At 62.8% G+C, this 57,671-nt stretch carries 48 protein-coding genes and 3 pseudogenes; 27 read left to right on the top strand and 24 right to left on the bottom strand.

Annotation, left to right across the window (positions count from 1 at the left end):
• Positions 1-32: 32 nt before the first annotated feature.
• On the bottom strand, positions 33-824 hold the full coding sequence (locus GJ630_RS06900; RefSeq protein WP_080510111.1) for an aldo/keto reductase: 792 nt from the start codon (positions 822-824) through the stop codon (positions 33-35).
• 156 nt (positions 825-980) lie between these two features.
• Entirely contained in the window at positions 981-1,601 is a 621-nt protein-coding gene (locus tag GJ630_RS06895) for a hypothetical protein (RefSeq protein ID WP_252718744.1), read from the bottom strand.
• 185 nt (positions 1,602-1,786) lie between these two features.
• On the opposite strand from GJ630_RS06895, the gene GJ630_RS19940 reads away from it, so the two are divergent.
• The 8 genes from GJ630_RS19940 to GJ630_RS06860 all read left to right on the top strand — a co-directional run bounded on the left by GJ630_RS19940 (position 1,787) and on the right by GJ630_RS06860 (position 8,969).
• A complete protein-coding gene (locus tag GJ630_RS19940) occupies positions 1,787-2,125 on the top strand; it encodes a hypothetical protein (RefSeq protein ID WP_252718743.1) in 339 nt (112 codons plus the stop codon).
• The gene (locus GJ630_RS19935; protein WP_014031250.1) at positions 2,115-2,369 is read left to right on the top strand and encodes a hypothetical protein; all 255 of its coding nucleotides are present in this window, start codon (positions 2,115-2,117) and stop codon (positions 2,367-2,369) included. Before GJ630_RS19940 ends, GJ630_RS19935 begins: the two co-directional genes overlap by 11 nt.
• A 130-nt stretch (positions 2,370-2,499) precedes the next feature.
• Positions 2,500-3,324 carry a M48 family metallopeptidase gene (locus tag GJ630_RS06885; protein WP_008312162.1) on the top strand — a complete coding sequence of 275 codons (825 nt, stop codon included), beginning with the start codon at positions 2,500-2,502 and terminating at the stop codon, positions 3,322-3,324.
• A 199-nt stretch (positions 3,325-3,523) separates the two neighbouring features.
• On the top strand, positions 3,524-4,528 hold the full coding sequence (locus tag GJ630_RS06880; protein ID WP_191907495.1) for an alcohol dehydrogenase: 1,005 nt from the start codon (positions 3,524-3,526) through the stop codon (positions 4,526-4,528).
• Between the two features lie 124 nt (positions 4,529-4,652).
• Positions 4,653-5,987 carry a metallophosphoesterase gene (locus tag GJ630_RS06875; protein WP_191449607.1) on the top strand — a complete coding sequence of 445 codons (1,335 nt, stop codon included), beginning with the start codon at positions 4,653-4,655 and terminating at the stop codon, positions 5,985-5,987.
• Positions 5,988-6,202: 215 nt separating this feature from the next.
• A complete protein-coding gene (locus GJ630_RS06870) occupies positions 6,203-6,772 on the top strand; it encodes a helix-turn-helix transcriptional regulator (protein ID WP_014031253.1) in 570 nt (189 codons plus the stop codon).
• A gap of 8 nt (positions 6,773-6,780) precedes the next feature.
• On the top strand, positions 6,781-8,535 hold the full coding sequence (locus GJ630_RS06865; RefSeq protein ID WP_050038426.1) for an Nramp family divalent metal transporter: 1,755 nt from the start codon (positions 6,781-6,783) through the stop codon (positions 8,533-8,535).
• Complete coding sequence (locus GJ630_RS06860; protein WP_023843013.1) at positions 8,523-8,969, top strand: hypothetical protein; 447 nt, start codon at positions 8,523-8,525, stop codon at positions 8,967-8,969. The genes GJ630_RS06865 and GJ630_RS06860 overlap by 13 nt, the downstream gene beginning before the upstream one ends.
• Positions 8,970-9,004: 35 nt before the next feature.
• Here the strand turns inward: GJ630_RS06860 and GJ630_RS06855 are convergent, their stop codons facing one another.
• Positions 9,005-12,049 carry an FAD-binding and (Fe-S)-binding domain-containing protein gene (locus GJ630_RS06855; protein ID WP_191449606.1) on the bottom strand — a complete coding sequence of 1,015 codons (3,045 nt, stop codon included), beginning with the start codon at positions 12,047-12,049 and terminating at the stop codon, positions 9,005-9,007.
• A 27-nt stretch (positions 12,050-12,076) separates the two neighbouring features.
• Positions 12,077-13,855, bottom strand: a complete 1,779-nt coding sequence (locus GJ630_RS06850; protein ID WP_191449605.1) for an L-lactate permease — start codon at positions 13,853-13,855, stop codon at positions 12,077-12,079.
• A gap of 677 nt (positions 13,856-14,532) precedes the next feature.
• Between GJ630_RS06850 and GJ630_RS06845 the strand changes: the two genes are divergently transcribed.
• A complete protein-coding gene (locus GJ630_RS06845; RefSeq protein WP_151104116.1) occupies positions 14,533-15,273 on the top strand; it encodes a ThuA domain-containing protein in 741 nt (246 codons plus the stop codon).
• Between the two features lie 90 nt (positions 15,274-15,363).
• On the opposite strand, the gene GJ630_RS06840 is transcribed toward GJ630_RS06845, so the two are convergent.
• Positions 15,364-15,933, bottom strand: coding sequence for a hypothetical protein (locus GJ630_RS06840; RefSeq protein WP_050006951.1), 570 nt, complete (start codon positions 15,931-15,933; stop codon positions 15,364-15,366).
• A 219-nt stretch (positions 15,934-16,152) separates the two neighbouring features.
• Positions 16,153-16,731 (bottom strand): FAD-dependent oxidoreductase, encoded by a 579-nt coding sequence (locus GJ630_RS06835; RefSeq protein ID WP_064289022.1) that lies wholly within the window; start codon positions 16,729-16,731, stop codon positions 16,153-16,155.
• 113 nt (positions 16,732-16,844) lie between these two features.
• On the opposite strand from GJ630_RS06835, the gene GJ630_RS06830 reads away from it, so the two are divergent.
• Positions 16,845-17,885: a zinc-dependent alcohol dehydrogenase family protein gene (locus GJ630_RS06830; RefSeq protein ID WP_151104117.1), complete on the top strand. Its 1,041-nt coding sequence runs from the start codon at positions 16,845-16,847 to the stop codon at positions 17,883-17,885.
• A 477-nt stretch (positions 17,886-18,362) separates the two neighbouring features.
• On the opposite strand, the gene GJ630_RS06825 is transcribed toward GJ630_RS06830, so the two are convergent.
• The 10 genes from GJ630_RS06825 to GJ630_RS06780 form a co-directional block, all read right to left on the bottom strand.
• Positions 18,363-19,574: an ABC transporter substrate-binding protein gene (locus GJ630_RS06825; RefSeq protein ID WP_014031262.1), complete on the bottom strand. Its 1,212-nt coding sequence runs from the start codon at positions 19,572-19,574 to the stop codon at positions 18,363-18,365.
• Positions 19,575-19,749: 175 nt separating this feature from the next.
• Complete coding sequence (locus GJ630_RS06820) at positions 19,750-20,682, bottom strand: ABC transporter ATP-binding protein (RefSeq protein ID WP_191449604.1); 933 nt, start codon at positions 20,680-20,682, stop codon at positions 19,750-19,752.
• Positions 20,682-21,797 carry an iron ABC transporter permease gene (locus GJ630_RS06815; RefSeq protein WP_191449603.1) on the bottom strand — a complete coding sequence of 372 codons (1,116 nt, stop codon included), beginning with the start codon at positions 21,795-21,797 and terminating at the stop codon, positions 20,682-20,684. The genes GJ630_RS06820 and GJ630_RS06815 overlap by 1 nt, the downstream gene beginning before the upstream one ends.
• A complete protein-coding gene (locus tag GJ630_RS06810; RefSeq protein WP_191449602.1) occupies positions 21,797-22,777 on the bottom strand; it encodes an NAD(P)/FAD-dependent oxidoreductase in 981 nt (326 codons plus the stop codon). The genes GJ630_RS06815 and GJ630_RS06810 overlap by 1 nt, the downstream gene beginning before the upstream one ends.
• Positions 22,778-23,044: 267 nt before the next feature.
• Complete coding sequence (locus GJ630_RS06805) at positions 23,045-24,505, bottom strand: carotenoid oxygenase family protein (protein ID WP_151147425.1); 1,461 nt, start codon at positions 24,503-24,505, stop codon at positions 23,045-23,047.
• 133 nt (positions 24,506-24,638) lie between these two features.
• Positions 24,639-25,628 (bottom strand): DMT family transporter, encoded by a 990-nt coding sequence (locus GJ630_RS06800; RefSeq protein ID WP_014031267.1) that lies wholly within the window; start codon positions 25,626-25,628, stop codon positions 24,639-24,641.
• A gap of 276 nt (positions 25,629-25,904) precedes the next feature.
• Positions 25,905-26,174 (bottom strand): hypothetical protein, encoded by a 270-nt coding sequence (locus GJ630_RS06795; RefSeq protein ID WP_005532887.1) that lies wholly within the window; start codon positions 26,172-26,174, stop codon positions 25,905-25,907.
• Positions 26,175-26,299: 125 nt separating this feature from the next.
• Positions 26,300-26,917, bottom strand: a complete 618-nt coding sequence (locus GJ630_RS06790) for a bifunctional 2-polyprenyl-6-hydroxyphenol methylase/3-demethylubiquinol 3-O-methyltransferase UbiG (protein WP_014031268.1) — start codon at positions 26,915-26,917, stop codon at positions 26,300-26,302.
• Positions 26,918-27,051: 134 nt separating this feature from the next.
• The gene (locus GJ630_RS06785; RefSeq protein ID WP_023843015.1) at positions 27,052-27,330 is read right to left on the bottom strand and encodes an SHOCT domain-containing protein; all 279 of its coding nucleotides are present in this window, start codon (positions 27,328-27,330) and stop codon (positions 27,052-27,054) included.
• Positions 27,331-27,484: 154 nt separating this feature from the next.
• The gene (locus GJ630_RS06780) at positions 27,485-27,919 is read right to left on the bottom strand and encodes a pyridoxamine 5'-phosphate oxidase family protein (RefSeq protein WP_050038415.1); all 435 of its coding nucleotides are present in this window, start codon (positions 27,917-27,919) and stop codon (positions 27,485-27,487) included.
• A 102-nt stretch (positions 27,920-28,021) separates the two neighbouring features.
• Here GJ630_RS06780 and GJ630_RS06775 point away from each other — a divergent pair, with 102 nt between their 5' ends.
• Together GJ630_RS06775 and GJ630_RS06770 are read left to right on the top strand one after the other, a co-directional pair.
• Positions 28,022-29,857, top strand: coding sequence for a bacteriohemerythrin (locus tag GJ630_RS06775; RefSeq protein ID WP_191449601.1), 1,836 nt, complete (start codon positions 28,022-28,024; stop codon positions 29,855-29,857).
• A 392-nt stretch (positions 29,858-30,249) separates the two neighbouring features.
• Positions 30,250-31,020, top strand: a complete 771-nt coding sequence (locus tag GJ630_RS06770) for a hypothetical protein (protein ID WP_050006954.1) — start codon at positions 30,250-30,252, stop codon at positions 31,018-31,020.
• A gap of 214 nt (positions 31,021-31,234) precedes the next feature.
• Here the strand turns inward: GJ630_RS06770 and GJ630_RS06765 are convergent, their stop codons facing one another.
• From GJ630_RS06765 to GJ630_RS06755, 3 genes are all read right to left on the bottom strand, one after another.
• A complete protein-coding gene (locus tag GJ630_RS06765) occupies positions 31,235-32,083 on the bottom strand; it encodes a hypothetical protein (RefSeq protein ID WP_014031274.1) in 849 nt (282 codons plus the stop codon).
• Between the two features lie 87 nt (positions 32,084-32,170).
• Positions 32,171-33,097 carry a hypothetical protein gene (locus GJ630_RS06760; protein WP_191449600.1) on the bottom strand — a complete coding sequence of 309 codons (927 nt, stop codon included), beginning with the start codon at positions 33,095-33,097 and terminating at the stop codon, positions 32,171-32,173.
• A gap of 294 nt (positions 33,098-33,391) precedes the next feature.
• The gene (locus tag GJ630_RS06755) at positions 33,392-34,690 is read right to left on the bottom strand and encodes an amidohydrolase family protein (RefSeq protein WP_371727122.1); all 1,299 of its coding nucleotides are present in this window, start codon (positions 34,688-34,690) and stop codon (positions 33,392-33,394) included.
• A 142-nt stretch (positions 34,691-34,832) separates the two neighbouring features.
• Between GJ630_RS06755 and GJ630_RS20495 the strand changes: the two are divergent.
• Positions 34,833-36,175: pseudogene (locus GJ630_RS20495) on the top strand (dihydroorotase family protein).
• Between the two features lie 160 nt (positions 36,176-36,335).
• Positions 36,336-37,595: a threonine synthase gene (thrC, locus tag GJ630_RS06745; protein WP_191449599.1), complete on the top strand. Its 1,260-nt coding sequence runs from the start codon at positions 36,336-36,338 to the stop codon at positions 37,593-37,595.
• A gap of 48 nt (positions 37,596-37,643) precedes the next feature.
• Here thrC and GJ630_RS06740 read toward each other — a convergent pair whose 3' ends face one another.
• From GJ630_RS06740 to GJ630_RS06725, 4 genes are all read right to left on the bottom strand, one after another.
• A complete protein-coding gene (locus GJ630_RS06740) occupies positions 37,644-38,678 on the bottom strand; it encodes an LLM class flavin-dependent oxidoreductase (protein ID WP_191449598.1) in 1,035 nt (344 codons plus the stop codon).
• Positions 38,679-38,778: 100 nt separating this feature from the next.
• Positions 38,779-39,771 carry an ABC transporter permease gene (locus tag GJ630_RS06735; RefSeq protein ID WP_008312092.1) on the bottom strand — a complete coding sequence of 331 codons (993 nt, stop codon included), beginning with the start codon at positions 39,769-39,771 and terminating at the stop codon, positions 38,779-38,781.
• Complete coding sequence (locus GJ630_RS06730; protein WP_191449597.1) at positions 39,771-40,871, bottom strand: ABC transporter permease; 1,101 nt, start codon at positions 40,869-40,871, stop codon at positions 39,771-39,773. Before GJ630_RS06730 ends, GJ630_RS06735 begins: the two co-directional genes overlap by 1 nt.
• Positions 40,871-42,535, bottom strand: coding sequence for an ABC transporter ATP-binding protein (locus tag GJ630_RS06725; protein ID WP_191449596.1), 1,665 nt, complete (start codon positions 42,533-42,535; stop codon positions 40,871-40,873). The genes GJ630_RS06730 and GJ630_RS06725 overlap by 1 nt, the downstream gene beginning before the upstream one ends.
• A 307-nt stretch (positions 42,536-42,842) precedes the next feature.
• On the opposite strand from GJ630_RS06725, the gene GJ630_RS06720 reads away from it, so the two are divergent.
• The gene (locus tag GJ630_RS06720; protein ID WP_191449595.1) at positions 42,843-43,994 is read left to right on the top strand and encodes a BMP family ABC transporter substrate-binding protein; all 1,152 of its coding nucleotides are present in this window, start codon (positions 42,843-42,845) and stop codon (positions 43,992-43,994) included.
• Between the two features lie 195 nt (positions 43,995-44,189).
• Complete coding sequence (locus GJ630_RS06715) at positions 44,190-45,317, top strand: BMP family ABC transporter substrate-binding protein (RefSeq protein ID WP_014031284.1); 1,128 nt, start codon at positions 44,190-44,192, stop codon at positions 45,315-45,317.
• A gap of 95 nt (positions 45,318-45,412) precedes the next feature.
• On the opposite strand, the gene GJ630_RS06710 is transcribed toward GJ630_RS06715, so the two are convergent.
• Positions 45,413-47,128 (bottom strand): amidohydrolase family protein, encoded by a 1,716-nt coding sequence (locus tag GJ630_RS06710; RefSeq protein WP_191449594.1) that lies wholly within the window; start codon positions 47,126-47,128, stop codon positions 45,413-45,415.
• Between the two features lie 149 nt (positions 47,129-47,277).
• Here GJ630_RS06710 and GJ630_RS20490 point away from each other — a divergent pair.
• The 11 genes and pseudogenes from GJ630_RS20490 to GJ630_RS06655 all read left to right on the top strand — a co-directional run.
• Positions 47,278-48,509, top strand: a pseudogene (locus GJ630_RS20490) (Zn-dependent hydrolase).
• A gap of 203 nt (positions 48,510-48,712) precedes the next feature.
• Positions 48,713-49,291 (top strand): (2Fe-2S)-binding protein, encoded by a 579-nt coding sequence (locus tag GJ630_RS06700; RefSeq protein WP_191449593.1) that lies wholly within the window; start codon positions 48,713-48,715, stop codon positions 49,289-49,291.
• Positions 49,284-51,734, top strand: coding sequence for a xanthine dehydrogenase family protein molybdopterin-binding subunit (locus GJ630_RS06695; RefSeq protein ID WP_191449592.1), 2,451 nt, complete (start codon positions 49,284-49,286; stop codon positions 51,732-51,734). Before GJ630_RS06700 ends, GJ630_RS06695 begins: the two co-directional genes overlap by 8 nt.
• Before the next feature lie 159 nt (positions 51,735-51,893).
• On the top strand, positions 51,894-52,262 hold the full coding sequence (locus GJ630_RS06690) for a hypothetical protein (protein ID WP_014031289.1): 369 nt from the start codon (positions 51,894-51,896) through the stop codon (positions 52,260-52,262).
• A complete protein-coding gene (locus tag GJ630_RS06685; RefSeq protein ID WP_064289041.1) occupies positions 52,255-52,614 on the top strand; it encodes a hypothetical protein in 360 nt (119 codons plus the stop codon). The genes GJ630_RS06690 and GJ630_RS06685 overlap by 8 nt, the downstream gene beginning before the upstream one ends.
• 134 nt (positions 52,615-52,748) lie before the next feature.
• Positions 52,749-53,318, top strand: a complete 570-nt coding sequence (locus GJ630_RS06680) for a (2Fe-2S)-binding protein (protein ID WP_151104079.1) — start codon at positions 52,749-52,751, stop codon at positions 53,316-53,318.
• Positions 53,315-55,794, top strand: a pseudogene (locus GJ630_RS06675) (xanthine dehydrogenase family protein molybdopterin-binding subunit). Before GJ630_RS06680 ends, GJ630_RS06675 begins: the two are co-directional and overlap by 4 nt.
• 100 nt (positions 55,795-55,894) lie before the next feature.
• The gene (locus GJ630_RS06670) at positions 55,895-56,266 is read left to right on the top strand and encodes a DsrE/DsrF/TusD sulfur relay family protein (protein ID WP_014031293.1); all 372 of its coding nucleotides are present in this window, start codon (positions 55,895-55,897) and stop codon (positions 56,264-56,266) included.
• The gene (locus tag GJ630_RS06665; RefSeq protein ID WP_014031294.1) at positions 56,263-56,616 is read left to right on the top strand and encodes a DsrE family protein; all 354 of its coding nucleotides are present in this window, start codon (positions 56,263-56,265) and stop codon (positions 56,614-56,616) included. Before GJ630_RS06670 ends, GJ630_RS06665 begins: the two co-directional genes overlap by 4 nt.
• 2 nt (positions 56,617-56,618) lie before the next feature.
• Positions 56,619-56,864, top strand: coding sequence for a hypothetical protein (locus GJ630_RS06660; RefSeq protein WP_191449591.1), 246 nt, complete (start codon positions 56,619-56,621; stop codon positions 56,862-56,864).
• Positions 56,861-57,671: XdhC family protein (locus GJ630_RS06655; protein ID WP_197427624.1), on the top strand; the 811-nt coding region annotated here is incomplete at its 3' end. The genes GJ630_RS06660 and GJ630_RS06655, both read left to right, overlap by 4 nt.

The following is a 57,671-nucleotide window of genomic DNA, read 5'->3' as shown; positions in this document are numbered from 1 at the left end:
GGCAACTCCCACCGGGAAAGCTCGAAATCGATTCAGTCCCAGGCGGCGGGCGACCAGTCCGGATCGACGCGTCGGTCGACCGTGTCAATGCTGTCGATACGGTCGATTTCGGCGTCCGTCAGGGACAGGTCGAGGCTCGCCAGGTTATCGGTGATGTGGGCTTCGCTCGTGGCTTTCGGGATCGCCGTCACGCCCTTCTCGCGGAGCCACGCGAGGCTGACCTGCGCTTCGCTCGCGTCGTGGTCGTCGGCGATGGCTTCGATGACGTCGTGACCGAACACTTCACCGCGTGCCAGCGGGGAGTACGCCACCAGTTCGTAGTCCTGTTCCGCCGCGTGCTCGCGGAGTTCCGACTGCTGGAGGAACGGGTGCGTCTCGACCTGGTTTGCAAACACCGGAGCATCGAGCACGTCCATCGCCGTCTCGACGTGGTGCGGTTCGAAGTTCGAGACGCCGACGTTGTCGATCAAGCCGCGGTCGACGAGTTCGTCGAACGCCGGAAGCGTCTCCTCGGGTTCGTACTCGCCCGCCGCCCAGTGGACGTACAGCAGATCCACCGAATCGACGCCGAGTTTGTCGAGGCTCTCCTCGGTCGTCTCGATCACGTCGTCGTGCGAGAGGTTCGAGATCCAGACCTTCGTCGCCAGGAAGATATCGTCGCGGTCCACGTCAGCCGCAGCGAGACCGTCGCCGACGGCGCTTTCGTTGTCGTAGGCCTGTGCGGTGTCGATATGGCGGTAGCCGGCCTCCAGCGCCGTCCGGACGCTTTCCGCACACTGTTCTGCGTCGTCGTTCTGCCACGTTCCGAGACCGAGCATCGGCATGCCGCTCGCTCGTGGACCGCCGTCTGTCGAGGACTGTTGCTGAGTCATTATCGGATACCGGAGCTTGCGACTTTAAGCCGTTTGGAAGCCGGCGGGTAGCGCCGATTATCGGACGGACAGCAGATTGACTGGCTACTACAGGTAGTGTACGGTCGTTCAGAAGCCATAGGACCCGAAAATCCAGAGCGCGACGACGGGCGATGCGGCGAGGAACGTGCCAAGAACGACCGTCCCGAGAACCGTCTCCCACCCCAGGCCCCGAACCGGTCGCTCGTACCGCCACAGCTGGACCGCAACGTAGACACCGGCGACGACTATGCCACCGAGCACCAAGAACGGCGGAAACCCGAGTGACGGAAACGGTGGGAAGCCCATCGCCGTAAACGGCTCCGAACCACTCGAAGCCGCGAAATCGAGGCCGATGCCGACAGCGCCGACGACGGTGGCCGCGACGACGTACGAGATGCCAGCGATGACGTGCCGGAGTGCTGCAGCCAGCCCGAACGGCTCTGCATCGGTCGGCAACACCTCTGGGGCCGCGTAACTACCGATTCCAGTGTAGAGGAACGGGACGGTCAGCACACCGACGGCGACGGCATACGGAAGGACCGACGAGATCGCGACGATGAGAACTGCCATGGTCAGGGCGTACGTGCGGCCGGTCGCGCCCCCGAGAACCAGAGGCGGGACGAACAGCACAGCGATCGCCACCAGGGCAAACAGACAGAGCGGGACGGAGTAAGGCCGGAACCGCCCGACAAAACGGGAGAGAGACATGCCAGGGTCGTTTCGAACCCAAGCGCATAGGTTTTCGGCTCTCCAGTGAGAGTCGGAGTCAGCATACTTTTACGCTCCGTTGCGGTATCGTGACAGCAGAACGTCACTATCGCGGGTGAACCACGCTATCACTGAGTCCTGTCCCGGCCTGACTCTACCCGGTGGTCGCCGGACTTTGCCAGACCGTGTTCCCACCCGAAACGTCCGAGGGAGTCGCAGCAGCGACCATCCTGAACCGAGAGGAAGCTGTCCCGGAGTCGCTCCCGGCGGCAGAGCTTGAAAACGTGCAACTCCTCCCCCACCGGACGGACCTCCTCGAATACATGCCGACCAGCGCGACCGCCGCCGAGTTCGGGACCGGAGACGGTTCGCCGAATCAATCGTCCGGGTCACGCGGCCGGAGACGCTCTCTCTGGTCGATGAGTGGGAAAGCGACGAGGAGCGCCAGGCTGTTGAGCGGCGCTGTAGCGAGCACGGGGTGCTGTCCGTCTGCGGGACGCTGGGCCCATCTCCGTGCTCCGTGATGCCGACACCGACTCGCTCGACTGGGTGTATATCAACAGCTCCCACGAGTATGAGGCGACGCTGGCCGAACTCAGAGAGCCAGCGGGCCGTCACAGCGGACGGCTAATCGCGGGCGACGACTACAAAATCGTGAACGGCGTCATCCCTGCCGTCCACCAGTTCTGTGCGGAGACCGACTGGCGGCTGGCGTCTCTCACGCTCGAAACGCACGGCCGTCGGAGTTACGCACTCCGCAAAGCATAATGACCGACCGCTGTGTGGACTGAATCGACGAATTTCCCCGGAATCGTCACCGTACCTGTGGCTAAAACCCAGTGACACGAGCGGCATCGTCGGCCAGACGGTTTATACGGCCGGACGGACTTGACCCTGTATGGCAGACTTCGGATTACAGGTGCGGATGCTCGTCGTCGGTGCGATTCTGTTCGCGTTCTACGTTTTCGCCGGCACGGCACTGTCGGTGCTGTTGGGCCTGCCGCTCGTCCCGGTGCTCCTCGTCGGAATCCTCGTGGTGCCGGCGATCCAGTACAAACTCGGGAAGTGGCTGGCACTCCGTGGCGCGGAGGATATGCCGGACGACCAGCGGTTCGGCTACGTCCACCAGATGGTCCGGCGGCTCTGCAGAGATATGAATATCGAGGAGCCCCGGCTGATGGTGATGGACATGGGCGTGCCCAACGCCTTCGCGGTCGGACGGAAAGGTGCGGGTGTCGTCGTCGTGTCGAGCGAACTGATGCAACTCCTCGACGACGACGAACTGGAGGGCGTGATCGCACACGAACTGGCCCACATCAAGAACCGGGACGTCATCACGATGGTCGTCGGCCAGTCTATCGGGATGCTCGTCGGCTACGTCGCCTACTTCGCGGTACTGTTCGGCGGCGAGCGAAACGTCGGCTCCTGGATCATGGCGATGATCGCCTCCTCGCTCGCGAACGCGCTGGTCATGGTGTTCGTGCTGGCTATCTCACGGTATCGGGAGTACGTCGCCGACGCGGACGCGCGCCGCGCCATCGGCACCGGCGAGCCGCTGGCCCGTGCGCTCGAAAAAATCTCTCGCGGTGCTGAAGGACGCGAATCGAAAGTCGAGGACAGCATGAACGCCCTCTGTATCTTCAACGCCGACAAGGGGCTGTTCGAGAAACTGTTCTCGACCCATCCCCCGACTGAGAAGCGCATTCAGCGGCTCCGGTCCTGATACTGTCGGCTGTAACTATTTCAAGGTATTTGCCACCCCGAGGTGGCGAGATTCTTCACAGACGTACAGCTGGCAGTATGAATCGGGAGGCGGACTGAACCGATTGGCACGGCTGTATCGCAGCCGACGCTCTCGTACAACTCTCTGGTAACTGGCCGCTTATCCGCGTCGAGCCGGAAGTATCGCTATGTCAGACACAATGCGAGCGGCGGTCGTGCCTGAGGCAGGGGCAGACTTCGAGGTCGTCGAACGGGACGTGCCCGAACCCGACCCGGGCGAGGTACGGGTCTCGGTCGACGCCTGTGGCATCTGTCACAGCGACGTGTTCACGAAAGAGGGGACCAACCCGGTCGTCTCCTATCCGCGGGTTCCCGGCCACGAGGTGGCTGGACACGTCGATGCCGTCGGCGACGCTGTCGATGCCTGGGACGTGGGCGACAGGGTCGGCGTCGGCTGGCACGGCGGCCACTGTTCGACGTGTGAGCAGTGTCGACAGGGGAACTTCCTCCAGTGTGAGAACGGCGAGATCACTGGGCTGAGCTACGACGGCGGCTACGCCGAGTACATGACTGCACCGTCGGAAGCGCTCGCCAAGATTCCGGAGGCGCTGGACGCGGCGGCCGCAGCGCCGTTGCTCTGTGCGGGCGTGACGACGTTCAACGCGCTGCGGAACAGCGATGCGAACGTCGGAGATCTGGTCGCGGTGCAGGGCGTCGGCGGACTCGGTCACCTCGGGGTCCAGTATGCTCACGCGGCCGGCTTCGAGACGGCCGCCATTTCCCGAACGCCGGAGAAGGAATCGCTGGCGAAAGAGCTGGGAGCCGACCACTTCATCAACGCGGCGGACGTGGATGCCGGCCAGCGGCTACAGGAACTCGGTGGGGCCGACGTCGTGCTGGCGACGGCACCGTCGAGTGACGCCATCAGTTCTATCGTCAGCGGAATCGGCGTCGATGGCTCAGTCGTAGTCGTCGGCGTTCCCGGCGAGCCAGTGGAAGTGAGCGCACAGCAGCTCGTCCAGAGCCGGGGCGGTGTCGAAGGCTGGGCCTCCGGACACGCACGCGACTCACAGGACACGCTGGAGTTCAGTTCGCTCCGTGACATCGCGCCGGAGATAGAGACCTACCCGCTCGAAGACGTCAACGAAGCATACGGGCGGATGATCGACAACGAAGCGCGGTTCCGGGCCGTGCTGGAACTGTAATCGAGCAGGTCTCGATATCGGTTGAAGCGCGTCTATACGCCACAGTCCCGGCTGAGACCACAATTTCCCGTCGTGATTTCCCGGAGAGCAACGCCTTTGTCTGTGGATCAAGAACCCGTATTCAATGGACGGCACCGCCGACGACCGCGTCTACTACGTCATCAGCGACCTCCACATCGGCGGCGACGAGCAGCTAGAGGACGTGGAATTTCTCGACGAACTACTCGATTTTCTGGGGCGGTTAGAGACCACCGACGGGCACGCCGAACTACTCATCAACGGCGACGCGTTCGGGCTGTGGGAGTTCACCGGCATGTCGGGACTGGAGAAGTTCGACGCCCTCGAAGAGACCTATCCGTCGCTGTTCGAGCAGTTGCGAAAGACCGGCGAGAACATCCAGATCACGCTGATACCGGGCAACCACGACCACGAACTCGCGGCCTACGACGAGTACGTGGAGCGGTTCGCGGCGTACAACGTAGACCTTGTCCAGTCGAAGTCGATTACCCGTCCGGTGGGGGACCAGGCCATCCACCTCGAACACGGCAATCAGCAGGACCCCAACAACCGCATCGAAGACTGGGGGGACACCAACGTGACGCCGCTTGGCTACTACTACAACACGCTCGTGACAAGTCGGGCCGGCCAGCTGTCGGACCGGGGTCGGTACAACTGGCTCAAGGACGTCCAGGCCGTAACGCCGACCGAGCGGGTCCCGGTGTGGATGCTCTCGAAGTACTTCTATCGGGAGATGAACCCGCTGTTGCGGTACGCGCTGGTCCCGTTCCTGTTGCTGTTCAACATCAGCGCCATCCTGGCGATTCTGGCGGCGCTGAACCTGCTGGGCGTCTGGTCCGCGCCGGTCGAAACGACGACGTCGTTTCTTGGCCAGTTCGGCACGGTCGGCACCGCCATCTGGATGCTGCTTGTCGTGAACGCGTCGCTGGCCGGGCTGCTGTTGCTCGTGGGCATCCCGTTGTACCTTCTGCGACAGGACATCAAGAAGACCATCAACCGGTTCGGAGTCTTCGAGACCGACCTCACGGTCGATACCCAGACACCGTACAAGGAAGCCGCCCGAGAAGTGTTCGACGAAAAGGAAGACGTGGTCGTCTTCTGTTACGGTCACACGCACCGGCCGAGCGTGCAGTCGGTAGACGGCGGGCTGGTCGTCAACAGCGGGACCTGGCTCAAACGCCTCCACCGTCGGGACGGCATCATCGGGCTCCTCCCCCCGGTTTTTTACCCCTCCTACCAGCTCTGTGCGGTGCGCATTACGGCCGAAGACGGACAAGTGGTCGTCGACTACGAGGAAGTCCAGAAACCGAGCCCAAGTCCGGAGGAGCTGACACTCACCGAACGCCTGCTGACGGTCGGTCGGACACCCAACCCCGAACTCCCCGACCGTGCGGTCGTGGAAACCGAGCAGTCGGTGCCGCCGCGGGAACCGGCCGAGTAAGGGGTGGACCGGTCCGACGGCAACGTGGTTGCTGTCGGAAGTGGACCGGATTTGGGATATCTGCAACAGCCGTTGTCGGTGCGTCGACCGGGAAGTGATTTCCTACCTTCGTGTGAAATTGAGACCCATCGAGCGTCAGACGGAAGGAGGTCGTTTGCTCCCGGATCGGAGTTCTCTGCAGAAAAGTCTATTACATACGACTGTAATGGCTACGTATGAGCAATACCGCGGACGATGGTCGGGCTGACGGGTCGCCACCGTCCACGGCAGAGTTCACACCGGAGCGAGTGCTCTCGGTGTTTCGAGACCGAACGGACCAGGCGAAGCCGTTGACGGCAACCGATGTGATGGACGCACTCGGTTGTTCCCGGAAAACGGCACACAACAAGCTCGAAGTACTCGTCGAGCGGGGTGAGCTGGAAACGCGGAAGGTCGGCGCACGGAGCCGGGTCTGGTGGATCCCGTTCTCCCAGCTCGTCGGCTCGGACGCGCAACAGCAGCAACGAGAGCCGCCGGTCGAACACAGTATCGCCGACGCGGACCTGCCGGGGACGGGGGACGTACTCGACGACCGGCGTGCAGCGCTGAGGGCCGCGTACGACTACCTCCGTGAAAACCCCAACACGGATGCCGGGAAGCTCATTACCGAGGTGTTTCAGGAGCATCCGGCGGGCTACAAGACCGCTGACGAGTGGTGGGACGCTATCGGACCCGCGCTCGAAGACCTCCCACAGGTCGACCTGGCCGCCGACCACGAGCACGTCTGGCACTACGTCGGTGGGTGAGTTCACCGATGCCAGAGGAAAAGCCGACGGAACAGTCGGACGTAACGGAAGACGCGGAGTCAGAGACATCGGAAGTGTACGCCTCTCGCAAAGAGCAGCGGTATCCCATCTCATCGTACACGCCGGTCGCGTACGACAACCTCGAGGCGGCACCGGAGAGCGATGCCCATCCGGACACGGGGACGGGCGGGCGGTTCAGAGAACTCTCCTTGCCGAAAGTGCCGAAGCTCCGCCACGTCGTCGGTCCCAGCGCGATCATGCTGGGGGCGTCGCTCGGCAGCGGTGAGACGCTGTTCTGGCCGCATCTGGTCGCCAGTTACGGCTGGGGACTGTACTGGCTGTTCCTCGTGGCGGTCTGTCTCCACTTTGTCATCAATACGGAGATACAGCGGTGGACACTGGCGACCGGTGAGAGCGTGTTTCGGGCGTTCGAACGGGTCCATCCGGTTCTCCCGCTGGCCATGCTGGTCGGCGGGTTCATCAGTCTCGGCTGGCCGGGGTGGGCCGCGAGCGCCGCGCAGATCGGCGCACAGGGCCTTGGACTCGGCACGTACGACGTTGCTGGCGTCGACATCGTCGGCTGGCGACTGTTCGGCATCGCGCTCATGGTGTTCATCTGGATTACCTATCAGGTGACGCCGCTGATGTACAACGTCGTCGAGAGCCTCCAGCTTGTTCTGGTGGCGCTGTCTATTGCGTTCACCCTGCTGCTGTTCGTTCTCATCGGGTCAGTGGACGTGCTGGTCGGTGTTCCGGGGAGCCTGACGGAGGTCGGCGACTACTCGCCGGTCGGGACCATCGCCGTGCTGGTCGGGGCGCTGGCCTACGCCGGCGCGGGCGGCTACCTCAACCTCTCACAGAGCCTCTGGATACGCGAGAAGGGCTACGGGATGGGGCGGTATCAGGGCCGGATCAAGAACCCCTTCGCCGGCGACGACCCCGAGACGGTCCACGAGGACGGGTTCACGTTCACCCCGGACACGCAAAACCTCAAACGGTGGCGCGGCTGGTGGCGCGTGACACAGCTCGAACACCTGTTGACCTTCCTGCTGGGCCTCCTCCTCGTCACGACGATGCTGGTCGTCATCGCGGTGTCACAGGCACCGGGAGCGACGAGCGACGCGGTCGATATGTGGCTCATCGAGATCGCGCCGTCGGTCGGCGGGTTCACGACGAGCGTCATCTACGTCACGCTGTTTCTCGCCCTGTTCACGACCGAATACGCGATCATCGAGTCGTTCGTCCGGAACAGCTCCGACATCATCTACGAGCTGTACGGTCGGGACGCGGGCTGGAGCCTGCCCCGGCTGTTCTGGGGACTGCTGACCGTCTTCTGTGGCTGGGGCATCTTCATCCTCACCCTCCCGATATCGATATCTGATCCCTTCGGGCTCCTGGTCGTCGGCGCGGCGATGTCCGGGCTGTTGATGTGGCCGTACATCGTCATCGTCCAGCTCGTCAACACGGTCCGGCTGCCGGAGCACACGATGCCGGGCTGGGGTCGCATTGTCGCAATGTGGGTCGCCGCGGCGTTTTTCGGCTACTTCAGCGTCCTCCTGATCGGGACCGGGCTAGCGACACAGCTGGGGTTGCAGGCGTTTGCCGTCCAGACGACGGTGCTCGGCAGCGCACTGGGAGGGTACGCCCTCTGGGCGATCTGCCTGCTCGTCCAGGCGTATACGATGTATCGAGTGGGACGCGCGAAAGTCACGGCAAACGGGACAGTCACTGACGCCGCCACCGCGCAAGGGTGGTTCTCGTGACCGACGAACTCCGCGTCCACTTGCATTACACGATGCGGGGGTCGTACCCGCTCCGGATGGTCGACGTGTTGTTCTGTACGGAGCGGGCCTACTTCGTCGAGTACGACTATTTGACACCCGTCGACCTGCTGTTCGGGTCGCCGGACCAGCGGGCCGCGGCGTTCGCATCACGGGTGGTCGAAGAGGGCGTCCACGCGGCTCTCGAAACCGCCGAAACGGTCGAGACACAGTCGTACGACACACTCGACAAAATCGAGGTCCACTCTGGCGGCCGTGTTGGTCGGCCGAAAATCACAGCCCACTCCCACGCTGGCTCCGCCACAACAGTCAGAGTCCACGGTCAGTTCGACGCTGAGCCCTTCACGCAGGCGCTTCGGTCGACAGTCGACGGACACGACGTGACAGTCCGACAGCGAGACGGTATCGGGTTCTGACCTCGTAGCTCGTGGAGCCAGCGATGCGGGCCGTGCTACTGGAGCGCGGCCGCGACCATCTCGATGGGATGTGGCGGCTCCGCGTCACCGTCGCCGAAGTCGTCGATCTGGGACCGGCAGGACGCGCCGGGCGCGACGACTCGCTCGGCAGGCGAATCGTCAATCTGGCCCAGGAGGAGGTCCGCGATGCCCTCGCTCATCGAGTAGTGTTCGGCCTCGTAGCCGAAGCTCCCTGCCATCCCGCAACAGCCCGAATCAAGCGGGTCGACAGCATATCCGGCCCGGCGCAGAACGCCGACGGCGTGGTGGTCTTTCTTCGTCGCCTTCTGGTGGCAGTGGCCGTGGTACGCCAGCGAGCCGCCCGGTTCGTCGAAGGAGATAGCCTCTCCCAGCCGGTACGTGTCGAGATACTCGCAGACGCCGTACGTGTTCGCCGCGACGGTGTCGACGTCGTCGCCCGAGAGGAGGTCCCGGTAGTCGACCTGATACATCACCGCGTCGGACGGTTCGATGGTGACCACGTCCCAGCCGTCGCGGATTCGCGGTGCGAGCACGTCGACGTTCGCTCGTGCCGTCTCGCGAGCGTGATCCAGCATACTCTTGGAGAATGCGGGACGGCCGCTATCGGTCACACCGTCAGGCACAACTACGTGGACGCCCGCCGCCTCCAACACTTCTACGGCCGCTTTCCCGACATCGGGATGGCTGTAGTTCGTGTACGGGTCGGCGATCACGAGCGCCTTCCGCTCGGCTTTGTTCGCAGCAATCAGTGCCCCGCCGCGGTCAGCCCACCAGTCCCGGAACGTAGTCCGGTGGAAGGCGGGCAGCGTCCGTTCCTCGGTGATACCGACCGTTTTCTCCATAAGGAACCCCGAGCCCGGCAAATCCATCAGCCAGTTCGACACCGGGGCGAACGCGCTCCCAAGCGAGAGCACCGTCTCGACGTTGGCGAACAGCCGGTCCCGCAGCGAGATACCTTCACGCTGGTGGTGTTCGTGGACCACCTCGGCTTTGAGCTTCGCCATGTCGACGCCGCTCGGGCAGTCCTTTTTGCAGCCTTTACAGCCGATACAGAGGTCGAGGACTTCCGTGACGAACTCCTCGTCGGTGGGGTCCTCGGGGAGGTCACCGTCCATCGCCGACCGGAGCATGTTGGCCCGACCACGAGTGCTGGTGATTTCCTCCTCGGCGGCGCGGTAGGTCGGACACATGACGCCGCCGGTGGTTTCCTGATGGCCGGTACAGCCCGCACAGCCGTGACAGAGTTCGACCATCCCCTGAAACCCGTTCTCGTTGTCCCAGTCGAGCGTGGGTTCGAAGCCCGCGTCGAACTCGTAGTCCGGGTCGTACCGGAGGTTCTCGGCCGGGTCGTGGTCGCCGCAGATGTTGCCCGGATTCAGCCGCCAGTCCGGGTCGAAGGCCGTCTTCAGGTCCCGAAACGTCTCCCAGAGGTCGTCGCCGTACAGTTTGCGGTTCCACTGGGTCCGGGCGCGGCCGTCGCCGTGTTCACCCGACACCGACCCGTCGTACTGGACGACGAGGTCCGTGATAGCGTCGGAGATGGCCTCCATCGTCTCGATGCCGTCCCCGGATTTCAGGTTCAACAGCGGCCGGATGTGCAACACGCCGGGGCCGGCGTGGGCGTAGTAGGAGGCGAACGTGTCGTGTTCGTCGAACAGCTCCCGGATATCGGCGACGTACTCCGGGAGGTTCTCGGCCGGGACCGCCGTGTCCTCGACGAACGGCCAGTGTTTGTCGTCGCCCGTCCGCGACAGGAGGATCGGCAGCCCGGCCTTGCGCATCTTCCAGAACTTCGCCTGCCGGTCCGCGTCGTAGGCCTCCAGCGCGTCGACGGCGTTGACGGGGGCGTCGGTGACCGAACCCGCCCCGTCACTCGGCGACTCTCTGGCCTCGTAGTCCGGAAGCCGGTCGGCGAGCAGGTCGGCGACTTTCTGCGCGCCGGCATCCGCGGAGTCGGCGTAGAACTCGACGAGCAGCGTCGAGTCCGTCTCCTCGGGGAGCATGCCGACGACGTCAGCGAACTCCGGGGTCTCCGCAGCGAGGTCGAGGAGCACGTCGTCCATCACCTCGACGGCCGAGGGGTCGTGATCGAGAATCGGGGCGACGTCCCGCATCGCCGACAGGATATCGTCGTAGGTCAGCATGGCGATGGCCGTAGCGTCGGGAACGGGTTCGAGCGAGACTGTCGCCTCAGTGACAACAGCCAGTGTCCCTTCGCTCCCGGCGAGCAAGCGGGCAAGGTTGACTTCGCCGCGTTCCCTGGCGCTGTCGACCAGTTCATCCAGATTATATCCCGAGACGTTGCGCTTGAGCTCCGGATATCTGGCGTCTATCTCCGCCGCGTCCTTCGAGAGGATCTTCGCGACTTCGGCGTAGATTCGCGTTTCGAGGTCGGCGTCCGGGCCGGCCTCGGCCGCTCGCGATTCGAGGTCGTCGACATCGACCCAGCCAAACGTTGTCTGAGTGCCGTCAGCGAGAACGACCTCGCACTCCTCGATGTAGGCGTCTGTCTTGCCGTATTTCAGCGAGTGTGCACCGGTCGTGTTGTTCCCGATTGCACCGCCGAGGACGCTCTTGTCGCCCCAGGCGGGGTCCGGCGCGAACTTCAGGCCGTGGGGTTCGAGCCGGTCGTTGAGACGGGCGATGGTGATGCCCGCCTGTGCGCGGGCCTGCTTGGCCTCGGGATCGACCGACAGCGTCTCGTCCATGTGTCGCTTGAAATCGAGGACGACGGCCTCGTTGACGGCCTGCCCGGCGAGACTGGTCCCGCCACCCCGTGGGAGCACCGGAATATCCTGCTTGTCGCAGTACTCCATCACCGCGACCACATCGTCGGTCGAAACCGGTGAGACAACGCCGATTGGGCGCTGTTCGTACGCGCTCGCATCAGTCGCAAATAGCTCACGGGTGTACGTATCGAAGCGTACGTCGCCATCCACGCGGCGCTTCAGGGCCGCTACGAGGTCCGGTCGGTGGACGCTGTCGCCCTGGTAATCGTAGTTCGCGCTCGGGTCTGTCGCCGGGTCACGCTTCTCGGGGGGTCGGGAGTCGTATGCCATAAGTAGGAAGTGAGAGAGTGGGAGGAGTTAGAACGCGGCCGGTGCCACGACGTATGCCAGGATGAGCGTCAATGTGCCCGTGAACACGCCGTAGTACAGCACCGGTATCAGTTCGAGACGGATGACGCGTCCCTCCTCACCGATGAGACCGACCACCGTTAGGGCGGCGACCACGTTATGGATTGCGATGAGGTTGCCGATTGCGCCGCCGACCGCCTGTGCGGCGACCACGATCTGGGTCGGCGCACCGATCTGCTGTGCGGCCTGGAACTGGAACAGTCCGAACAGGATGTCGCTGACCGTGTTCGAACCGGCGATGAACGCGCCGAACGCACCGATGAAGCCCGAGAAGAACGGGAACATCTGGCCGGTCCCGTTCGCCGTGATTTCCGACAGCAGGCCGAGCATTCCGGAGTTGATCGGCGCGGCCTCCAGCACGACGGCGCTGCCGGTCCGCTGCATGATCATAACTGTGGCGACCGCGAACCACAGCGCGACGACGGCCGGAGCGATGTTTCGAAGCGCCTCGCTCCACGAGGCCTTGATTCCATCAGTGTCCATTCCGTGGAGCGCGTACGTGATCACGGCGACGAGGACGAAGAGGCTCCCGGGGAGGTAGAACAGCTCGACGCCCTCCGAGAACGGCGTACCGAGGATGTTACTCCACAGGAGAACGCCGTTCGTCGACAAGAACTCCTGAATCGGACTGACGACGCGGGTCACGACCAGCAGTGCGGCGACGAGGAGGTACGGCAGCCAGGCCATACCCAGCGACATGTCCTGCGAGTGGGATTCTTCAAACGTTGCCGTGCCGCCGTCGGCCGCGACGGTTCCCTCTCGGCTGTCACCCGTCGTGGTGCCGACACCCTCGCCGGGCTCGATACTGCCGATCCAGTGGTCCGGCCACTGCTCCTGCGGGCCGAAGTCCCATTCGTCGTCTGGGAGGAAGTAGCCGGCCCGTAGCGTGGTCGTGACCACGAGCAGGCCAACCATCGCACCGAGCAGGGCCGGGAACGTCGGACCGAGGAAGTACGCGGTCGCGACGTAGGGTATTGCAAAGGAAGCCCACGCGAAGAGGCACAGCGGCAGGACTTCGAGCGCCGGTTTGATCGACCGCTCTTCTCCGAAGAAACGCGTCATCATCGCTACGCCGATGAACGGGATGGCGATGCCGACGATAGCGTGGATGAGCGCCGCCCACACACCGATCTGAGCGACGTACGCGCCGACGCTCTCGAAGCCGCCCTGCTGGAGCACCTGCTGTGATGCGCCCGTACCCTCTGCGAACACCACGTCACGCAGTCCGATTATCAGCGGCGTTCCGACCGCGCCGAACGTGATTGCGAGGATATTCCCCGTAAGCGCGACGACCACCGCGGCCAGTGGCGGGAAGCCCAGGCCGACCAGCAGCGGGCCGACGATGGCCGCGGGCGTCCCGAAGCCGGCCGCGCCCTCGATGAACGAGCCCATGAGGAAAACGAGCAGGATGACCTGCACGCGCCGGTCGTCGCTGATCGAGGAGAACCCCGCGTTGATGACTTCGAACGCGCCGGACTGTTTCAGCGTGTACAGCAGGAGTATGGCCCCGAAGACAATGACCAAGATTCTGGTCGCTGTCAGCGCGCCGCGTATCGACGCGGCAGCGATCAGCGTGGGCGACATCTGCCAGCCGACAAAGGCAGCGATAGCCGCAACCGCCCATGCGATGGGCATTGTCCGTGTCGCAGGCTGGTACAGCCCGACCATCAACACCGCAATCGTCGCCAGCGGCAGCAGTGCCAGGAGCACCAGCGTGTGCTCAGACATGGGTTCTCACCACCGGAATCCGTTCGTCCGGAGACGTGCCGCCACTGTCACCAGCTACGTGCCCTGGGAAACAGTATCGCGCTCTCATTTCTGAACCACCTCGGTACGGGCCTCTATCGCTCGAAACCTTCCGATACAGCGGTTTCTGGTAGGGTGCATCAGTCACGTCGTCTGGCAGGGAGTATTTATACCTATCTACTGTTTACATTATCGTCTACCCAGAATAGCGCCGGAACAGAAGCGAGAAGCGCTGATAGCCGAAAAAACAGGCCGTATTCTGTACGAACGTCCGGAGTGCAGTACAGTCGTGTGTATCCGGTATAACAGTGCTTTACGCCCCGATTTCACTCGACTGTACTCTCACGCGAGCCCCTTACAGTCGTCTGTATCTGGTGGTTTCAGGGCGTTATTCACAGTCCTGTGGACGCAGTTGGAAAACGGGCCGTACCGGGGTTCAAGATCGAGGCTGTCGTCCCCTCGCTGGAACGGCGCTGGCGCGCGATAGAACGTGAACCGGACACTCGGCGCTGAGCGACACAAGACGGTCTCTGAGGCAGATGGATGTGTTGGAGGGTCTCCCGGCGAATACCCAGCGGAGACGAAAACGTATCGCGTCCGCCTGTCGTACGGATTGCCGCTTGGCCAACGCCGTTACGGCGGAGGTGGAAACCACGAGTATGACACGCGTTACAGTCTGGAACGAATACGTCCACGAGCAGGAACACGAAGCGGTCGCGGACCTGTACCCCGACGGGATTCACGGCACTATCGCCTCGGCACTGGAAGAGCGCGGATTCGACACGGAGACCGCGACGCTGCAGGAGCCCGAACACGGGCTTACCGAGGACGTACTGGCAGAAACGGACGTTCTGACCTGGTGGGGCCACGCCGCGCACGACCAGGTCGACGACGAGGTGGTTTCCCGAGTGAAAGAGCGGGTCCTCGACGGCATGGGGCTCATCGTCCTCCACTCGGGCCATTACTCGAAGATCTTCCGCGAACTGATGGGGACGACCTGCAGTCTGAAATGGCGCGAAGCCGCCGAAACCGAGCGATTGTGGGTCGTCGAGCCCGGTCACTCCATCGCCGACGGCGTCGACGAGTACATCGAACTCCCGGAGACCGAGATGTACGGGGAACGGTTCGACATTCCGGCACCGGATACGCTCGTGTTCAACTCCTGGTTCGAGGGCGGTGAGGTGTTCCGTTCAGGGTGTTGCTACCGCCGCGGGGCGGGCCGAATCTTCTATTTCCGGCCGGGCCACGAGACCTATCCGATTTACCACAACGAAGCGATCCAACAAGTCCTCGCCAATGCTTGCGAGTGGGCCGCGGCCGGGGACGGTCCGGAGCCATCGTTTGGCAACGCCGATCCGATTGAAGCCATCGACGAAAGCGACGAGCGGTCGGTCCACTGATTTCGGCGTCAGGTTTAGTGGCGTCGTATTTAATCGAGCCGTGTTTACACCCTATTACAACGAATACGCACAGCCGTGGACCTTGTACAGTCACTGTGGGAACACGGGCTGTGTTTTGTCTCGCCATGGTTCAGCGCCTCCTAGGTGGTCGACATCGAGCTGTACCCCAGTTCGAAGTGTTGATTCGAGATGATCAAACAGCGGATCGAGCGACGTCTCGACCGGTGACAACACCCGCCACCGATACGTACTGCCAGTGCGTTCCGATTCGAAGACGACACCATCCCCGATGTGGTCGGTGACGATAGTGGGTACTGCACGACACCGGTCAGTGTCTGCGTGGTACGTATATACCGTTCTGGCAGTCGGTCGGCGGTCGAGAACCTGGTACTCCCGCGTCCCGGAACAGCGGTGCTCGTCGAGACACTCGTTACAGCCTTCGTCGTCGAGAAACACCTCATCGAACGTGGAGATGGCGTCAGCGGGACCGTCTACGTGGTCGATACGCCACATGGCGTTTTCGGTCACGGTACATGTGGCGTTCCGGAGTCGTAGCGTCGGGTACTCGTGAAACAGGTCCATTACCGGGTCGGCACCCGCAGTGAACCTGATGTTGAACTCGAACTCCTTCACAGAGAACACATGGCTCTGTGATGCCATAGTGAATCAGTCGATAATGCTGTCGGTCGGTTTCAGAACCCCAAACCGACTGCAGTGACGTAGTAAAGGCGGCAGTGCCACAAATTACGCACTTGCTTAGCCTCATCCAGTCCGAGTTTGCTTACCGCCGAATGCAGTCCGTACTCGCTGGCCAGTGATCAGTAACACGGTATTCAGCGGTTAGCAATGAGATAGACACGTCCGGAGCCGTTTCGGAATCTATTCCTCGGGGCCGAACAGCGCGTCCGCGTCGGCGGGCGTATCGAAGTCGTGGAAGTGTTCCCCTTTCTCCTTCGTGAGAATATTCAGGGCCGCCGCCGCGCCGTCGCCGGCGGAGATGACTGCCTGCCACTCCTCGGCTCGGACCATACCACCTGTCGCGTAGGCGTCGTCGACACTCGTCTCCATCGTCACGTCCACGTCGACGACGTCTTCAGCAGTCATGTCACAGCCCAGCGTCTCAGCGAGGTCGCGGTTAGCCCCGGTCGCGAGGATGAGATAGGATGCTTCGTACGTGTCATCCTCGGTTGCGACCTCGAATCCGGCGTCGGTTTGGCCCACATCGGTCACCTCTGTTCCCTGCTTTCGGTCGACACCGAAGCTGTCGACTTGTGTACGAGCAGTCTCCATGAACGCGGACCCGTCCTGAGAGCCTACTCCGAGATAGTTGAACAGGTGTGCTTTGTGCATCCAGGTCCCGTCAGTGTCGAAGACTGTCGTTTCTAGGCCGTTTTTCTGTGTGAACAGTGCCGCACTCAGGCCGGCGGGGCCGCCGCCGACGACGAGAACGTCCGTCATGCCGCCTAGTTCTGTCTCACCACTGGTAATTGTTGTCATCCAATACGAGCAGCGAAGGTGACGTACCGAAGTGGCATGAGAACGGTTTTCCACAGCCACCCCGAAGCAAACGCATGCGCGCAGCCATCTACCGTGGCCCCGGCGAGATCACCGTCGAAGAAGTTCCCCGGCCGGAGATCGAATCGCCCACCGACGCGATTGTCCGTGTGACCCACACCGCTGTCTGTGGTTCCGACCTGTGGTTCTATCGCGGTCAGAGCGACCGAGAGGAAGGGTCCCGCGTCGGCCACGAACCGATGGGTATCGTCGAGGAAGTCGGCGACGACGTGCGCTCAGTCGAGCCCGGCGACCGGGTGTTCGCCCCGTTCGTCATCAGCTGTGGGCGGTGTGAGTTCTGCCGGAAGGGACTGCACACGTCCTGTGTCAACGGCGACTCCTGGGGCGGCGACAACGGCGGCGGTCAGGGCGAGTACGTCAGAGCGACGGAAGCCGACGGGACGCTCGTCCGCGTTCCCGACCGCCACGCCGACGACGAGGACACACTAGAGGCGATTCTCCCGCTGACGGACGTGATGGGGACCGGGCACCACGCGGCAGTCAGCGCCGGCGTCAGCGAGGGAGACTCCTGTATCGTGGTCGGCGACGGCGCTGTCGGACTGTGTGGCGTACTCGCGGCCCGCCGTCTCGGCGCGGAACGTATCATCGCGATGGGCCACCACGAGGACCGGCTCGAACTCGCGGAGTCGTTCGGCGCGACCGAGACCATCGCCGCCCGTGGTCAGGACGCCGTGGACGCGGCAGACGATCTGACCAACGGCGGTGCGAACCACGTCCTGGAATGTGTCGGTGCGGCCTCAGCGATGGAGACCGCCATCGACGTCTGTCGGCCGGGCGGGACCGTCGGCTACGTCGGTGTCCCGCATGGGGTCGACGACTCCGGACTGGACGTGTTCTCACTGTTCGGCGACAACATCGCGCTCAACGGCGGCGTGGCACCGGTTCGTGCCTACGCCGACGAACTGCTGGCCGATGTGCTGCAGGGCACACTCGACCCGTCACCGATCTTCACGAAAACCGTCGACCTCGACGGCGTTCCCGAGGGGTATCGGGCGATGGACGAGCGCGAAGCGATCAAAGTTCTCGTCAAGCTGTAGTCGGTCTGCACTGGCAGTCAGCCAGGCAACCCACCCGGTAGCTCGTTACGCGTTCCGCGACTAGTTTCGGAGATTCCCACGGACCAGGCTTCGGATCGGCCGATACTGGCGGTCAGCGGCGGTTCAGCTAAAGGCTAGAGACGCTGCTACACTAGCTTTCCGCACGACCGACAGCGAGGGCGGTCAGCCGACGGGTCGTAGGCTAACGCAACGTCGTTGCAGTGACGGCAGTATCGGTCGGAGCCGGTGGTGTAAGAGTGCGTGTTTCCTTCGTGAACTAACATATGTGAGATGATGACAGGGAGGTATAAATTCTTTCTGGACAAACAGGCCACTATACCCTTATATTCAATATATACTGCCAATAGTTACTACGATAGTAGACTATTCATCCATATCTGGGATGTCTCTGTCACAATGGGCCTATTCGATAGTATGCTCCGAGTGTCCGTGCGTCGGCTGCCGTATCGTTGTCGCTCAGGCCTCGAACCCACCGTTGATGATATCCGCGACCCGCTTGCGGTCGAATAACTGTTCCTCGGCCGGGATTTCGGGATACGGCCCCTCAGTGTACGTCGGCCATTCGCCGAACTGCTCGGGATACAGTTGCTTTGCGGTCATCTCCAGTTGGAAGAGATGCAGTATCGGACCCTGATATCTCGCTCCCTGGGGGTAGATCCGGTCGTTCTGTACGGCCGTGATTTCCGATCCGACCGGGTCGGATTTAAACGCCTCCCGTCGCTCCGGAAGGCTCGTGTTCGGCTCGAACCCGCCGAGGTGCAGGATGACGTCCGGGTCCGCCGCAAGCAGCGTCTCGAAGTCGACCACGGAGTTCGTCTCGACCGAGCCCTCGAAGGCATCCCGCGCTCCGAACGGGCGGGTGTGTGCGGTCAGGAATCCGGGGTTGTCAAGGGTATAGGCGTAGATCTCGTCGAGATCAGCCGCGGCGAGCAGTACCGCCGACGGGCGCTCCGACTCGGGCGGCAGGTTCGCGTCGATGGTCGAGCGCATCTCGTCGTGAACCGCCGCAAGCGCCTCGTATCGGGCCTGTTCTTGGAACGCCTCAGCCACGAGTTCGAACTGCTCCCAGAGAGTGTAGTACTCGTAGTCCCCCCATCCGGACGGGGGTTCGGCGTGTCGGTCACTCAGCGAGTTGCCGAACCACGGCGAGACGTTGGTGGCGATCTCTTCGAAGTCCTCACGGTCCCAGTTGTCCTGTTTGGCGATCCAGGCCGGGTCTGCCAGGTGGATATCGCTGTCCAGTTCGTACAGTTTCTCTTTGCTCGGTTTCCACGAAGAGTACAGCCCGGTCCAGTCCAGCGACACGCCCGGCAATCGTTCGACGAACTGGTTCCACAGCCCACTGTAATAGTCCGGCGCGTGCATTGCCGTGACAGTGTCCCCGCGACCCAGGGCGAGCGCCATGTCTGCGTGGTGCGTGAGCCGCGTGAAGACGGTCTCCGGTGGCGAGTCGAAGGTCACCGCTCCCATCGGGGACATCGACACGGAGTACGACCCGTCTGCAGTTGTCGTGTCCGTCTCCGTCACGGCCTCCGTCGGCGCGGAGCCGGTTCCCCGCTCGGCATCACCGGTGCATCCCGCAAGCAGCCCGGCACTGAGAACCGTGCCCCCATACTTGACGTACTCTCTTCGCGTCGGTGACTCGATGTCAGTGGTGTCGTCAGCCATTGTTTTAGGCTAGCCTAAAAAATATATAGATGTTCCGGTTCACCAACCCGGAACAATCCAGTATCAAGCGCCGAGTCCGGCGTCCGTGGGAAGAGTCCAGTATCAAGCGCAGAGCCCGACGTCCGTGAGAAAAATCCGTGGGCCAGAGTGCGATTTCGTGGTGGTCTTACTGGCCCTATTCGGCCACGACCTCCTCGGCGCGATCCGGTTCGGCACTATCGTCACCAGCAGTGCGTTCGTCGCCGTCGTGGCGGGCACGGATTGGATTCACGCGCGGCCCGTGTGGCGTAGCCGAGACCTCTGCCTCGATTTCGAAAACGTCCGCGAGGAGTTGTTCCGTGACGACAGCCTCGGGTCGTCCCCGGGCCTGTATCTCGCCGTCTTTGAGTGCGACCATCCGGTCGGCGAGACGGGCCGCCTGCTCGATGTCGTGCAGGACGACCACGATGGTAATGTCGCTCTCGTCCCGGAGTGTTTCGATGATCTCCATCACCTCAAGCTGGTGGTGGAGATCGAGGAACGTCGTCGGTTCATCGAGCAACAGCACGTCGGTGTCCTGTGCGAGGACCATCGCGATCCAGGCGAGCTGTTTCTGGCCACCACTGAGGCTACCGACTTCACGTTCACAGAGATGGCCGCAGCCGGCCAGGTCAATCGCCCGCTCGACGGCGGCCTCGTCTTCCTCGGTGACACTGTCGAAGAACCCCCGGTGTGGGTACCGACCGTGGTACACCAGATCCTCGACCGAGATGCTGTTTGGCGACGTACTCTCCTGAGAGAGCAGGCCGAGCTTCCGAGCGATCGCTTTGGTCTCCATCGACTGGATGTCTTGCCCGTCCAGCAACACCGATCCGGCTTCCGGTTCGAGCTGATTTGCGAGGCCTTTCAGCAGCGTGCTCTTGCCCGACCCGTTCGGACCGACGAGCGCCGTCACGGCCCCGGGTTCGGCGGTAATCGATTCACCGTCGATGACCGGTTCATCCGTCCCGGAGTACGAAAGCACCACATCGTCGCCGACCAGCGGCCGGTCCCGGTGACTGGACTGGGACCCAGCAGCGGTGTCATTGACCGTAGCGATACCGTCCGAGTTGGAGTTGTCCTGTGACATTAGATCTCACCCATCTGTTCCTGTCGCCGCATCAGGTAGAGGAAGTACGGCCCGCCGACGACGCCAGTGACGACGCCGACTGGAACCTGTGCGGGGCTCAGGGCCAGCCGTGCACCGACGTCCGCGACGACCATCAGCGCCGGACCGACGAACACGCAGCCGATGAGGAGCCGGCGGTAGTCGCTCCCGACGATGAGTCTGACGATGTGGGGGACCACGAGGCCGAAGAACCCGATGATCCCCGCAACGGAGATTGCCGTACTGGCCGCCAGAATGGCAACCGCGGACAGCATGAACCGGACCCGCTCGACACTCATCCCGAGCGAACTCGCGGTCTCTTCTCCGAGCAGGAGGAGGTTCAGCTGTCGTGCGCCCGCCAGCGCGAGGAGCGTCGCGGCCAGCGTCGGGATGACAGCGATGCGAAACTCCTCCCAGCCGACGCCCGTTAGCGACCCGGTAATCCAGGCCAGCGCCGACTGGACAACGCCCAGGTCGTCGGCGAAGAAGAACAGCCCCCGCTGGAGGGAGGTAAACACCATGTTGACGATGACACCAGCAAGGACCAGTCTGACCGGGCTCGTTCCGCCCTGCCACGCGATCATGTACACGAGCAGGAACGCGATGGAGCCACCGACCGCGGCAAACAGCGGGAGGAACGGAGCGAGACTGCTGAACAGAACGAGGGTCAGCAGTACGGTGAGCCCCGCCCCGGAACTCACGCCCAGTATGAACGGGCTCGCCAGTTCGTTTCTCGTGACGGCCTGGAATATCGCCCCGGAAACGGCGAGACACATCCCCGCAAGCACGGCGACGATTACCCGCGGCATCCGAATGTTCCACACGATGAGCGTCCGTTTCGGCAGTTCGGGAAGCTCGGCCCCGAAGAAAAACGACTGCCACGCCTGAACACTGAACCACACCTTCGGGTCGAACACGGCCTGCCACGCCTCGAGGATGGTCATCGAATACGCCCCGAAGCTCACCTGAAGGAGACCGGCCCCGAAGGCGACGGCAACGCTCGCGACACATAGCCCGAACAGGGACCCGTCGAGAGTGTCGAGCCAGGCTCTGGCTTGCGACCATACATCGGTGGCTCCGCGTGTCTCGCTGGCCATTACTCGCTCACCTCCGCGCGTCCGTCGCTCGCGCCGAGGTAGTTCCGGATCGTTTTGTCATCCATCGCATCGAGAACAGCGGTCTGGTCGAGCCCCGAAACGACCGCCGTGGGGTCCAGATAGCCTGCCAGTGCTTCTTGCCCTGTTTCCGTTCGATCAGCTATCTCGTCGGATGTTATATACGACGAGCGCCGTTCATCAAGAGCCGCCTTACGGACCCGCTGGAAGCGGTCCGACCCCGGTTCGACGGGGGCGTCCTCGGCGTACCGGTCGTCGAAATATTCGACCCAGGTCGATCGTTCGGTCCATTCGTCGTCGAGTTCAGCCCTCCGTCGGACCCAGTCCACTCCATCAGCGACAGACTCCCACCAGCCGTCGTCGATTCTCGTATCCGCGATCACCCGACGTGCGACCCGTGCGCCCCGGCCGGCCGCAATGATCGCCTGCATGTCCGCCGCCTCGGACGGTGAGGCAACGTAGAGACCCGGAACCGGTGTCGTGCCGTCGGCGTCGGCATACGTGTTGTCGAAGGCTTCGTGTTCCTCGCCGTCGTGTTCGTACGTCTCGAACATCGCCGCGTCGTCGTCAAGACCGCGCATATACTCGCCGTCGTAGCGGGTCGCCGCGATGACGCGGCGAGTCGTGGCTGTTTCCCCGTCCTGCGTTTCGACGACGAAGCCCTCCCCGTCGTCAGTTCTGTCGAGCGATTCGACTAGCTGGGAGACGACGGTACAACCGGCAGTTTCGGCATGGTCCTGAATGCGGTCGTACAGCGTCTCGACGTCGATACCGGCCGGGAAACCGAGGTAGTTTTCGAGGTAGGCACAGCGCTTGAGCGACGAGCGGCCGCGGTCGTAGACGGCCGTATCGAGGTCCGCTCTGGCCGTGAACACGCCCGCCGAACAGCCGGCTGGACCGCCCCCGACGATGATGACATCGCGGTCGAACGTCGTCCCCGTCCGGTTCCCCACTGCCACCATGTTCACGACGCTCCGTCCAGTGTCCGTGACACCGACAGCCGGTGTGACGGTTCGGGGGTGTCAATCGATTCGTTCAGCATACTATTTAGGCCAGCCTAAATGGATAAAGCGTTTTCGAATTTTAGGCAAGCCGAACATCATGTCAACAGTTCGTATTCGTTGCCGGGACAAGATGGATGCAGCCTGACACGGATTGGTGGAGCGATGTACCGGTGCGTTCCTACCCAGTGGTCGAAGCTATCCAGACATAATCTCCAACCGTCCGTATCAGTCGTCGGCCGCCACCCTGAGTTCGGGGAAGTATCGACCGTGGAAATCGAACGGGGCGGCGTGGGGGAGCGTTGCCCGGGCGCGCTCCGTAAACGTCTGACCGTCGAGGACGAGTAGCCGGGACCGGTCGGCGTCCCCATCGAGCGCAACGACTACCACCACACCGTCATCCTCGGCGTCGCCGTTCGGTGCAGAGACGAACACCGGCTCACCGAAGTAGTCCCCGCCATCGTCGAACGTCTCGACAGCGCCCGTGTCCGTGTCGAGTTTCAGGACGCGACGGGCCCACTCGGTGACGGGAGTATCCATCCCCATCGCGTACACGTACCGGTGCGGACGACACCAGCGAGCCGGTGAGACGGTCGGCAGCGCACTGCCGTCCGGGTACAACATCTCGCGTGACACCGCCGCGTCGACGTCGCCGTAGCGAGGGGCACCGCTTCCGGTACCGAGGTCCACAGTGAACCGCTCGATGCGGCCGACGATAGCGCCCATCTCGCCCGCACGGAGGGTGTCCAGATACAGCGAGTCGATAGTCGTCGCGTCGGGTACTGTTTCGAGGTCGAACACGAGTTCTCTCCCGCCGGCTCGTTCGAACGCGTTGACGTGGTGAAAGCCGAACACGGCATCGATGACCGGCTCCGCGACGACCGTCCCGGTAGTCCTGTCCATGACAACAATTCGGGTCCCGCGGTCGGGGTCCCACTCGAACTGCTCGATGAAGGGTGCCTGTCGGCCGGGCTTGAGAAACCGTCGGGGGTCGAGCCGAAGCGGAAATTCCGTCAATACGACGTACCGGGGCGTGAGCGCGAAGCTGTGCATGTACGACGGCTGGTCGGTGTCGACGCTCCCGACGTGTCGCCGGGTCCCGTCCGGCGTCATGGCAGTGACGTGGTACTGGCTGGTCCGTCCGAACGCCGTGTCGACGTTGACGAGGACGCCGCTCGTCGGGTCGCGTTTGACGTGGGCACAGGAGAGCTGGCCGGTCGGGACGCCGTCGTCGTGTTCGATGTGACCCGTCGTTTCGAGCGTGTTCGGGTCGAAACGCACCTTCCGGGGCGATTCAGTCAGTGCGACGTACTCGCGGCCGAACCGCTCAGCGATGATGTTCGTGTTGTCGTAGGGGTCTGTCAGAAACGTCGCCAGCCGCGAGCGAAGCGTCGTCTCGCCGGTCGCGAAGCCGCCCTCGAACTCGCCACTCGTCGCCGCTTCGTACGCATCCGTTCGTAGGAAGCGGTTCCGATAGTGAACGGCGTCACCATCCGGGTCGAAGGTGAACCGGTACAGCATCGCGAACCCGTCGAACCAGTGGTCGACACTGCTTCCATTTGGGAAGGAAAACGCGCCGGGGCCGTTCCGGATGAGACTGCCACGGAGCCAGTCCGGGAGGCCACCGGTCACGGGGATCGATGCCGTTGTTTCGTCGTGTAGCGAGTGGAACCCGGGATGGGGAGCCATACCGTTGCAACGGGTGGCAGCGGCTAAGTCCTGATGCCCCTGACTGGAGTACATACGGATTGTTGTAGATTATGTCCGGGTAGCGCTGATCTCGGGGTCGGCGCATACCGGAACATCGCCCCAACAATCCGTATCAGTCCTGCGTCGAGTACGCGTTTCCGCTGACGACGACGCAGTCGTCCCGTGGAGCCTGTGTTCGATGGGGCGGCGAACCAGTGTGACGGCGGCGTAACGACCGAAGCACGTCGGCTTTCACCCACGCGAAGCCGACCACGATGACGGCGAAGCCGGTGACGGTAACCGGGCCGAGTGTTTCACCGAGCAGGAGCCAGCCGCTGATGGCTGTCACTGCCGGAACCACGTAGGAGACCAGGCTGGTTTCAGCGGCCCCGACTGTGCTGATCAGCCGGAAGTAAAGGAGGAACCCAATCGCGCTGGCGACGATGCCGAGGTACGCGATTGCCGCTAGCTGTTCGAGCCCGACTGTGACTGTTCCGAGCCGTTCCGAGGGCAGCCCCGCGCTGACGGCGTGCAGGATGCCCGCCCCGAGCAGGGTCATCCAGGCCTGCAGACTCACAAGCGGGAGCGAACTGGTGTAGCGTTCGGTCAGGACTGCCCCGACGGCGAAGGCCACAGCCGAACTGATGAGCAGGGCGACGCCAAGCAGTCGGCCGCCGACCGCTCCCGGCGTGGGATTTGCGATGATAACCACGCCGATGAATCCACAGACGGTACCGATGAGTTCGTGCGGACGGGCCCTGTAGCTCGGTATCAGCGTCGATGCGAACGCTGGCGTCACAACCGGCGTGAGACTAAGCAGGATCGCGCCGAAGGAACTCGGGACGTACTGCTGTCCGAGAAACAGGAGCGCGAAGTGTGCGCCGATGAGGACGGTGCCGCCGATGAGAATCAGTGACCAGTCATCGCGGGTCTGTGGTCGCAGTGACCGGCCGCGCCAGAGAGCATAACCGAGCAGTACAACCGCAGCGATGTCGTGTCGGACAGCTGCCAGCAGCACCGGCGGAACGCCTTCGAGACCAGTCTTGATCGCCACAAAGGAAAGTCCCCAGATGAGTGCGAGCGCAGCAAACAGCAAGCCAATATGTCGTGTCGAGCGTGTCATTCCAGTAGAGACCTACCGTATGTGCTGGAGGAGTATGAAGCTTCTATCGCCACTGTGACGCACACACACGGCTTCTGTCGGCGAATCCGACGTTCAGAAATTATGGCAGATAGTGCGTGTCCACAGTACAATTGCGGTCACTTGTACCGAGACGTATTGTTCTACTCGGGTACGGAACACAGAAGTCGTATTCAGGTGCGACCGTGTCCTCAGTTCGCGGTCAGGTGTGTCAAAAAAGGCTGATGCCCACATCGGCAGCCCGGCTGATGACCCAGGTCAGGTCGACATCGTGTCGAAGTGCCAGCCCGGGTCAGTCCCGGTTTCGTCGATGTGCTCGGACCGGCACGCCGGACAGCAGTCGGGGACAGCGGTTTCGGACCGGGGGACGTACACCGCGCCGTCACACTCCACACAGGCGTCCGCGACGACGGTCACGCAGTCCGCACAGAGATTGAAGTCGTCGACTGTGAGGTCTCGCAGGGGTTCGAGTTGTTTGTCCAAGAGGTACTCGTCGATAGCCGCCTGACAGTTTTGGCACAGTTGCATAGCGATCCAACTTGACGCATGATACCGTGACACAAATAGTTGCTGCCCGGTTATCGATCCTGAAGTTACCGGTGGGTGGCGATCCGACGACAGAACCGGCGAAAAGTGATACATAGCGGTGCGGGCTACGGCGCACGGAACACGCGAATGGTGTCCCGAGACGTCGGTTCCCGAATGAGTTGTGCGAACCCTAGTTCTGAAAATACTTGCTTCCAGTTGCGGTGATACAGCGGGAAGTCGTCGTCGACGTAGCTCACGTCAGTGTCTTCGCGTCCACGTTGGGGACTGTTGCCCTCGTTTTCGGCGATTACGAGGAGGTCCCCTGCGATGCGAGCGATCTCCTCGAACACCCACGCGTCGTCGGGGTGAATGTGCTGGAGCGTCTCGACCGAGTAGACGACATCGAAGGCGTCATCCTCGAACTCGGTAACGATGTCCTCAAGCGCTCCGGTGTGGAATGTCCCCGAATCCGCGAGCCGAGGGTAGTGTTCGGCCATCACGTCGAAGGATTCGTCGTTGATGTCGATACCAGTGAGGTTCCCGTACCCGTTGGTCTGGAGGTGTGCCAGATGGCGGCCCGAGCCACACCCCAGTTCGATGATCCGGGCGTCATCGTGGACGTAGTGGTCGAGCACGTTGACCAGCGTCTCACTCACTTCGTTCGGTCCGAGTTCAGCGTAGTACGCCGGCGAGAACTTCCCGGAGCGGGAGGCCCAGTCGTCGCGAACGTCGTCCGGGTCCATACCCACCGTACACCGTTGCGGAATAAATGTACCACGAAGTGTGTCAGGCGGGCCGCGGACGCAGTCAGGGAGTCATAAGTCACGGATGAGTGTCCCACCAGACGGACAGATGATGAAACTGCCAGTGTCGTGGCCTATGACTCGTGCTGGAGCAACCGGTCGGCCCGTGTTTCAAGCTCCGCCTCGTCGATCTCGCCCGACGCGTACTGCTGTTTGAGGGTCTCGAGTGAATCCGGTTCAGCGGTCGCCTCGCGCTGTAACTGCACGTACAGCAGGACACCGATCGCCACAACAGCGATGATGAACGCTGCGAGCAGCAGCCACCAGCCGCCTGAGGCCATGCCCATGCCCGTCGCCCCACCGTGGGGTCCCATCGGTCCGTGCTGGAGTAGCGCAGTTGTTGGCGGTAGCATCTGGTACACCTCTGTTTGTATCTACGGGGTTCAAGCCATAATTACGTGCGTTAGTTCCCACAGGCTGAGAACACGAAGCGGGCCGAGCAGCGGTGAATACAGCGCTGAGAGGGAGGTCTGTAACCGGTGGTGTCCGTGGGTCGCGACACCAGTTTCACCCGACTCGGAATTCTCGTCCGTACCAGTCGTCGATTCGGAGTTCGTACGGCGTCGTCGTCGATGTGTCGTCCCAGCTGACTGGATTCGGGGCGAACTGTGTGTTGCTGGCCAGCGAGGCGAGGGCTGGCTCTACCTCGTCATATGTCGCCTCTACCAGCTCACCCGTAACCACGACGCTTCGCCACACGGATTTGGGTTCTGTCTCTTCGTACACGGTGAACCCGACGGTGGCGTCAGCCGTCAGATAGCGGTGTTTCTGGCTCTCGTCGCTCTCTGAAAGGTGAAACGCCAGGCTATCGGTCGCCGGGTCGTACCCGAAGGCGACCGGGACCGGATACGGAGCCGCCTCCGTCGGGCTGGACAGTGCCAGCACGCCGATTCCGTTGTCAGTGAGGACGTCGACAACCGTTTCGTCACGTAATTCTCGCATCCCGACTGCGATGTTAACTGGAAACTACTTGGGATGCAGACCGCATTTTCACTCGATGGGAACGTGAGAGTTACTTTTCAAATAATGGGTAACAGAACAGGTATGGGCACAGACTCGACGGGGGAGTTTGCCGAGTGGGACGAAGAACGGTACAGCACAAATATCGAACGGTTCGATGAGCAGCACAAGCGCCTGTTCGGGCTGCTGAACGACCTCCATACGGCGATGAACGAGGGCCACTCCGAGGAGGAAGTCGGTGACATCCTCCGGGAACTCGAACGCTACACGGAGTACCATTTCGGTGACGAAGAGGAGTTCATGCAGAACTGTGGCTACGCCATGGACTGCAGCGACTGTTTCTACAATCACCGCGAAATGCACGAGGAGTTCGCCGGGAAAGTACAAGAGCTCCGCGAGAAACACGAGAACGGGGAGTACGTCACGATGGAGGTCCTGACAGTCGCCCGGGACTGGCTCGATGCGCATATCGCCGCCGGCGACGAGGACCAGAACTACGCTGACTACTTCCAGAGCGAAGTCAGCGACGACTACGAGTACGAACCCGGACAGTTGTATCAGGACCGAACAGCGTCGGAGGACCCCGTGCCAGTTGACCGGCAGCCCGAAGACGCCGGCGTGCGCCTCGACAGCGACGTCTACGACGGTGGCTCGCTTTCGGTTCCGGAGGGGTCGGTCGCGGCCTGGTTCGAAGACATCGTTTCGGACCACGGGGACCGGACCGCGGCGCTCGTCCGGGATGACGGCGAGTTCGTCGAGCGGAGTTTCGAGGAGATGGCCGAGCGGGCGAAGGCGGTCGCGGGCGGGCTCCTCTCGACGGAACTGCGTCCCGGGGATCGACTGGCCATCAGAGCCCAGTCCCAGTACGAGTGGTCCGTGCTCGACCTGGCCTGTCATTTCGCCGGACTCGTCCCGGTCGCACTCTACCCGTCTGCGAGCGACGACCGAGCAGCCCAGATCATCGAGCGGACCGGCGCGACCGGACTCGTGGCAGCGGGAGACGAGGCCGGGGATCTCTCGATGGCCGTCGAAACCGTGCTCGACTTCGAGGCGCTACCGACTGCTGAGGCGAGAGTGCTCCCCGGCCTGCAGACTGACGGTGACGAGGTTGCGACAGTCGCGTTCGACGTGGCAGCCCCTGCGGAGAAGGCCGGCTGCGCGCTGACACACCGGAATCTACTGGCGGCAGCAGAGAGTCTCCGGGAGGGGCTTCCCACCGGCCCTGGCGCGACCGGGACGTGTTCGCTCCCGCTGGCACACATCTATCAACGTGTCGCGACGTACTACCTCTGGGCGACCGGGAGCGCCGTCGCCTACCTTGAGGCCGAGGAGTTCGTGGAACAGCTCGCGGCCGTCAAGCCCGACGTGCTCGTCGGGGTCCCGAAGATGTACCAGCAGCTCTACGGGACGATACAGGACCGTCTCGGCGACATGGGCTGGATGAAGCGGAAGGTCGGCGGTCGAGTGGCATCCTACGGGCAGGGTATCGTCGAGGGGCGGGGAACACCGCTGAAGTACAGGGCCGCCAAGCGACTCGTCTACAAGCCGTTGCGACGAGAGACAGGGTTATCAAACCTCACCTACGCCCTCTCCGGGACAGGCCGGCTGGACGATCATCTGCTGTACTTCTTCCGGGGGCTGGGCGTTCCGATATGCGAACTATACGGCTCCGTCGGAACAACCGGTGTCGGCGCGCTGAATCCGGCTGCGTCCTTCGTTGAGGAGTCAATCGGCGACCCAATGCCGGGCGTGGAAATCGCTGTCTCGGAAAGCAGGGAGATACTGGTCCGTGGCCCGACTGTCCTCGGTGGGTTCCTCGACGGCGACCAGACTGGCGCACAGACGCTCCGGGACGACTGGTATCACACCGGCGAAGTCGGTGAGGTGGGGCCAGACGGGGAACTGTCGCTCGCCGAGTGAGCATATCGGGTGAGCGGTGAACAGCCCTGTTTACCGTACAGTCGAGCGAGGTCGTAGTTCGAGTCGGGTCAGACGAGCCGAGACCCGAGTGCGACGAGTGGCACGAGAACGACTAGGTACGCGGCCGCCGAAATCGCCCAGTCGGGTCGGATAGCCGCCTATTCGAGCCGACGGCAGTCGGGACCGCGGGAGCACGACGAAAACGAAGAAGCCGACCATCAGGATATAGAGGACAGCAGCGGCGACCACTGTTGCCAGTATCGACTGCCCGCCCACGAGCCCTTCGCTGGTGAGAAGCATCCAGACGAACAGCGGACCAGTCAGCCAGCCAGCGATGTGATACCGATTTGTTGGGTGCGAAAGCCTGTGAGGCCGTACGCCGTAGTGACGCTATGCGCACACAGGACGCGGGACACCGAGCGGCAGCAGTCGCCGCCATCGCTGACCGGGATTACCGTCGCGCTGGTGACGAGTACACGCGGGCCGGGTGGCGTGTTCTTTCGGACCCGCGGGAAGGCATCGAGCCGTTCAGTGCCGACGAGAAGGGATGGGTCGGTGACGGTCTCCAGTACCTCGCGACGAGCGCGGTCTGCTACCGCGTCGCCGGAGCGGACACGCGCGCCACCCGCCGCGGCGTTGAGGGAGTCGCCGTGGCCAAGGAATTGACCAACGGGCTCGAACACCCCGTTCAGCACGCCTGCCTCAAGGAGTTCGTCGGAGACTTCCGAACAGTCGCAGGACTCGACGATGTCGAGGCGGCGTACCGCGAAGCTGAATCGGCCTACAAGGACGCTGGCAGTGCTGTCGACAACCCGCAAGCGTGGGGGACGACGCCGCTGTTCGAGGCCGCTGCGACCCTCATCCAGCAAGTCGCTCGTGGCCCTGCCAACGGCGAAATCGCTCTTCCCTGGGAAGACCTCCACGGCACGGACCCGGACGAGCCCGGCAGGTTCCTCGCACAGCGGGCCGTCGTCAAACGGCAACGGTTCCCCAGCCTCGTCCAGCAAGTGATTACCGACGGATTCCTTGCCGCCCCTCGCGGGACGACGGAGTACGACACCGACCACCACCGCTGCCCGCACTGTGGCTCGACAGATGTGAACTGGGTCGCAGAGAGTGTCGTCTGTCTACGGTGTTCCCGTCCGACGGCCGAGACAAACTAATACACAGCATCTGTTTCCAGAATAGGTCAAAATGTCGGTATTGTGTATCCGTATTTCGACTTTTCAATATTAAAAGTGTCCTATAAAAAGCCATCTGAAGTCTGCGTTATCCGATTTGACAGCAGTACCTCTATTACAGGCAGATCCGGAGTTACTCAGTCTAGTAAGAATAGAGGATTAGAGAGAAGAGGTCCAGACAGGCTGAGCCCACTGGTCACGTTGTCGGTTCGGTCGACTCGGGCAGTGACGCCGAGTCGGTGCGTGCTTCGAGCAGTAGTCGCCGATTAACGATGTGATCGACGACAGCAGTGCTGTCGAGAATTTCCGTCTCACCGTCGTGGGTATCCGGGTCGCCGGCGTACCGCCGTATCTTGAACGAGTCCATCGCGTTCCGGTTCTCCGAGACTGGTTCGATAACTTCGAGGTACTCGTCGGTGGTGGTGTTACGATAGGTCTCTCCCGTGGCAAAACCGACAACAGGGACATCCACAGGCCACTCCCACGAGAACTGCCGGAGATACTGGTCGAACTGCCAGACGAGGTGCGCCGGGTCGAGATCGTCGTCGAGCGCTCCCACGGCGGCCGAGTCGAGTGTCCGGTCCCAGTAGTCGACGACGCAGTCCTTGAGATCGTCTTGCAGACAGTCCTCGACCAGCTTCTGCTCGATGGGATAGCCGATTTCGATGGCAACGATGGCGTGTCGGTCGAGATGGGTGAGACAGCGCTGGCATTCGATCTCGAACACGGACAGGCCGAGTGGGTTATCCGCAGTCAAGTGCGCCAGTTCGTTCCCGCAACTGGGACACCAGAGAAACAACACCCCGTTGTCTGCACCGGACAACTCGCCGAGCACAGTCAGGTCATCAAACGCGGTGTCGGGATCGTTCGTCAGGGAGTCGGACTCCGACTCCGGAACGGCCTCTGCGGCATCGTCCGCGTATTTGGCCAGCTTTCGGTCTTTCAGCAGCGACTTGATAACCGAATCGTGCGAGGAGTGAGACTCCGTATCACGTATCTTCTCTATCTGTTCTTTCGTCCAATCTCGTACGCGTATAGTTGCCATTTATCACACATTCAAACCGGGCTACAAAAACATTTTCCTTTTATAATGAAGGTTAATCTTCGCGCACAACCACCACGTAGAGATCAGTTACCGACTGGCAGCAGTGATACGCCGCTTGATTTCGGCGTTCGAGACACGTATCTGGGTAGCTGCCAGCCGATGGGTGACGAGGTCGAGGAGGTCCAGTTCCGACAGTAATCTCCGGGCGTGTGTCTGGCTCAAATCGAGACGCTGGGTCACCTCGTCCAGTGAGGTGGACTGGGTAACAGTCTGTGCGAGGTCGGCCACAGTCACGTCCTGAGAGATACCGATTCCATCCGCGACGAGATTGTCGTCGCTGTCCTGTGAGTCCGCCTCAGCGAGCAGGTCGGCGACAGATCTGGCCCCCAGTCCGTCCGGTTCTTCGGGTTGGCTGTTGTCGGCCACCCTGTCCTCAGAAGGGTCCGACTCGACCGGGGAGCTGGCGTCGGTGTCGGTATCCGAATCTGTCTGCATGTCCGCAAGGCTGAGTCCGCCTGCCTGTGGCGTCGTGTCGGTCGGGTCGTGGATATCATACTCCACCATATATCGGCGCACAGTTTCGGAAGTCACGTCGGCGTCAAGCGCTTCGGTCATCTCCGGGAACGTATCGCAGGCCTCGTAAGCCGCCTGAAGTGCCTCGGGGTCCTTGTATGCTGGCACGGAATCCGACTGCGAGAGGGTCTCTGCCAGTTCATTGGACGTGCCCCCTTGATCGTCTGATGGTACTGGTATGTCAGTTCCGACAGGGACGGTAACCGTCACGTCAATCTCAACCTGCTTATCGGTCAAATCGAAGCCCTCAGCCTCGACAGATACGTCGTCGTGTATCGATACGCCACCGAATACCGGCGTCGCGAGTGTCAGGTCAGCACTGATTTCGTCGTTATCCGCTGTCGTCTGGCCCCTGACTGAGACCGATTTGACCTCAGTATCAGACGAATCTAGGCATTCGAGTACCTGCGTGAAAGTCTCAAAGGCGTCACTAACTACCATGTGACATTCACGCTCACAGACCCACTATTACATACGGGAACCGGAAAAAATTGCGATGGCACACGAAATAGACAGATTCGGCCCATCAACGATGCTACAGTCAAAATACCGTGTGTACAGAATGTGCACATCTACGGTGAAATCGAGATATCGTCCGTTTTTTACACCCTAAGAGTGTTATTCTTTCGTGCCCGAAAAGGTGGCTCTCCGCAATTCGCAGAAGAAGTGGATATACACCCTTAGAGTGTATATATTTGCGGCAGTCGAACAGGTGTCATTCACAGCCGGTAACTCCTACAACCGTTCCCAGAGTTCTGCACTCGCATCGCCGACGGCGGTCATGTCCGAATCATCGACTCCAGTGACGCCGGATTGCTGGTCGTACACAGTCTCCCCATCGATAATCGTCCGGGTAACGTCCGCACGGCTTGCAGCGCTGACGACGTAGTAGGGTGCACTCCCGTCTAACACCGGGTTCGGCCCCAGGTCAAGTGTCACGAAATCACCACGCTTGCCGACCTCGATACTACCGACAGCGTCGTCCATCCCCAGCACTGCCGCGCTGCCGATTGTCGCCCATTCGAGGGCAGTCGCCATGTCGAAGCCGCTCGGGTTGCGCTGCTTGAGTTTGTGGATACCGACGGCCGAACGCATGGTCTCGAACATATCCGGGTCCCACCCGTCGTCACCGAGTCCGATTGTCATCTCGTTGGCTTGCATCGTTTCGACGTCAGCGATACCGACGGCGTTGTTGATGTTGGAATAGGGGTTGTGTGCGACGTTGACGTCGTTTTCGGCGAGGATTTCGATTTCGGACTCGGTGGAATGGACGCAGTGGGCGGCGATGGTTTCGGCGTCGAAAAAGCCCATGTCTTCGAGCGCTGGCACCGGTCGTTTCCCGTAGTCGGCGATGGATTCGTGAACGTCGACCAGCCCCTCTTCGAGGTGTATCTGGATCGGGCGGTCGTGGTCGGTAGCCCGGTCGACACACTCCTCGACGATGTCCGCAGTGTTGGTAAACAGCGTGTGGAGGCAGTAGTGACCGGAGACGGTGTCGTACCGCTCCTCGGTTTCGTCGATGAATCGCTGATTCTCCGCGATGCCGTCTCTGGCCTGGGACTCGGAGTTTCGGGCCGTCGTCTCGAAGGCGATCATCCCGCGGATCGGCGTCTGTGCGACGCCCGCTGCGACGGCGTCGAGGCCGCCCGGCAGTGTGTTCGGCCCGGAGTAGTTGTCACAGAAGGTTGTGACGCCGCTCTGAAGCATCTCGGCACAGGACCCCAGTGCGGACAGGCGAGCGTCACGCTCGGTAAACGCCTCGTCGACGTTCCACCAGATATCGACGAGCGCTTCGTAGAAACTCTCTGGTGAGGCAGCGAGCGGCGCACCGCGAATCGGGAGCGCGTACATGTGAGTGTGGCAGTTCACCAGTCCCGGGATGACGACCTCGTCAGTGGCGTCGATCACGTCAGCACCGGACGCGTAGCCGTCCTCGATAGCGACGATCTCACCGTCCTCGACAACGACGTGTACCTCCGACCGGACCGTGCGCCCACCGTCCATCGTGATGAGCGTCCCTGCGTTCAGTATCACAGGTTGGGCGATACCGGCAACCGACTAAAAGCTACTCCGCCCCAGAACGGCCTTAGCGGCCATTCTCTCACAAGCCGTGTGTGGGCCGGATGTGGCGTCTCACACACTAACTGTTTTCGTCGTTCGCCCTGCCCGTACTGGCATGACAGATGTTCACATCAAAGACGCACAGGTGGTGACGGCGTCGGGCATCCAGCACGGTGAGATTGCGATTTCCGACGGAACGATAGACGCCGCTGGTCCGGCGTCGTCGGTCCCGACTCCCAGTGACCCGGATACCGTCATCGACGCGGACGGCATGGTCGCGCTCCCGGGCGCTATCGACGTGCACACCCACATGCACGACGACGAACTGTTTCCGGATGGAATCGACTTCGCGTCTCAGACTGCGAGTGCGGTCGCCGGCGGAGTGACGACGGTCATCGAGTTGCCGACGCAGACACCCGTCACGACTCCCGAAGCAATGCAGGAGAAAGCAGCGACGTGCTCAGCGCTCGCACACGTCGATTTCGGCCTCGTCGCAGGTAATATCCAAGAGCCAGACATCGACGTGGCCGGCATCATGGACGCCGGAACGGCGGATTTCAAGACGTTCACCGCCGACCCGTACCTGGCGAGCGACGCGTCCATCGCCCGGCTCATGCGGCGCGTCGGCGATGCGGGGGAACAGTTCGCGTCCACTGTGAGACGCAGGGACTGCTCGACGACGCGCGGTCGACTATCGACGGCGACGAGCCCGACATGTACATGGACTCGCGACCGCTCGAAGCCGAACTTGACGCGATTTCACGGGCTGGCTATTTCGCAGAGTACGCTGATTGCCCGCTGCACGTCGTCCACATCTCCAGCGGGAGCGGCGCGCGGGAGGGCGACCGCTTCAAATCGCGAGCGAACGTTCCGGTCACGCTCGAAACCTGTCCGCAGTATCTCGCCTTCTCGAAGGGAGACGTTGCTGAACACGGGCCGTTCCTGAAAGTCAACCCTAGCCTCAAATCCGACGCCGAGCGGGAGCGGCTCTGGGATGCGGTTCAGGACGGGACGATCGACCTCATCGGCACGGACCACTTCCCGACGTACCGCGAAACTCGGGATGTCGACTGGGATGACATCTGGGAGCCATACGCCGGCCTCCCGGGCGTCGAGACGATGGTCGAGTTCCTCGTCAGCGAGGGCGCCCACGAGGATCGGATTTCGTGGCCGCGACTACGTGAACTCGTGTGTGCGGCACCGGCCCAGAACGCTGGCATCTATCCCAAGAAAGGCTCACTGCAAGTCGGAACGGACGCGGACGTGATGCTCGTCCGGACCGAGGAGTACGAGGTCACCGCCGACGGCCTCACGTTCGTCGGTGGCTGGACGCCGTACGAGGGACAGCAGTGGAGCGCGCGCGTAGATACGGTCGTCGCCGGCGGTGAGGTCGTCGCGAAGGACCACGAAGTCCAGTCAACGGCGGGCCGTGGCCAGTTCTTGGACCGCCCGCTGTAGCGGTTTTGGTCTCCATTGACCTGATAGATGGTTCACAAATGGATGTGTGGCGTGTGCTGGCCGTGTGTGAATGTGTGTCATCCACGACAGAGGAGGTTCACCTCACAATCGAGCTAAAGCCGCAGTACGGTTTTATACCCAGTTGTACTCAGGGAGTAGTATGGGCATGACGCAAGTCACAACCCTCGAGTGTACACTCTGCGGGGTGGAGTACGACCCGAACCAGATCATCTACACCTGTCCCGAACACGAGGGCGTAAAGGGAATTCTCGAAGTGACATACGACTACGATGCTATCGACGACGCGTTCGATGGCGACCTCGGCGGGCCGATATCGAGCCAGTGGAAGTACGAGGCGTTTCTGCCAGTCGCAGCGGACGCCGATGTCGTGACGCTCAACGAGGGCGGGACCGACCTCTTCGACGCACCGAACCTCAGCGATGCCCTGGGGGTCGAAACGCTTGTCAAAGACGACGGACGGAACCCGACGGGGTGTTTCAAGGACCGCGCCAGCGCTATCGCTGTCACGAAGGCCAAACACGCCGGTCGAGACATCATCACCTGCGCCTCGACCGGGAACGCCGCCGCGTCGCTGTCGGGCTATGCCGCCCGCGGGGGGATGGACTGTCGAATCTTCGTCCCCGGTGATGCTCCGACAGGCAAGCTCGCGCAGCCACTCGTCTACGGTGCGGACGTCCTCGCTGTCAACGGCAGCTACGACGAAGCCTACGACCTCAGCGTCGAAGTGACCGAGAAGTACGGCTGGTACAACCGCAACGCGGCCATCAATCCGTTCCAGGTCGAGGGCAAGCGGACGGTTGGCCACGAACTCGCCGACCAGTCGATTGCTCGCGGACACGTCCCGGACTGGGTCGTGTTCTCGATGGGCGACGGCTGTACGATCGCCGGGGCCTGGAAGGGGTTCAAGGAGTTCTACGACCTCGGCTACGTCGACGACCACCCCCAGATGCTGGGCGTCCAGGCCGACGGTGCGTCGGCCATCCACGACGCCTTCCACGACCACGACGATATCGACGATATCGCCGAAACGCTGGCCGACTCAATCGCGGTCGGGCGGCCGCGGAACACGCTCAAGGCCTGCCGCGCGCTGGAACAGAGCGGCGGAACGAGCGTGCTGGTCTCCGACGACGAGATTCTGGCGGCAGAGAAACTGCTTGGCAGCACCGAGGGAATCTACTCCGAACCGGCTGGCGCGGCACCTATCGCCGGCGTCCAGACCGCGCTCGACCGTGGGATCATCGAGCAGGACGAAACCGTCGTCGTGGTATCTACCGGCTTCGGCCTGAAGGACACGAAAAGCGCCGAGAAGGCAACCGGCGGGGTCGACCGAATCGACCCCGGCATCGCGGAAGTCGAAGGCCTGTACGGCACGGCCGAGGAAGCCGCGGCCGACGATTGAGCAGGCCGAAAAGGGATATCGTCACCTATCGAGTCGGCGGCCAGCGACCTACAGGTAGCCGTCCGCGAACTCGTCGATCATCAACCGCCGGTCCTCGCCAAGCGGATAGAGAATCGGGCACTGGCAGCCAGTTTCCGCATACTCCCGGACTTTTTCTCGGCACTGTTCGGGCGTCCCGCTGGCGGTGAGTTTGTGCACCACGTCGTCCGGAATGAGGTGCATCCCCTCCTCGATGTCGTCCTTGTCGGCCGGCCACCCACCGATTGTCTCGCCCACCTCGTCGATGAGGTCCTGACTGACGCCGCTGGCCTTCATGATATGAGGCTGTTGCCCGAGGTACTGCGTGATGAGTTCGCGGGCGTTGTCCAGGGCCTTCTCCTGGTCATGGTCCATCGAACAGACGACTAACTGGGGCCGGTCGATGTCGTCGAGCGAACGGTCGCCACGTTCCGCCCCGGTCTTCAGTGCGTCGAGGGCCTTCTCGTTGTACTCCGGGCTGACGAGGTAGTTCAGCAGCGCGCCGTCGGCGAAGTGGCCGGTGAGTTCCAGCATTTTGAACCCGGTTCCGCCGACGTAGACCGGGACGGTCCGCGGCCCGTCGTCGCCGTGGACCACGTCCAGTTCCACGTCCCGCATCTGGACGAACTCCCCGTCGTAGGTGACGTTCTCCATGTCCAGCAGGTCCTGTGTCACCTCGACGCACTCGCGCATCGCCCGCAGTGCGCCGCTACGGTCGATGCCGACTTTCTCCGCCAGCGGGTCCCACCAGGCTCCGATGCCACACATGATACGGTCCGGACCGGCGAGTTCCTCCAGCGTACTCATCGTCTGCGCGATGAGCGCCGCATTACGCGTCCAGTTGTTGATGACGCCGGTTCCGAGTTTGATGTCGTCGGTGACCGCGGCGTACGCGCCGAGCGGGGAAACGGCGTCGCGTGCGAGCCGTGATTCGGCTTGCCAGATTTCGTCGATACCCTGCTCCTCCGCGTACTGCACGAGTTCCACGTTCTCTTCCAGCGAGTGTTTGTCCTGCAAGTAGATCCCGACACGGTCGCCTCTCTCGAAGACCTGATTGGCGCTCATGAGACATGCTGAATTCTTCGAATGCCGATAAATAGATTTGGCCACACACACGGTCTGTGGCAGGTGTGGCCGCTCGATTCGGCCCGTACCCGACTATCCGTTAATCCGTCTCGCGGCTGTAGGACTGCAACAGCGCCGAGGGGACCGCGAGCTGGTCGCTCTTGGTTCGGATGACGGCGTAAGCCAGTACGAGAATCGTCGCCAGATACGGGTACGTCCCCATGATCTGTGGGTTCATGAGGAACTCAACGATGGGATTGATAACCCCGGCGAGTGGCGCGTCAGGACCCACCGTCAGCGAGATGGACTGCGAGCGGATTCGGAGCGCGTCGAGCAGGCCGAACAGGTAGGCTCCGACCAGCATCCGGCGGGGCCGCCACTGTGCGAAGATGACCAGCGCGACGGCGATCCAGCCACGGCCCGCGGTCATGCCGGGGACCCAGAGCTGTGAGAACGCCAGCGAGAGGTGTGCCCCGGCCGCGCCGGCGAACCCGCCGCCGATGAGCACCGCGAGATACCGCAGTCTGAACACGGACACGCCCATCGTGTCCGCCATCTCGGGGTCTTCGCCGACGGCTATCATCTCCAGTCCGAGGTTCGAGTGGTACAGGAAGTACCAGACCACGACCAGCAAGCCGAGCGCGAGGTAGTCCGTCGCCGTGCTCCGGAAGAAGGCCTCACCGATGACCGGGATATCGACGAGATACTGTCCGACAAACGGGAGCGTCATCTGCGGGAAGCCGTCGATGGACTCCTCGACCCAGCCGGAACCGAAAAACGTCGTGAGACCGGTCCCCAGCAGTGTCAGCATGACGCCGCTGATGACCTGGTTCGACTTCAGCGTGATACAGAGGAACGCGTGGACTAGCGCAAGCACCATGCCAAGGAGAATGCCGACACCGAATCCGAGCCAGTGACTCCCCGTGAGGACGGTAGTGATGAACCCACCGAGCGCACCGACGAGCATCATCCCTTCGACGCCGAGGTTGAGGACCCCCGCCCGCTCGCTGATGAGTTCCCCCATCCCGGCGAGGAGGAGCACCGTCGCCGCCTGAACGGTGGCATCGAGCAGTCCGGCGATGAAACTCACCATCAGTCGTCACCCCGTTGTGGCTGGGCCGGTGTCTCCGCTGGCCCGCGTTTTACGTCGATGCCGACACGGTAGCTCTTGAAGAACTCCGCAGTGATGAGGAAGAGGATGACCAGCGCCTGGATGATCTCGACCAGCGCCGCGGGCACGCCAAAGGCCACTTCCATGCTCGACCCGCCGACGAACAGCACAGCGAAGAACAGCCCCGCGAGCATCACCTTGAACGCGCTGTTGCGACCCAGCAGCGCAATCGGAATTGCGGTGAAGCCGTACCCCGGTTCGAACCCGGCGCGGTAGCGACCCTGTGCGCCGGCGATTTCGCTGATGCCGCCCATGGCAGCGAACGCGCCCCCGACGACGAATACCAGGAGGTACACGTAGAACTTGCTCATGCCCGCCTGCTGGGCGGCCTCGTCGTTCGAACCGACGAACGTGATTTCGAACCCGAGTCGCGTTTTCGTCATCAGGACGTAGGTCACCACGACCATGCAGACGGCGACGAGTAAGCCGGCGTGGACGCCGCCGAACAGCTCCGGAATCGTCGCGGCCTCGGAGAACCGCTCGGACTGCGGGAAGTTCCCCGTCCCGCCCTGCATCGGTCCCCTGAGCAGGTAGCTCTGGATTTCGAGCGCGACGAACGTCAGTAGTAGCGACGTGATAATCTCGTTGACGTCCCATCTCGCGCGCAGGTAGGCCGGAATGCCCGCCCAGATACCGCCGGCGACGGCCGCGGCGACGAACATCAGCGGGACCAGTGCGAGCCCCGGGAGCGAGACGTTCAGCCCGATCCAGGTTCCGGCAAGCGCACCGGCGACGAGTTGCCCCTCGGCCCCGATGTTGAACAGTCCTGCCTTCAACGGGAGATACACCGCCAGGCCCGTGAGAATCAGCGGTACAGCCTTCGTCAGCGTCTCTCTGAGACCGAACTCGGTAAAGAGCGTATCGACGAACATCGTCGTGTACGCCGCGACGGGGTTCACGTCGAGGACGACCAGCGCGATGGCGCTCACTGCCAGCGCGGCCAGTACGGTGAACACGGGCGTCCCGTACGCCAGCCAGACGGGAATGTCCTCGCGTGCGTCGACGTTTACTGCGACGTTCATCAGCTCTCACCCTCCTGTGTGACCCCGGACTGGGGCGGTGGGACACCGGTTTCGTCGCCGTCGTCCCCACCACCGCCGGTCATCTCCAGACCGATCCGTTCCCGGTCGGCCTCGGCCGGTGTCGTTTCGTAGACGAACTCGCCCTCGTAGACGACGAGAATTCTGTCGCTCAGGTCGAAAAGCTCGTCCAAATCCTCCGAGAGCAGGATAATACCGGTGCCCGCCTTGCGCTGTTCGAGCAGCGTCTCTCTGATGAACTCGATTGCGCCGACGTCGACGCCACGGGTCGGCTGGTTCGCGATGAGCAGGTCCGGGTCGCGGTAGATTTCCCGCGCCAAGATGAGCTTCTGGAGGTTCCCCCCGGAGAGGTCGCCGGCCTTGGTCTCGGTCACGTCGCTGACACCGCGGACGTCGAACTCCTCAACCAGTGTTTCGGCGTACGATTGGAGTTCCCCGTAGTCCAGGAACGGCCGGTCGCCGAACCGGCCGTCCCTGAAGTCTTTCATCGTGGCGTTGTGCATCACCGAGAGGTCCTCGGCACAGCCGTACTGGAGTCGGTCCTCGGGGACGAACGAGACGCCGCTGTCGACGAACGTCTTCGGTTTCGCGCCGGTGATGTCCTCGCCGTTGACCACTAGCTCACCGGCCGTCACGTCCCGGATGCCAGCCATGACCTCGGCGAGTTCCTTCTGGCCGTTGCCGCTCACGCCCGCAATACCGACGATCTCGCCCTGCCGAACCATCAGGTCGATACCGGAGAGCGCTTCGATATCTCGGTTGTCGGTGGCCTCAACCCCGCGTGCGCGCAGAACCGGCTCACCGAGGTCGACAGCGTCCCTGTCGATTTCGAACAGCACTTCGCGGCCGACCATCATCTCCGCGAGGTCCGCACGGGAGACCGACGAGACCTCGGCGGTACCGACGTTTTGCCCCTCCCGGAGAACCGTTACGCGGTCGACGATAGCGTCGACCTCCGTGAGCTTGTGGGTAATGAAGATTATCGAGAGTCCCTCGTCAGTCAGCCGTTCGAGCGAGTCGAAGAGCCGCTCGGCCTCGGTCGGCGTGAGGACTGCCGTCGGTTCGTCGAGAATCAGGAGGTCGACATCCCGGTACAGCGCCTTGAGTATCTCGACGCGCTGTTGCTGGCCGACGTCGAGCTCCCAGATCTTCGCGCTCACGTCGATGTCGAACCCGTACTGATCCGCCAGGTCCTGAATCCGCTGCTCGGGGACGTCGAGACCGAGCGAGAACTGGCCGGCGAGCGACTGGACGAGACTGTTGTTCCGGACCGCCGCCGGGAGCCAGCTGTCCTCGGCATCGCTGCGAAACGCTGTGGCCGGTTCACGTTCACCGAGCACGACGTTCTCGGCGACGGTCAGGCGTGGTATCAGCATGAAGTGCTGGTGGACCATCCCGATCCCGGCGTCGATAGCGTCCTGTGGCGACTCCAGGTCGAGCCGCTCGCCGTCGAGATAGATATCGCCGTGGTCCTGAGAGTAGAGCCCGTACAGAATCTTCATCAGCGTGCTTTTTCCCGCGCCGTTTTCACCGAGGAGGCCGTGGATTTCCCCGCGCTCGACGGAGAGGTTGACGTGGTCGTTGGCGACGACCCCAGGGAACTCCTTCAGAATCCCCTCCATCCTGAGCGTGGTGTGTTCGGACATGCTCTCTGATCTTGGCCGGGTATCAACAATGTAGTGGCATAATTGTTTCCAAAGGTAGCCATATTCGCCGTCCAGAACGGGAAATGCCGGACATTTGCCAAGTATCAGTTGTTATGTGTTAGCGTCCGTTGTCGACGTCCATCCAGTCTGTCGTGACAGCCAGTAGGATAGACATATGCTGCAGATAATCACCATATACGTATGATAGATTTGGTTTTGTGGCACATATATTGATAATAGGGTAGAAAAAGCTGCACGAACGGGACAATTTAAGTGATTGTTTCTGCAATGGGAATCCGGATAGTGAATGGTTGACAAGAAACACACCAAATCGAGACGGGAACTACTGACAGCACTTGGGGCAGCAGGAATCACCGGACTCGCCGGTTGTAGCGGTGGTGATGACGGAGGCGATGGCGAAGCAGCCACCGACACCGCCGATGGCGGGGCTGCTGACGGGACCACAACCGGTAGTGACGGCGGGTCCGGAACGGATTCGGTCACGGCGGCCTGGGTGTACAACTCGGAGGTCGGGGACCTCGGCTGGTCCTGGGCCCACAACGAGGGACGGGAGGCGGTTACAGAAGAATACGACTGGCTGAAGACGGAGTACACCGAGGCTGTCGCCCCCGCTGATTCCGAGCGGGTGTTCGAACAGTACGCACAGGGTGACGCCGACATCATCTTCGGCTGTACGTTCGAGTACCAGGACCCGATGGCGGCCGTGGCGGAGCAGTACCCCGACACGTACTTCGAACACAACACCGGCTACCTGACGATGGAGAACATGGGCCGGTACATGGGCCGGATCTATCAGCCTCGATATCTCGCCGGACAGGCCGCCGGTACCGTCACGGAGACAGATACGCTGGGATACGTGGCGGCATTCCCGATTCCCGAGGTCATCCGTGGCATCAACGCCTACGCGCTCGGGGCTGCGTCAGTCAACGACAGCGCGACGCTGAAGGTCAGATGGACGAACTCCTGGTTCGACCCGCCAACCGAAAGCGAGGCGGCGAACGCCCTGCTGGACGAAGACGTCGACGTGATGGCCCAGCATCAGGACTCCCCCGCTGCACTCCGTGCGGCCTCCGATGCGGGTATCTGGGCGACTGGCTACGACGCCCCGATGGGCGACATCGCCGGCGAGAACTATCTCACGTCCCCGATCTGGCACTGGGAAGAGTTCTACGGCCCGACTATCGAGTCTGTCAGGAACGGCACCTGGGAGTCCGACGCGTACTGGGAGGGTATCGACTCGGGCATCTGTAGCCTGGACGACTGGGGACCGGATGTGCCCCAAGAAGCGAAAGACACCGTCTCGGAGTCGCGGTCGGCGATACTCAACGGCGAGCGAGACGTCTGGGCCGACTCGGCGTTCGAAGGCGAGAGCGACGAGTTCCTCTTCCAGCAGATGAGCAGTTACGTCGACGCTGTCGAGGGGGAGGTCCCGAACTGATTCTGCCACCGGCACACAGCTGACGTACTCATCTGCAGTTGCTGGGGCCTTTCAGACGGCTGTGACCACGGTCGTAGTAGTATCGAGCCACGAAGACGATTTTCGGTCACGTTCACGCAAATATATTTGTTCGCTGTAAGATCAAAGATGGTATCTCTTAAGTAGGAGTTTTCGCTACGTCTACTCAGTTCAGTAATGGTGAATACCAACCGAACGATATCGCGGCGGGAGATGCTGGGTGCCATCGGGGCGTCAGGGGTAACCGCGCTAGCCGGCTGTAGTGGTGGCGACAGCGGGAGCGACGACGGTGATTCGACTGATGGCACTACGACCGGTAGCGACGAAGGCTCCGGGTCAGACTCGGTGACTGCTGCCTGGGTGTACATCTCGGAGGTCGGCGACCTCGGCTGGTCCCATGCACACGACGAGGGGCGGAAGGCGGTCGACGAGAAATACGACTGGCTGGAAACCGAGTACACGGAGGCTGTCGCGCCTGAAGACTCGGAGCGCGTTTTCGAGCAGTACGCGCAGGGTGACGCCGACATCGTCTTCGGGACGACGTTTGGCTACCAGGACCCGATGTTCAACATTGCGGAACAGTACCCCGACACGTACTTCGAACACGCGACCGGCTATCGCACCCGGGAGAACATGGGACGGTACATGGGCCGGATTTACCAGCCCCGGTATCTGGCCGGTCAGGCAGCCGGAATGGTGACCGAGAACAACACTATCGGCTACGTCGCCGCCTTCCCGATCCCCGAAGTCATTCGCTCCATCAACGCGATGGCGCTCGGCGCGCGATCGGTGAACCCGGACGCGACATTCAAAATCCGGTGGGTCAACGCGTGGTTCGACCCCCAGACCTCAAAGCAGGCGGCCAACTCGCTTATCGATGAAGGGTGTGACGTCATCTCGCAAGAGCAGGACTCCCCTGCTCCGGTCAGGGCCGCAAACGAGGCGGACGTGTGGGCCTCCGGCTACAACGCGCCGATGGGCGAGTTCGGCGGCGACAACTACCTCGTCTCCCCGGTGTGGAACTGGGAAGAGGTGTACGACCCGACCATCTCCGCAGTCCGGGACGGAACCTGGGAAGCCGATGCCTTCTGGGGCGGCATGGAGACGAACCTCCCTGCACTCGACGAGTGGGGACCGGAGGTCCCACAGGAAGTCAAAGACACCGTCGCCGAGACGGAAGAGCAAATCGTCAACGGCGAACTCGACGTCTGGGCCGGCTCCGAGTTCGAGGGTGAGAGCGACGAATTCCTGTTCCAGGAGATGAACAGTTTCGTCGACGCCGTCGACGCCGACGTGCCGGAGTAAGACAGTCCGACCTCAGCGGTCGTATTTCAGCCACGGATTGCCACAGCGGTGGCTAACAGGCAAGCCAATCAATCGGGTGCCGACAGGGCGGCCATCTAGTCATCAGCAGCACGGTCGAGTGCCGGACGGGTCGCACCACCCCATTCCTCATAGGAGCGAAGCACGTCGCCGTTTCGCTCCCCGGTCAGTTCGCCGTCCCGGACCGCAACCTGGCCGCCGACGAGGACGTACGCCATTCCATCGGAGAACTGAAACGGGTCCTCGTAGGTCGCGTTCGCCGACACCGAGTCGAGGTCGAAGGCCACGAGGTCCGCGACGTACCCCTCGCGGACGTACCCGCGGTCCCTGAGACCGAGGATATCGGCCGGATGTCCCGCGGCCTTGTATGCCATCAGTTCCGGCGAGAGCACGTCCCGCTCACGAACGTACCGTTCGAGAATGCGACTGAACGCCCCGATAGCCCGCGGGTGGGGTTTCCCGCCAAAGATACCGTCCGTACAGAACGTGCCGCGGTCGTCCGCGAGGAACCGCTCGATGTCTTCCTCGGCCATCACGAAGTCGGCCATCGTCACGTCCAGTTCTTCGGCGACGAGCAGGTCACACATCGCGTCGACCGGGTCGCGCCCGGTTTCGGCGGCGATATCCCCGATAGTATCACCCTGATAGCGGCCGCTCCCAGTCCGCGTCACGAGGATATTGTCCCACGATCCAGCGGCGTACGCGAGATTCTCCCAGTCACCCGGCTGGGAGATGTCAGCGGCGATACGGTCCCGGACTGCCGCGGAGTTGAGACGGTGACGGATGGCCTCCGAATCGCCCTGCCGTGCCCACGGCGGCAACAGCGCGGTGAGCATCGTCGACCCGGCCGTGTAGGGGTACTGGTCGAAGGTGACCCGCTGGCCCCGGGCGGCGGCATCGTCGAACAGGTCGAGCACGGCCTCGGAATCCCCCCAGTTCTGCTGGCCGCCGACCTTGAGATGTGAGACGTGGGCGTGACAGCCGCCGCGCCGACAGATGTCGAGATATCGGTCGATAGATTCGACCACGCGGTCCGTCTCGTTCCAGACGTGGGAGATCATGAACGAGTCGCGCTTGGCGAGGGTATCCGCAAGCGCCACCAGTTCGTCGTCGCGAGCGTACGAACTCGGCGGGTAGATCATCCCTTTGGACATGCCGAACGCGCCTTCTTCCAGCGCTACCTCGAGTTCCTGTCGAATCGCATCGAGTTCACCGGGCGCTGTGTCGTGGTCGGACGTTGGTCTGTCCAGCCGTCGACTGGTGACTGGCCCGGCGGCGACGACGTGTTCACCGCCGAGCGGGCGGTCCTCGAACCCGGCCAACATCGACCTGATGTTGCCATGGGGGGCGTAGTACGCGCAGTTGACAGCGGGCTCGACGGATTCGAGCGCCGCGAGGTAGCCGTCAACGGTGTGCCAGGGCCACGTTTCGCCGAGCGTGCCGTCGAGTGATTTGACCCGTTGTGCCCATTCGTCGGTGAGGTTCGGTGGCACCGGGGCGACGCTGACCCCGTCCTGGCCGAGGACTTCCGTCGTGATTCCCTGCGTCAGTTTCTCCTCCGCATCGGGATGCTCGAACAGTCGGAGCTCGGAATGCGCGTGCATATCGATGAACCCCGGCGCGAGATACGACCCGTCGAGGTCGACCACGCGGTCGGCCGCAAGCGGGGCTTCGCCGATAGCGTCGATTCGACCGTCGGCGACACGCACGCTCGCAGTGAACGGAGGGCGACCGCTCCCGTCCAGCACCCGCGCGTCTCTGAACGCGATGGACGCGGCACTCAGCTCGGTCATGTCTGCTGACTCGCGGAACGGTCGTTTGGCTCTTTCGGTGGTCTCAACCGTGTGTGACAGGGGGCGAGCGCGTGCCACACCGTGTCTGTCGATCTGTGTGGGGCCACCCCGACACAATCTTCAAGACGACACCGCGGAACAGCTACGCAATGCCATCCGTCAGTCTCGATAGCGAGCGGTTCAGACGGCGCTTCGATACGTTCAACAAGATCGGCGCGACAGAACGGGGCGGCGTGAACAGGCCGAGCCTGTCCGACGAGAACAAGGCGGCCCGTGATACGCTCGTCGAGTGGTTCCGCGAGGCCGGGCTGGGAGTCCGTATCGATACGATGGGCAACATCTTCGGTCGGCGGGCGGGAACTGACAGCGACGCCGCGCCGGTCCTGATCGGGTCACACATCGACAGCCAGTACAACGGCGGGCGGTACGACGGCGTTATCGGCGTCCTCGGTGGATTGGAAGTCATCGAGGCGTTCAACGACGCCGGCGTGACGACCGAACGTCCACTGGAGGTCGTTGCCTGGAGCAACGAGGAGGGCGTCCGTTTTCAGCCGGATATGCTCGGCAGCGGTGTCTACTGTGATATCTTCGACCTCGACTACGCCTACGCGCGCGAAGACAAGGACGGCAAGCGGTTCGGCACCGAACTCGAACGCATCGGCTACAAGGGCGAAACACCCTGTGAAGCGACGATATCCACTGCTACTTTGAGATGCACGTCGAGCAGGGGCCGTTTCTCGAACAGCAGGACATCCCCGTCGCCGCTGTCGAGGGCGTGTTCGGCTTTGCCTGGCTGAACGTCACCTTCGAGGGGCAGGCCAACCACGCCGGACCGACGCCGATGGATATGCGCCACGATGCCTTCGTGGCGACGGCGGACGTAACCCGCGCGGTCCGACGGATCACGGCGACCGAGGGAACGGACCTCGTCGGCACGGTCGGCAGCGTCGACGTCTGGCCGAACGCCATCAACGTCATCCCCGAACGCGTAGAGTTCACGCTCGATTTCCGCTCGTACGACGATGCCGTGGTCGACGCGGCCGTCGAACAGATCAGGGAAGAGGTTGCCCACGCGGCCGAGCGCGAAGGCCTTGAATACGAGATAGAGGAAATAATGCGGGTCGACGCGGACCCGTTCGATCAGGGCTGCATTGACACAGTCGTTGAGGCCGCCGAGACGGTCGGCTGTGAGTACACGCGACTGGTCAGCGGCGCGGGCCACGATGCGAACTACCTCAACAAGATAGCTCCGACGAGCATGATTTTCGTTCCAAGCGTCGACGGAATCAGCCATCGCGAGAGCGAATTCACCGAATGGGATGACATCGTCACCGGGACTGAGGTACTGCTGAACGCTGTGCAGACGAAGGCCGCCGAGTGAGCCGTTCCGTTCCAAGCGTGTGAATATCACACATCTGGCACACGTCACACAGCGACTGTCTTGTCTGTCGCAGCTGTGTCAGCCTGTTGTCTGCTGGTGACCCGCGGCTTCGTCTGGCAACACTGCGATCAAACACCTGTGAACCATACATATATGAGATGGTGTTGCACACCTGTTCACTAACAGGCGTGTATCCGTAATGCATGCCGAAAACTGGAGGGTACTCTGTGGATATTGAACTCACAATCAACGGCGAGCGAACGAGAGTCGAAGCCGGGTCGGCGGAGGACCTGGCGACGGTTTTGAGACAACACGGCTACATCGGCGTGAAATGTGGCTGCGACGGCGGAGCCTGCGGCGCATCGAAGGTGTTCGTCGACGGCGAGGTGCGCATGGCCTGCGGAATGGCCGCGGCGGACGCCGACGGGAGTGAGATACAGACCGTCGCAGCGCTCAGAACACAGGACGACCTGCACCCGGTGCAGCAGGCGTTCGTCGACAACTTCGCCGTCCAGTGCGGGTTCTGTATCCCAGGGATGATAATTCAGGCGGTGGCACTGCTGGATTCGAATCCCGACCCAACCGAGCGGGAGGTTCGGGAGGCCTTAGACGACAACGTCTGTCGCTGCACTGGCTATCAGAAACCGGTCGAAGCCGTGCTGGACGCAGCACAGCGAATGCAGGGGGAACAGTCTGTCGCCGCAGACGGCGGCCACCCGGTCACTGTGGCACAGCATAGAGACGAGTCGACCAGTTGCTGTGGAGGTGGCTGCGATGAGTAACGACGACGAGACAGCCAAGGCCGACGGCGGAACGGCCTCACAGTCAGAGACTGTCGAAGACGAACGGTTCGAGGAGCACCCACTCGAATGGGACGAACCTGAGAACAACGATAAGGCCCCCGGCGAGCGCGACAGCGTCTCCCACCGGACGGAGAAGTACGACGACCGAAAGCTCGTCACTGGACAGGCGAAGTACACCGCCGACTACGAGGAGCGGTATCCCGACCTCGCGTACGCAGCGGTCGTCCGAAGCGAAATTCCACACGGCCGCGTGACTGGCATCGACACGAGTGCGGCCGAGGCGATGGACGGTGTCGAGGCGGTCTTGACACCCGAATCCGACACAGTGCCGGACGCCAAATACACCAGTGCTGGACAGTCCTACCCCGAGCCGAGCCCATGGGACATGCGCGTGCTGAACGAGCACGTCCGTTACATCGGCGACCCGATTGCCGCTGTCGCGGCAGAAGACCGGGCGACCGCGACTGCCGCCGTCGAGGCTATCGAGGTGTCGTACGAGGAGTACGACTACGTCACCGATCCGGAGGACGCCTTCAACGAAGACGCGCCACAGTTGTTCGAGGACGGCGAGGTCGAAAACGAGATCGTCGGCCACGACTACGACCGCAACCGAATGGCTCACATCGGGGGCGAACTGGGCGACGTGGACGGGGCGCTCGGCGACGACACCCACGTCCACGAAACCGAGTGGGAGACGATCCGCCAGTCCCACGCGAACGTCGAGAAACACACCTCGTTGGCGTACACAGACGAAGACGACCGCCACGTCCTCATCACCAGCACGCAGGTGCCGAACCACACGCGCCGCCAGCTCGCCCACCTGTTCGACATCCCGATCCGTGATATCCACGTGACGAAGCCGCGGGTCGGCGGCGGGTTCGGCGGGAAACAGGCGATGGTCGTCGAGCCGATTCCGCTCGCGCTGTCGCTTGCCACCGATCGCCCGGTCCTGTACGAAGCCAGCCGTGAGGAGGAGTTCTACGCGATGCGCTCGCGGCACCCAATGAAGGTCAAAGCGAAGACGGCCGTCACCGACGACGGCGACATCGAAGCCATCGACATCTACGCGCTTTCGAACACCGGCGCGTACGGCAGCCACGGCATGACCGTCGCGGGCAACGTCGGGAGCAAGCCGCTGCCGCTGTACTCGAAGGTCCCGAACGTCCACTTCGAGGCCGATATCGTTCACACGAACACGCCCCAGACCGGGGCGATGCGGGGGTACGGCGCGCCACAGGGCACGCTTGCGCTGGAAGGCCATCTCGACGAGGTCGCCCGCGACCTCGGTCTCGATCCCGTCGAGTTCCGACGCCGACACCACATGGAAGTCGGCGACCTCGACGAGATCGCGGGGATGATGGGCGGCGAAGGCGCGGAGCGCCGTATCCGGTCGTGTGGCCTCGACGAGTGCATCGAACGCGGGAAGGACGCTATCGGCTACGACGACCTCGAACAGCCCGCCGCAGACCATCTGCACCGCGGCATCGGGATGGCGCTGTCCGCGCAGGGGACCGGCGTCGCCGGCGACGAACTCGGGGCCGCCCAGATAATGATGAACGAGGACGGGAGCTTCCACCTGCAGGTCGGCGGCGTCGACATCGGGACGGGCGCTGACACGGCGTTCCTCCAGATCGCCGCCGAAGTGCTGGGCTGTGATGAGGCCGACATAGTCGTCAAGTCCGCCGATACTGACGTGACGCCCTTCGACTACGGCGCGTACGCCTCCTCGACGACCTACATCAGCGGTATGGCCGTGAAGAAGGCCGCAGAGGACGCAAGAGAGCGGATTCTCGACTGGGGATCGAAACTGCTCGGCGAGCCGACCGATAATCTGGAAACCGGCGACGGGACGGTGTACAGCGAGACCAGCGGTGATTCGGTCACGCTCGAAGAGATCGGCTACGAGGCCGCGTACGGCGACGACGAGCGCGAACACATCTTGGGGAAGGGGACGCACTGCACCGAAGAGAGTCCCCCGCCCTTCGCCGCGCAGTTCGCCGACGTGACCGTCGACGAGACCACCGGCGAGTTCGAGGTGCACGAACTGGTCGTCGCGGTCGACTGCGGCGTCGCCATCAACCCCGGCATGGCCGAGGGCCAGATCGAAGGCGCAAACCACATGAGCTACGAGATGGCCGTCAGCGAGGGGATCACCCTCGACGACGAGGGACGGGCGGAAGTGGCTGACTTCGACGAGTACGGACTGCCGTCGGCGACCGAGACGCCGCCCATCGAGTCGATTCTGGTCGAGACCCACGAGCCGACCGGTCCCTTCGGCGCGAAGTCGGTCGCCGAAGTCCCGACCAACACGGTCCCACCGGCGCTGTCCAACGCCGTCAGAGACGCCATCGGCGTCCGTATCCGGGAGATGCCGATTACCGCCGAAAAAATCAAGGCGAGGCTTGATGAGCGCAAGGACTGAGGAAGTCCCCCAGTTCGGTCCTATTCTGTCCGCAGTTGAGGCTACCGAAGTCACCTGTTGGTTTATTTGTTTAAAATTATGAACTATAGTAGCTGTCGGTATAATCAGTATGTCCAGTACAGCAGTATATTTAATATACTCAGTACGTAACACCTGGGTATGCCAATCAGCGCGGACCGGTTCGAAGATATCCCGGACGACGTCGACACGCCCTCGCCGGAGACGAACGCGGGAGCGATTCTTGCGTTTCTCCGTGACAACCCCGAGAAGGCGTTTACCCGGAGCGAAATCGCTGCTGAAACTGGTGTCAAGAAAGGCTCTGTCGGCCCAACGCTCGTCCGACTGCGTGAACGGGGACGAGTCGACCACCGTGGGAATTACTGGCGCATCAGTGATCACGAGGCAAGCGTCGATACCGCCACGGCCCACGCCGCTGCCGCCATCGCCGCACACGAGGCCGACGGTGAGACACCGTCCTACGAAGACTGGCAGGAGCACGCGGTTGACCCGCGTGACATCGATGGGTAACGGTCGGTACAGTTCCGGCGACGTGTTCTGGGCCCCGGACCCGTACAACCGGGGCAACAATCCCCGCCCGTGGCTGGTCCTTACTGCAGACGCACTGCCATTCAGCGGGGAGGAGTACATCTGTGCTGGACTGACACTCAGTGACCTCCAGGATAACATCGCGATTGGAGACAACTGGTTAGCCGGTGGCAACCCGGACAGAGAATCGTACTGTTCGCCCTGGGTGCTCGCCACGGTCAAACACGATGCGGTAGCGAATCCACAGGGGCGGGTGGTCCCGGAGTTCACAGCCACGGTAACGAGACAAAGTGCCGAGTACATTACCGGCGACACCGACCGCGAGTCAGCCTGACCGACCCAGTCAGCTGAAGGGGCAAATAAACGACACACGCGGTTTGTCGCGGTTTGTGACGGCACTCACCCGCGACAGCTATTTATCGTTCTGTTCGTCACGTATCTGACATAGCCAGCGAGCTGATGAGCCATATGGAAATCGAACTGGAGATTAACGATGTGGAACGGACGGTCGAAGCGTCGAAGTCCGATTCGCTTCTCGATGTCCTTCGGCGGAACGGATACACCGGGGCGAAACGGGGGTGTGACACCGGCGCGTGTGGCTTCTGTACGGTACACGTCGACGGCGAGCCGGTGAAATCCTGCGTCGAGCCGGTGATGAACGTAGAGGACGCATCCATCGAGACAATCGAGGGCCTGGGCGAGCAGGACGACCTGCATCCGGTCCAGCAGGCCTTCGTCGACAACACCGCGTTGCAGTGTGGCTTTTGCATTCCGGGGATGATAATGCGCTCGACGGCGCTGCTAGAGGCGAACACGGACCCGACAGAGCAGGAGGTCCGGGAAGCGCTGTCGGACAACCTCTGTCGATGCACCGGCTACAAGAAAATCGTCGAAGCGGTGCTGGACGCCGCCGAGCGGATGGACGGCGGGACAGCCGTCGCCGCCGACGGTGGGAAGGCAGTCGAAGGCAACGAGAGGGTCGCAAATTCGACCGAGTGTACAGTCAACGACTGCGACTGCATGGAGGGCGGTCAGTGAGCGATTTCGACCGGGCTCGGGAGACGAGCGAGCAGCCCGACAGGACAGGGGTGGAAGACGCGGCCCCTGCCGGAGCTGAGAAGGAGTCAGAGGCGGACGTGCACGGGAACCTGACCGGAAGCCCAAATCCGAACGCGACACCATCACGGCGGACGAGGAGAAAGACGACGCGCGGAAGATCGTGACCGGGGAGGCCCGTTACACGGCGGACTACCGCGACCGGTTTCCAGACCTCGCCCACGGGAAAGTGGTTCGCAGCGACATCGCCCACGGCTACGTCGAATCGGTCGACACGAGCGCCGCCGAGGCGATGGACGGCGTCGACGCCGTCATCACGCCGTTCGACGACGTAGTCCCGGACAAACTGTACTCCAGTTCGGGCCAGTCCTATCCCGAGCCGAGCCCGTGGGACCTGAAAGTGTTGCGCGAGCACGTCCGCTTCGTCGGCGACCCGGTCGCGGCCGTGGCGGCCGACGACCCGGAAGCGGCCGACCGCGCCGCACGGAAAATCGAAGTCGAATACCGGGAACTGGACGCCGTGTTCGACCCAGAGGAGGCCTTGGATGAAGACGCCCCGCAACTGTTCGAGACCGACGACGTGGAGAACAAGCAGTCGGGCGCGGACTACAGTAGAAACCTCGAATCACACTTCGAGGGGGAACTCGGTGACGTGGAGGCGGCGTTTGAGCGGGCCAGCAACGACGACGACCGGCACGTCATCGAGACGGAATGGGAAACGCCGTACCAGTCCCACTGCGTCCCGGAACCGCACACGACCATCGCCTACACGGACGAGGATGACCGGCACACGTTCATCACAGCGACGCAGGTCCCCTTTCACACCCGCCGCCAGATAGCGCACCTGTTCGACGTGCCCATCCGTGACGTACGGGTGACGAAGCCGCGCATCGGCGCGGGGTTCGGATCGAAACAGGAGATGGCGATAGAACCCATCGCCTTCGCGCTCCACCTGGCGGCGGGCCGACCGGTCAAACTGGAGATGAGTCGTCAGGAGGAGTTCACCGCGCTCCGCTTTCGACACCCGATGCGGATGCGGATGCGGACCGCGGTGACGGACGACGGCGATATCGAGGCGATGGACCTCTACACGCTGTCGAACTCGGGGGCATACGGCACCCACGGCATGACTGTCGCGAACAACGTCGGAACGAAGCCGCTTCCCCTCTATCCCCGGGTCCCGAACGTCCGCTTTGCAGGGGACGTGGTACACACGAACCTCCCCATGGGCGCGGCGATGCGGGGCTACGGCGCGCCACAGGGCCACTTCGCCGTCGAAGCGCACATGGACGAGGTGGCCCGCCGCCTCGACTTCGACCCCATCGAGTTCAGACTTCAAAACGCGGTCCGGGAGGGCGACCTCGACCGGAGCGTCGCAATCCTGAAGGACGGTGACCGGTTCACTCGACGGATTCGGTCGTGTGGCGTCCGCGAATGCGTCGACCGTGGAAAGGCGGCTATCGGCTACGACGAGCTCGAACAGCCCGAAGAAGACCACCTCAAACGCGGGGTCGGAATGGCACTCATCGCCCAGGGCAGCGGCGTCGCGGGCAAGGAACTCGGCGCGGCACAGGTGCAAATGAACGAGGACGGGAGCTTCCACCTGCAGGTCGGCGGCGTCGACACCGGCACGGGCGCGGACACGATGTTCTCCCAGATCGCCGCCGAGGTGCTGGGCTGCACTCCCGAGGACGTCGTCGTCATCGCTGCCGACACCGACCTGACGCCGTTCGACTACGGCGCGTACGCCTCCTCGACGACGTACATCAGCGGCCGCGCGGTCAAGAACGCCGCCGAGGACGCCAAAGAGCGGCTGCTAGAGTGGGGGTCGAAACTGCTCGACGAGCCGCCGGACGTGCTCGACACCGGCGACGGCGGCGTGTTCAGCGAACGGACCGGAAACCGCGTGTCGCTGGAGGAGATCGGCTACGAGGCCACTTACGGCGATGACGAGCGTGAACACATCCTCGGGGACGGGAACCACTCGACCGACGAGAGCCCGCCGCCCTACGGCGCGCAGTTCGTCGACGTGACCGTCGATACGGAGACCGGCGAGTACGAACTCAACAAGCTGGTGTTTGCAGCCGACTGCGGCGTCGCGATCAACCCCGCGCTGGTCGAGGGGCAGATCGAGGGCGGCGAGCACATGAGTCTCGAATACGCCACCAGCGGCGACCTCACCTTCGACGAGGAGGGCAACCCCGAAGTGCTCGGGTTCCGCCAGTACGGGATGCCACGGACGACCGACCACCCCGAGATGGAGACCATCCTCGTCGAGACACACGAACCCACGGGCCCCTTCGGCGCGAAATCTATCGCGGAACTCCCGACGAACGGCGTCCCGCCGGCGCTCTCGAACGCCATCTGCGACGCTGTCGGCGTTCGGCTGACCGAGCTACCGTTCACTGCGGAAGACGTGACGGCGGCACTCGATGAGCAGTCTGCTGGCGATGGGTGAGTTGGTTTCGAACAGTTTTCTTCCGATTAATATCACACACGGAGTGTTTTTTGTTGTGTCGAGCAAACTATTAAGAGCAGGTCGGCGAAATCTCGACAGTATGGCGTACATCGGGTTTCTGCTGACAGGCGGTCCCTTCGACAGCGAGCGATGGCGTACCGCCTACGAGCTGGGCCGGGCGGCGCTGGACCAAGGCCACGAGGTGAGCTACTTCCACTACCTCGACGGCGCGCTTGTCCCCGTCGCCGACCAGACGTTGCCCGGCTGTTCGGACAGCGGACTGTACGACGAGATGCCGACAGAGAAGTTTCAGGAGCTTATCGCGGACGGCGCGGACGTCATCTGCTGCGGGCTCTGTGTCGACGCGCGGGGAATCGATGCGCCGGCCGACTACCCCGAGGGCGTCGAAGTCGGGCTGCTTCCGGACCTGGCGGACATCATCGGTGAGGCTGACCGGGTGGTCTCGCTATGAAACGAGATGTCGTCGTGTTGCTCACCCGCGCTCCGTGCGGCCGAGTCCACATCCCGGAGGGGCTGCGTGCCGCCCGCGGCGTCGCAGCTGGCTTCGATATGCACGACGTGACGGTGATATTCACCCAGGACGGCGTGTACGGCGCTCGGGACGCTGTCGGCCGCGAGGCGCTCAACATGAGCGGGCACGTCGCCGACTTAGCGGAACAGGGCGGACAGATGATCGCGGACCGCGCGGCGATGGCCGAACGCGGCGTCGACGAGGGTGAAATCGCCGACGACGTAACAGTCTGGTCGGACGACCGCGTCACCGCCCGCATCCGTGACGCCGACCACACACTGGATTTCTGATAATGTTGTATCTCATCGACAAGCCGATGGCCGAAATCGGACTGCGAACCGCCGCCGGGGACCCAGAGGCGCACGTCGTCCTCATTCAGGACGGCGTCTACCTCTCACCGGATATCGACGCGCCAGTCTCGGCGGTCGCGAGGGACGTGGACGTACGGGGGGTCGACCTCACGCCGGACATCGACCCCATACCCTACGACGACGTAGTCGCTGCCATCGTCGAACAGGAGGTCAGGAGCTTCGTATGAGCCTGTTCGAACGCATCGACGAACTGGCCGAGCAGGGAGAGTCGGCGGCCTTGCTGACCATCGTCCGCAAGGACGGCAGTGCACCGCGGGACGTGGGGGACAAGATGGTCGTCACCGACGACGAGGAGTACGGGACCATCGGTGGCGGGACAGTCGAGCACCTCGCCGTCCAAGACGCTCGGTCAGTACTCTCGGGAGCCGACGACCCCGGCGTCCGGACGTACGAACTCGAACGCGGCGGTAACACGGGAATGGTCTGTGGCGGCGAGATGGAGGTGTTCATCGACCGCGTTCGCGGGCAGGCGCGGCTCTACATCGCCGGCGGGGGCCACATCAGCATGGAGCTGGCTCCGTTGGCGGAGCGACTTGGCTACGCCGTCACCGTGGTCGACGACCGCGAGGCCTACGCCGACCCAGGGCAGTTTCCCGACGCTACCGACGTGATTCACGGCGACTACGGCGAGGCGCTCGGCGACCTGCCGATGGGGACCGAGACAGCCGTGGCAGTTGCGACGCGGAGCGGGACGTTCGACCAGGACGCCGTCGCTGCGGCGCTGGACGGCGAAGCTGGCTACGTCGGCCTCGTCGCCAGCGAGACGAAGGCCAACCACGTCCTCGACTCGCTCGCCGAGTCGGGGTACGCCCGACGGGACCTCAGCCGGGTCCGAACGCCGGTGGGGCTCGACCTCGGCGGGAGCGGGCCGGCCGCCGTCGCGCTCTCGATTCTCGCCGAGGTCACCATGGACCGCCACGACGCCGCCGGTGAGCGGGCGACGCGCCTGAACCTCGACGACCTCGTCGTTGTCC

Source organism: Haloarcula sp. CBA1122 (assembly GCF_009741785.1).
GTDB lineage: Archaea > Halobacteriota > Halobacteria > Halobacteriales > Haloarculaceae > Haloarcula > Haloarcula hispanica.
Note: the sequence above shows the minus strand (reverse complement) of the source record. Positions and strands in the feature narration are given on the sequence as shown.

What these genes read in the sequence shown, in the direction of transcription:
- GJ630_RS06900 (WP_080510111.1), bottom strand. Translation starts at nt 824, where the DNA reads ATGCCGATGCTCGGTCTCGGAACGTGGCAGAACGACGACGCAGAACAG.
- GJ630_RS06895 (WP_252718744.1), bottom strand. Translation starts at nt 1,601, where the DNA reads ATGTCTCTCTCCCGTTTTGTCGGGCGGTTCCGGCCTTACTCCGTCCCG.
- GJ630_RS06885 (WP_008312162.1), top strand. Translation starts at nt 2,500, where the DNA reads ATGGCAGACTTCGGATTACAGGTGCGGATGCTCGTCGTCGGTGCGATT.
- GJ630_RS06880 (WP_191907495.1), top strand. Translation starts at nt 3,524, where the DNA reads ATGCGAGCGGCGGTCGTGCCTGAGGCAGGGGCAGACTTCGAGGTCGTC.
- GJ630_RS06875 (WP_191449607.1), top strand. Translation starts at nt 4,653, where the DNA reads ATGGACGGCACCGCCGACGACCGCGTCTACTACGTCATCAGCGACCTC.
- GJ630_RS06870 (WP_014031253.1), top strand. Translation starts at nt 6,203, where the DNA reads ATGAGCAATACCGCGGACGATGGTCGGGCTGACGGGTCGCCACCGTCC.
- GJ630_RS06865 (WP_050038426.1), top strand. Translation starts at nt 6,781, where the DNA reads ATGCCAGAGGAAAAGCCGACGGAACAGTCGGACGTAACGGAAGACGCG.
- GJ630_RS06855 (WP_191449606.1), bottom strand. Translation starts at nt 12,049, where the DNA reads ATGGCATACGACTCCCGACCCCCCGAGAAGCGTGACCCGGCGACAGAC.
- GJ630_RS06850 (WP_191449605.1), bottom strand. Translation starts at nt 13,855, where the DNA reads ATGTCTGAGCACACGCTGGTGCTCCTGGCACTGCTGCCGCTGGCGACG.
- GJ630_RS06845 (WP_151104116.1), top strand. Translation starts at nt 14,533, where the DNA reads ATGACACGCGTTACAGTCTGGAACGAATACGTCCACGAGCAGGAACAC.
- GJ630_RS06840 (WP_050006951.1), bottom strand. Translation starts at nt 15,933, where the DNA reads ATGGCATCACAGAGCCATGTGTTCTCTGTGAAGGAGTTCGAGTTCAAC.
- GJ630_RS06835 (WP_064289022.1), bottom strand. Translation starts at nt 16,731, where the DNA reads ATGACGGACGTTCTCGTCGTCGGCGGCGGCCCCGCCGGCCTGAGTGCG.
- GJ630_RS06830 (WP_151104117.1), top strand. Translation starts at nt 16,845, where the DNA reads ATGCGCGCAGCCATCTACCGTGGCCCCGGCGAGATCACCGTCGAAGAA.
- GJ630_RS06825 (WP_014031262.1), bottom strand. Translation starts at nt 19,574, where the DNA reads ATGGCTGACGACACCACTGACATCGAGTCACCGACGCGAAGAGAGTAC.
- GJ630_RS06820 (WP_191449604.1), bottom strand. Translation starts at nt 20,682, where the DNA reads ATGTCACAGGACAACTCCAACTCGGACGGTATCGCTACGGTCAATGAC.
- GJ630_RS06815 (WP_191449603.1), bottom strand. Translation starts at nt 21,797, where the DNA reads ATGGCCAGCGAGACACGCGGAGCCACCGATGTATGGTCGCAAGCCAGA.
- GJ630_RS06810 (WP_191449602.1), bottom strand. Translation starts at nt 22,777, where the DNA reads ATGGTGGCAGTGGGGAACCGGACGGGGACGACGTTCGACCGCGATGTC.
- GJ630_RS06805 (WP_151147425.1), bottom strand. Translation starts at nt 24,505, where the DNA reads ATGGCTCCCCATCCCGGGTTCCACTCGCTACACGACGAAACAACGGCA.
- GJ630_RS06800 (WP_014031267.1), bottom strand. Translation starts at nt 25,628, where the DNA reads ATGACACGCTCGACACGACATATTGGCTTGCTGTTTGCTGCGCTCGCA.
- GJ630_RS06795 (WP_005532887.1), bottom strand. Translation starts at nt 26,174, where the DNA reads ATGCAACTGTGCCAAAACTGTCAGGCGGCTATCGACGAGTACCTCTTG.
- GJ630_RS06790 (WP_014031268.1), bottom strand. Translation starts at nt 26,917, where the DNA reads ATGGACCCGGACGACGTTCGCGACGACTGGGCCTCCCGCTCCGGGAAG.
- GJ630_RS06785 (WP_023843015.1), bottom strand. Translation starts at nt 27,330, where the DNA reads ATGCTACCGCCAACAACTGCGCTACTCCAGCACGGACCGATGGGACCC.
- GJ630_RS06780 (WP_050038415.1), bottom strand. Translation starts at nt 27,919, where the DNA reads ATGCGAGAATTACGTGACGAAACGGTTGTCGACGTCCTCACTGACAAC.
- GJ630_RS06775 (WP_191449601.1), top strand. Translation starts at nt 28,022, where the DNA reads ATGGGCACAGACTCGACGGGGGAGTTTGCCGAGTGGGACGAAGAACGG.
- GJ630_RS06770 (WP_050006954.1), top strand. Translation starts at nt 30,250, where the DNA reads ATGCGCACACAGGACGCGGGACACCGAGCGGCAGCAGTCGCCGCCATC.
- GJ630_RS06765 (WP_014031274.1), bottom strand. Translation starts at nt 32,083, where the DNA reads ATGGCAACTATACGCGTACGAGATTGGACGAAAGAACAGATAGAGAAG.
- GJ630_RS06760 (WP_191449600.1), bottom strand. Translation starts at nt 33,097, where the DNA reads ATGGTAGTTAGTGACGCCTTTGAGACTTTCACGCAGGTACTCGAATGC.
- thrC (WP_191449599.1), top strand. Translation starts at nt 36,336, where the DNA reads ATGGGCATGACGCAAGTCACAACCCTCGAGTGTACACTCTGCGGGGTG.
- GJ630_RS06740 (WP_191449598.1), bottom strand. Translation starts at nt 38,678, where the DNA reads ATGAGCGCCAATCAGGTCTTCGAGAGAGGCGACCGTGTCGGGATCTAC.
- GJ630_RS06735 (WP_008312092.1), bottom strand. Translation starts at nt 39,771, where the DNA reads ATGGTGAGTTTCATCGCCGGACTGCTCGATGCCACCGTTCAGGCGGCG.
- GJ630_RS06730 (WP_191449597.1), bottom strand. Translation starts at nt 40,871, where the DNA reads ATGAACGTCGCAGTAAACGTCGACGCACGCGAGGACATTCCCGTCTGG.
- GJ630_RS06725 (WP_191449596.1), bottom strand. Translation starts at nt 42,535, where the DNA reads ATGTCCGAACACACCACGCTCAGGATGGAGGGGATTCTGAAGGAGTTC.
- GJ630_RS06720 (WP_191449595.1), top strand. Translation starts at nt 42,843, where the DNA reads ATGGTTGACAAGAAACACACCAAATCGAGACGGGAACTACTGACAGCA.
- GJ630_RS06715 (WP_014031284.1), top strand. Translation starts at nt 44,190, where the DNA reads ATGGTGAATACCAACCGAACGATATCGCGGCGGGAGATGCTGGGTGCC.
- GJ630_RS06710 (WP_191449594.1), bottom strand. Translation starts at nt 47,128, where the DNA reads ATGACCGAGCTGAGTGCCGCGTCCATCGCGTTCAGAGACGCGCGGGTG.
- GJ630_RS06700 (WP_191449593.1), top strand. Translation starts at nt 48,713, where the DNA reads ATGCCGAAAACTGGAGGGTACTCTGTGGATATTGAACTCACAATCAAC.
- GJ630_RS06695 (WP_191449592.1), top strand. Translation starts at nt 49,284, where the DNA reads ATGAGTAACGACGACGAGACAGCCAAGGCCGACGGCGGAACGGCCTCA.
- GJ630_RS06690 (WP_014031289.1), top strand. Translation starts at nt 51,894, where the DNA reads ATGCCAATCAGCGCGGACCGGTTCGAAGATATCCCGGACGACGTCGAC.
- GJ630_RS06685 (WP_064289041.1), top strand. Translation starts at nt 52,255, where the DNA reads ATGGGTAACGGTCGGTACAGTTCCGGCGACGTGTTCTGGGCCCCGGAC.
- GJ630_RS06680 (WP_151104079.1), top strand. Translation starts at nt 52,749, where the DNA reads ATGGAAATCGAACTGGAGATTAACGATGTGGAACGGACGGTCGAAGCG.
- GJ630_RS06670 (WP_014031293.1), top strand. Translation starts at nt 55,895, where the DNA reads ATGGCGTACATCGGGTTTCTGCTGACAGGCGGTCCCTTCGACAGCGAG.
- GJ630_RS06665 (WP_014031294.1), top strand. Translation starts at nt 56,263, where the DNA reads ATGAAACGAGATGTCGTCGTGTTGCTCACCCGCGCTCCGTGCGGCCGA.
- GJ630_RS06660 (WP_191449591.1), top strand. Translation starts at nt 56,619, where the DNA reads ATGTTGTATCTCATCGACAAGCCGATGGCCGAAATCGGACTGCGAACC.